51 protein-coding genes and 7 tRNA genes (2 of these 58 cut by a window edge) are annotated in these 57,671 nt (G+C 54.9%); 25 read left to right on the top strand and 33 right to left on the bottom strand.

The genetic code is table 11. From position 1 onward, the window contains the following. From mrdA to leuS, 7 genes are all read right to left on the bottom strand, one after another. Positions 1-1,736: the 5' portion of a peptidoglycan DD-transpeptidase MrdA gene (mrdA, locus tag J2X14_RS14135; RefSeq protein WP_352411818.1), read on the bottom strand. It extends 169 nt beyond the left edge of the window; only the first 1,736 of its 1,905 coding nucleotides appear in the window; the start codon lies at positions 1,734-1,736; its stop codon lies beyond the left edge, outside the window. 34 nt (positions 1,737-1,770) lie between these two features. Continuing rightward, positions 1,771-2,241 carry a 23S rRNA (pseudouridine(1915)-N(3))-methyltransferase RlmH gene (rlmH, locus tag J2X14_RS14140; protein WP_103058767.1) on the bottom strand — a complete coding sequence of 157 codons (471 nt, stop codon included), beginning with the start codon at positions 2,239-2,241 and terminating at the stop codon, positions 1,771-1,773. 3 nt (positions 2,242-2,244) lie between these two features. Next, positions 2,245-2,562 (bottom strand): ribosome silencing factor, encoded by a 318-nt coding sequence (rsfS, locus tag J2X14_RS14145; protein ID WP_352411819.1) that lies wholly within the window; start codon positions 2,560-2,562, stop codon positions 2,245-2,247. An 88-nt stretch (positions 2,563-2,650) separates the two neighbouring features. Next, positions 2,651-3,295 (bottom strand): nicotinate-nucleotide adenylyltransferase, encoded by a 645-nt coding sequence (nadD, locus tag J2X14_RS14150; RefSeq protein WP_352411820.1) that lies wholly within the window; start codon positions 3,293-3,295, stop codon positions 2,651-2,653. After that, positions 3,296-4,327 carry a DNA polymerase III subunit delta gene (holA, locus tag J2X14_RS14155; RefSeq protein WP_352411821.1) on the bottom strand — a complete coding sequence of 344 codons (1,032 nt, stop codon included), beginning with the start codon at positions 4,325-4,327 and terminating at the stop codon, positions 3,296-3,298. It abuts the gene before it with no gap. Next, complete coding sequence (gene lptE / locus J2X14_RS14160) at positions 4,324-4,926, bottom strand: LPS assembly lipoprotein LptE (RefSeq protein WP_352411822.1); 603 nt, start codon at positions 4,924-4,926, stop codon at positions 4,324-4,326. Before lptE ends, holA begins: the two co-directional genes overlap by 4 nt. 14 nt (positions 4,927-4,940) lie before the next feature. Further along, positions 4,941-7,523: a leucine--tRNA ligase gene (gene leuS, locus J2X14_RS14165; RefSeq protein WP_352411823.1), complete on the bottom strand. Its 2,583-nt coding sequence runs from the start codon at positions 7,521-7,523 to the stop codon at positions 4,941-4,943. Between the two features lie 286 nt (positions 7,524-7,809). On the opposite strand from leuS, the gene J2X14_RS14170 reads away from it, so the two are divergent. Beyond that, complete coding sequence (locus tag J2X14_RS14170; protein WP_352411824.1) at positions 7,810-8,292, top strand: zinc ribbon-containing protein; 483 nt, start codon at positions 7,810-7,812, stop codon at positions 8,290-8,292. 47 nt (positions 8,293-8,339) lie between these two features. Here J2X14_RS14170 and J2X14_RS14175 read toward each other — a convergent pair whose 3' ends face one another. The 9 genes from J2X14_RS14175 to miaB all read right to left on the bottom strand — a co-directional run bounded on the left by J2X14_RS14175 (position 8,340) and on the right by miaB (position 17,609). Beyond that, positions 8,340-9,065, bottom strand: a complete 726-nt coding sequence (locus J2X14_RS14175; RefSeq protein WP_352411825.1) for an amino acid ABC transporter ATP-binding protein — start codon at positions 9,063-9,065, stop codon at positions 8,340-8,342. Then, positions 9,066-9,743, bottom strand: a complete 678-nt coding sequence (gene gltK, locus J2X14_RS14180; RefSeq protein ID WP_352411891.1) for a glutamate/aspartate ABC transporter permease GltK — start codon at positions 9,741-9,743, stop codon at positions 9,066-9,068. Continuing rightward, entirely contained in the window at positions 9,743-10,483 is a 741-nt protein-coding gene (locus J2X14_RS14185) for an amino acid ABC transporter permease (protein ID WP_352411826.1), read from the bottom strand. Before J2X14_RS14185 ends, gltK begins: the two co-directional genes overlap by 1 nt. Positions 10,484-10,637: 154 nt before the next feature. Further along, on the bottom strand, positions 10,638-11,534 hold the full coding sequence (locus tag J2X14_RS14190; protein WP_352411827.1) for an amino acid ABC transporter substrate-binding protein: 897 nt from the start codon (positions 11,532-11,534) through the stop codon (positions 10,638-10,640). Positions 11,535-11,920: 386 nt separating this feature from the next. Beyond that, positions 11,921-13,453: an apolipoprotein N-acyltransferase gene (gene lnt, locus J2X14_RS14195; RefSeq protein ID WP_352411892.1), complete on the bottom strand. Its 1,533-nt coding sequence runs from the start codon at positions 13,451-13,453 to the stop codon at positions 11,921-11,923. Positions 13,454-13,498: 45 nt separating this feature from the next. Further along, positions 13,499-14,377 carry a CNNM family magnesium/cobalt transport protein CorC gene (gene corC / locus J2X14_RS14200; protein ID WP_352411828.1) on the bottom strand — a complete coding sequence of 293 codons (879 nt, stop codon included), beginning with the start codon at positions 14,375-14,377 and terminating at the stop codon, positions 13,499-13,501. Positions 14,378-14,453: 76 nt separating this feature from the next. Beyond that, complete coding sequence (ybeY, locus tag J2X14_RS14205) at positions 14,454-14,927, bottom strand: rRNA maturation RNase YbeY (protein ID WP_352411829.1); 474 nt, start codon at positions 14,925-14,927, stop codon at positions 14,454-14,456. Beyond that, complete coding sequence (locus J2X14_RS14210; RefSeq protein WP_352411830.1) at positions 14,924-15,976, bottom strand: PhoH family protein; 1,053 nt, start codon at positions 15,974-15,976, stop codon at positions 14,924-14,926. Before J2X14_RS14210 ends, ybeY begins: the two co-directional genes overlap by 4 nt. A 208-nt stretch (positions 15,977-16,184) precedes the next feature. Continuing rightward, positions 16,185-17,609, bottom strand: a complete 1,425-nt coding sequence (gene miaB, locus J2X14_RS14215; RefSeq protein ID WP_352411831.1) for a tRNA (N6-isopentenyl adenosine(37)-C2)-methylthiotransferase MiaB — start codon at positions 17,607-17,609, stop codon at positions 16,185-16,187. Between the two features lie 175 nt (positions 17,610-17,784). On the opposite strand from miaB, the gene ubiF reads away from it, so the two are divergent. Continuing rightward, complete coding sequence (ubiF, locus tag J2X14_RS14220; RefSeq protein ID WP_352411832.1) at positions 17,785-18,957, top strand: 3-demethoxyubiquinol 3-hydroxylase; 1,173 nt, start codon at positions 17,785-17,787, stop codon at positions 18,955-18,957. Between the two features lie 149 nt (positions 18,958-19,106). Here ubiF and J2X14_RS14225 read toward each other — a convergent pair. The 11 genes from J2X14_RS14225 to nagB form a co-directional block, all read right to left on the bottom strand. After that, a tRNA-Gln gene (locus J2X14_RS14225) sits at positions 19,107-19,181 on the bottom strand. A 27-nt stretch (positions 19,182-19,208) separates the two neighbouring features. Beyond that, positions 19,209-19,283: transfer RNA gene (locus tag J2X14_RS14230), tRNA-Gln, on the bottom strand. 6 nt (positions 19,284-19,289) lie between these two features. Further along, positions 19,290-19,366: transfer RNA gene (locus J2X14_RS14235), tRNA-Met, on the bottom strand. 21 nt (positions 19,367-19,387) lie between these two features. Next, positions 19,388-19,462 (bottom strand) — tRNA-Gln (locus J2X14_RS14240). Positions 19,463-19,497: 35 nt separating this feature from the next. After that, positions 19,498-19,572 (bottom strand) — tRNA-Gln (locus J2X14_RS14245). A gap of 22 nt (positions 19,573-19,594) precedes the next feature. Further along, positions 19,595-19,679: transfer RNA gene (locus J2X14_RS14250), tRNA-Leu, on the bottom strand. A gap of 8 nt (positions 19,680-19,687) precedes the next feature. Beyond that, positions 19,688-19,764: transfer RNA gene (locus J2X14_RS14255), tRNA-Met, on the bottom strand. Positions 19,765-19,985: 221 nt separating this feature from the next. Beyond that, entirely contained in the window at positions 19,986-21,653 is a 1,668-nt protein-coding gene (asnB, locus tag J2X14_RS14260; protein ID WP_352411833.1) for an asparagine synthase B, read from the bottom strand. A 297-nt stretch (positions 21,654-21,950) separates the two neighbouring features. Then, positions 21,951-23,171 (bottom strand): DNA-binding transcriptional regulator NagC, encoded by a 1,221-nt coding sequence (nagC, locus tag J2X14_RS14265; protein WP_352411834.1) that lies wholly within the window; start codon positions 23,169-23,171, stop codon positions 21,951-21,953. Positions 23,172-23,177: 6 nt separating this feature from the next. Next, positions 23,178-24,326, bottom strand: a complete 1,149-nt coding sequence (gene nagA / locus J2X14_RS14270) for an N-acetylglucosamine-6-phosphate deacetylase (RefSeq protein ID WP_352411835.1) — start codon at positions 24,324-24,326, stop codon at positions 23,178-23,180. A gap of 67 nt (positions 24,327-24,393) precedes the next feature. After that, positions 24,394-25,194, bottom strand: a complete 801-nt coding sequence (gene nagB, locus J2X14_RS14275; protein WP_352411836.1) for a glucosamine-6-phosphate deaminase — start codon at positions 25,192-25,194, stop codon at positions 24,394-24,396. A gap of 334 nt (positions 25,195-25,528) precedes the next feature. On the opposite strand from nagB, the gene nagE reads away from it, so the two are divergent. The 4 genes from nagE to chiP all read left to right on the top strand — a co-directional run bounded on the left by nagE (position 25,529) and on the right by chiP (position 32,762). Continuing rightward, positions 25,529-27,562 carry an N-acetylglucosamine-specific PTS transporter subunit IIBC gene (nagE, locus tag J2X14_RS14280; RefSeq protein ID WP_352411837.1) on the top strand — a complete coding sequence of 678 codons (2,034 nt, stop codon included), beginning with the start codon at positions 25,529-25,531 and terminating at the stop codon, positions 27,560-27,562. A gap of 155 nt (positions 27,563-27,717) precedes the next feature. After that, positions 27,718-29,385 carry a glutamine--tRNA ligase gene (gene glnS, locus J2X14_RS14285; protein WP_352411838.1) on the top strand — a complete coding sequence of 556 codons (1,668 nt, stop codon included), beginning with the start codon at positions 27,718-27,720 and terminating at the stop codon, positions 29,383-29,385. A gap of 352 nt (positions 29,386-29,737) precedes the next feature. Further along, the gene (mtr, locus tag J2X14_RS14290; RefSeq protein WP_352411839.1) at positions 29,738-30,988 is read left to right on the top strand and encodes a tryptophan permease; all 1,251 of its coding nucleotides are present in this window, start codon (positions 29,738-29,740) and stop codon (positions 30,986-30,988) included. Positions 30,989-31,358: 370 nt separating this feature from the next. Continuing rightward, positions 31,359-32,762 carry a chitoporin ChiP gene (chiP, locus tag J2X14_RS14295; protein ID WP_352411840.1) on the top strand — a complete coding sequence of 468 codons (1,404 nt, stop codon included), beginning with the start codon at positions 31,359-31,361 and terminating at the stop codon, positions 32,760-32,762. A gap of 81 nt (positions 32,763-32,843) precedes the next feature. On the opposite strand, the gene fur is transcribed toward chiP, so the two are convergent. The 4 genes from fur to ybfF form a co-directional block, all read right to left on the bottom strand. Further along, positions 32,844-33,287, bottom strand: a complete 444-nt coding sequence (gene fur / locus J2X14_RS14300; RefSeq protein ID WP_352411841.1) for a ferric iron uptake transcriptional regulator — start codon at positions 33,285-33,287, stop codon at positions 32,844-32,846. A 361-nt stretch (positions 33,288-33,648) separates the two neighbouring features. Further along, positions 33,649-34,179, bottom strand: coding sequence for a flavodoxin FldA (gene fldA, locus J2X14_RS14305; RefSeq protein WP_352411842.1), 531 nt, complete (start codon positions 34,177-34,179; stop codon positions 33,649-33,651). A gap of 139 nt (positions 34,180-34,318) precedes the next feature. Continuing rightward, positions 34,319-34,594: a LexA regulated protein gene (ybfE, locus tag J2X14_RS14310; RefSeq protein WP_352411843.1), complete on the bottom strand. Its 276-nt coding sequence runs from the start codon at positions 34,592-34,594 to the stop codon at positions 34,319-34,321. A gap of 156 nt (positions 34,595-34,750) precedes the next feature. Further along, positions 34,751-35,515 (bottom strand): esterase, encoded by a 765-nt coding sequence (gene ybfF, locus J2X14_RS14315; protein WP_352411844.1) that lies wholly within the window; start codon positions 35,513-35,515, stop codon positions 34,751-34,753. 256 nt (positions 35,516-35,771) lie between these two features. Between ybfF and seqA the strand changes: the two genes are divergently transcribed. Next, positions 35,772-36,323 (top strand): replication initiation negative regulator SeqA, encoded by a 552-nt coding sequence (gene seqA, locus J2X14_RS14320; protein ID WP_352411845.1) that lies wholly within the window; start codon positions 35,772-35,774, stop codon positions 36,321-36,323. A 24-nt stretch (positions 36,324-36,347) separates the two neighbouring features. After that, positions 36,348-37,988: a phosphoglucomutase (alpha-D-glucose-1,6-bisphosphate-dependent) gene (gene pgm, locus J2X14_RS14325; protein WP_352411846.1), complete on the top strand. Its 1,641-nt coding sequence runs from the start codon at positions 36,348-36,350 to the stop codon at positions 37,986-37,988. A gap of 62 nt (positions 37,989-38,050) precedes the next feature. On the opposite strand, the gene kdpE is transcribed toward pgm, so the two are convergent. Continuing rightward, on the bottom strand, positions 38,051-38,728 hold the full coding sequence (gene kdpE, locus J2X14_RS14330) for a two-component system response regulator KdpE (RefSeq protein WP_352411847.1): 678 nt from the start codon (positions 38,726-38,728) through the stop codon (positions 38,051-38,053). A 255-nt stretch (positions 38,729-38,983) separates the two neighbouring features. Here kdpE and J2X14_RS14335 point away from each other — a divergent pair, with 255 nt between their 5' ends. The 11 genes from J2X14_RS14335 to nei all read left to right on the top strand — a co-directional run bounded on the left by J2X14_RS14335 (position 38,984) and on the right by nei (position 48,240). Beyond that, the gene (locus J2X14_RS14335; RefSeq protein WP_352411893.1) at positions 38,984-39,184 is read left to right on the top strand and encodes a YbfA family protein; all 201 of its coding nucleotides are present in this window, start codon (positions 38,984-38,986) and stop codon (positions 39,182-39,184) included. Positions 39,185-39,354: 170 nt separating this feature from the next. Beyond that, a complete protein-coding gene (locus J2X14_RS14340) occupies positions 39,355-40,308 on the top strand; it encodes a YbgA family protein (protein ID WP_352411848.1) in 954 nt (317 codons plus the stop codon). Between the two features lie 21 nt (positions 40,309-40,329). Beyond that, complete coding sequence (phrB, locus tag J2X14_RS14345; protein WP_352411849.1) at positions 40,330-41,775, top strand: deoxyribodipyrimidine photo-lyase; 1,446 nt, start codon at positions 40,330-40,332, stop codon at positions 41,773-41,775. 4 nt (positions 41,776-41,779) lie between these two features. Beyond that, positions 41,780-42,523 (top strand): type 2 GTP cyclohydrolase I, encoded by a 744-nt coding sequence (locus tag J2X14_RS14350; protein WP_352411850.1) that lies wholly within the window; start codon positions 41,780-41,782, stop codon positions 42,521-42,523. Between the two features lie 162 nt (positions 42,524-42,685). Further along, complete coding sequence (pxpB, locus tag J2X14_RS14355) at positions 42,686-43,342, top strand: 5-oxoprolinase subunit PxpB (RefSeq protein ID WP_352411851.1); 657 nt, start codon at positions 42,686-42,688, stop codon at positions 43,340-43,342. Beyond that, positions 43,336-44,268 carry a 5-oxoprolinase subunit PxpC gene (gene pxpC / locus J2X14_RS14360; protein ID WP_352411852.1) on the top strand — a complete coding sequence of 311 codons (933 nt, stop codon included), beginning with the start codon at positions 43,336-43,338 and terminating at the stop codon, positions 44,266-44,268. Before pxpB ends, pxpC begins: the two co-directional genes overlap by 7 nt. Then, positions 44,258-44,998 (top strand): 5-oxoprolinase subunit PxpA, encoded by a 741-nt coding sequence (gene pxpA / locus J2X14_RS14365; protein ID WP_352411853.1) that lies wholly within the window; start codon positions 44,258-44,260, stop codon positions 44,996-44,998. The genes pxpC and pxpA overlap by 11 nt, the downstream gene beginning before the upstream one ends. 41 nt (positions 44,999-45,039) lie before the next feature. Continuing rightward, the gene (locus J2X14_RS14370) at positions 45,040-45,768 is read left to right on the top strand and encodes a DUF969 domain-containing protein (RefSeq protein WP_352411854.1); all 729 of its coding nucleotides are present in this window, start codon (positions 45,040-45,042) and stop codon (positions 45,766-45,768) included. Further along, entirely contained in the window at positions 45,768-46,784 is a 1,017-nt protein-coding gene (locus J2X14_RS14375; RefSeq protein ID WP_352411855.1) for a DUF979 domain-containing protein, read from the top strand. Before J2X14_RS14370 ends, J2X14_RS14375 begins: the two co-directional genes overlap by 1 nt. 7 nt (positions 46,785-46,791) lie before the next feature. Beyond that, a complete protein-coding gene (gene pcp, locus J2X14_RS14380) occupies positions 46,792-47,439 on the top strand; it encodes a pyroglutamyl-peptidase I (RefSeq protein ID WP_352411856.1) in 648 nt (215 codons plus the stop codon). A gap of 12 nt (positions 47,440-47,451) precedes the next feature. Further along, entirely contained in the window at positions 47,452-48,240 is a 789-nt protein-coding gene (gene nei, locus J2X14_RS14385) for an endonuclease VIII (RefSeq protein ID WP_352411857.1), read from the top strand. A gap of 216 nt (positions 48,241-48,456) precedes the next feature. Here the strand turns inward: nei and J2X14_RS14390 are convergent, their stop codons facing one another. After that, positions 48,457-49,740, bottom strand: a complete 1,284-nt coding sequence (locus tag J2X14_RS14390; RefSeq protein ID WP_352411858.1) for a citrate synthase — start codon at positions 49,738-49,740, stop codon at positions 48,457-48,459. Between the two features lie 574 nt (positions 49,741-50,314). Here J2X14_RS14390 and sdhC point away from each other — a divergent pair. The 6 genes from sdhC to odhB form a co-directional block, all read left to right on the top strand. Beyond that, entirely contained in the window at positions 50,315-50,752 is a 438-nt protein-coding gene (sdhC, locus tag J2X14_RS14395) for a succinate dehydrogenase cytochrome b556 subunit (RefSeq protein WP_352411859.1), read from the top strand. After that, positions 50,746-51,093 carry a succinate dehydrogenase membrane anchor subunit gene (gene sdhD, locus J2X14_RS14400; RefSeq protein ID WP_352411860.1) on the top strand — a complete coding sequence of 116 codons (348 nt, stop codon included), beginning with the start codon at positions 50,746-50,748 and terminating at the stop codon, positions 51,091-51,093. Before sdhC ends, sdhD begins: the two co-directional genes overlap by 7 nt. A gap of 2 nt (positions 51,094-51,095) precedes the next feature. After that, positions 51,096-52,862 (top strand): succinate dehydrogenase flavoprotein subunit, encoded by a 1,767-nt coding sequence (gene sdhA / locus J2X14_RS14405; protein ID WP_352411861.1) that lies wholly within the window; start codon positions 51,096-51,098, stop codon positions 52,860-52,862. A 16-nt stretch (positions 52,863-52,878) separates the two neighbouring features. Then, positions 52,879-53,595 (top strand): succinate dehydrogenase iron-sulfur subunit, encoded by a 717-nt coding sequence (locus J2X14_RS14410; protein ID WP_352411862.1) that lies wholly within the window; start codon positions 52,879-52,881, stop codon positions 53,593-53,595. Positions 53,596-53,852: 257 nt separating this feature from the next. Beyond that, entirely contained in the window at positions 53,853-56,660 is a 2,808-nt protein-coding gene (gene sucA, locus J2X14_RS14415) for a 2-oxoglutarate dehydrogenase E1 component (protein ID WP_352411863.1), read from the top strand. A gap of 13 nt (positions 56,661-56,673) precedes the next feature. After that, positions 56,674-57,671, top strand: partial view of a 2-oxoglutarate dehydrogenase complex dihydrolipoyllysine-residue succinyltransferase gene (gene odhB / locus J2X14_RS14420; RefSeq protein ID WP_352411864.1) — the 5' portion only. Its footprint extends 226 nt past the window's final position; 998 of the gene's 1,224 nt are visible here — the first part of the coding sequence; it begins with the start codon at positions 56,674-56,676; its stop codon lies off the right edge, out of view.

Genomic DNA, 57,671 nt, shown 5'->3' on the forward strand with positions numbered 1-57,671 from the left:
GCAAACGCCGTCATTAACTTATGATCGCGCAGCCGTTCCGCAATTTTGTGCGCATTGTAGGTTTCATTTTCCTTCAGGCCGAACACCTGCGCCGTACCCGATTTCGCGGCGATTTTATACGGCGCGTTATCAAAGCTTTTATGCGCCGTGCCGTTTGGCCGGTTAGCCACGCCGTACATACCATCTTTCGCGATTTCCCAGTAGCCGGAATGGATATCGCCGATAGGCTGAGCAGGCGGCTGACGGTAAGGCACCAGCAGATTATTTTCCCGCGTGGCACGCAGCAAGTGCGGCGTTTTGATCACGCCGTCGTTGATCAAAATCACCAGCGCTTTGTTCATCTGCAACGGCGTTGCCGTCCAGTAACCCTGACCAATGCCCACCGGAATGGTATCGCCCTGATACCACGGCTTTTTGAAACGCTTCATTTTCCATTCACGCGTTGGCATATTGCCGGGGTTTTCCTGCGGCAGATCGATACCGGTGCGCTGGCCGTAGCCAAATTTGTTCATCCATTCTGACAGGCGATCGATGCCCATATCATAGGCGACCTGGTAGAAGAAAGTATCCGCAGACTCTTCCAGCGAACGGGTGACGTTCAGGCGACCATGCCCCCATTTTTTCCAGTCGCGGTAACGCTTTTCGGAACCGGGCAACTGCCACCAGCCGGGATCGAACAGGCTGGTGTTGCGATTAATCACGCCTGCGCTCAGCGCGGAAACCGCGACATAAGGCTTAACCGTTGAGGCGGGAGGATAGGCGGCCTGAATCGCACGGTTATACAGCGGGCGGTTTTCGTCCTGCAGCAGCCCCTTATAATCCTTGCTGGAAATGCCGTCGACAAACAGGTTCGGATCGTAGCTGGGCGTAGAGACCATCGCCAGAATCTCGCCAGTACGCGGATCGCTGACCACAACCGCCGCACGGCTGCCAACCAGCAGCGTTTCAATATATTGTTGGAGTTTGAGATCGATCGTCAGCCAGATATCACGTCCGGCCTGCGGCGACTGCTCATGCAGCTGGCGGATAACACGACCACGGTTGTTGACCTCAACTTCCTCATAACCGGTTTTGCCGTGCAGCACATCTTCGTAATAGTTTTCGATGCCCAGCTTGCCGATATCGTGCGTCGCCGCATAGTTAGGCCATTTGCCCTCTTTATCCAGGCGCGCCACGTCACGATCGTTGATTTTTGACACGTATCCCACCACATGAGTCAGCGTCTGACCATAGGGATAGTAACGGCGCTGATAGCCTTTTACTTCCACGCCGGGAAAGCGATATTGATTAACAGCGAAACGCGCCACCTGAACATCGTTCAGCGCGGTTTTTAATGCGATAGAGGTAAAGCGACGCGAGCGCTTACGCTCTTTCTCAAAATCCTCGATATCCTCATCGGTGAGATCGAGCACCGGCCGCAGATCCTGCAGCGTTTGTTTGAGGTTATCGACTTTTTCCGGCACCAGCTCCGCCTGGTAAATGGTGCGGTTCAGCGCCAGCGGCGTGCCGTTGCGGTCATAGATAATGCCGCGGCTGGGTGCAACCGGCACCAGCTTAATGCGGTTTTGGTTAGAGCGGGTGCTGTAATCTTCGAAGCGTAAGATTTGCAGGTGGTACAGGTTGAAGACCAGCACGCCCGAAAGCAGAAAAATGCCGACGAACGCCACCAGCGCACGCCGTACAAACAGGGTTTGCTCGGCCGTATAATCACGGAAAGAGTTACGTTGAGATTTCATCCGCTGCCTGATGTGTCCTTTTTGCCTTATCGGTTTATTCACGATGATAAGGATGATTCGCAGTAATGCTCCATGCACGATACAGGCTTTCTGCCACCAACACGCGTACCAGCGGATGAGGTAGTGTGAGTGCGGAAAGAGACCAGCTCTGCTCTGCAGCCGCTTTGCAGGCCGGTGACAACCCTTCCGGGCCGCCAATCAGCAGGCTGACATCGCGGCCATCCTGCTTCCAGCGTTCCAGCTGTTGGGCAAGCTGTGGCGTCTCCCAGGGTTGCCCGGGAATATCCAGCGTCACAATACGGTTACCCTTACCGACGGCAGCCAGCATCGCTTCCCCTTCTTTTTCAAGAATGCGTTTGATATCCGCGTTTTTACCGCGCTTGCCAGCGGAAACTTCTGTCAGTTCCAGCGGCATATCTTTTGGAAAGCGACGCAGGTATTCCATAAAACCGGTTTGCACCCAATCCGGCATTTTGGTGCCTACGGCGACAAGCTGCAACTTCACGACTTAACTCCAGAGCTTTTCCAGCTCATACAGGTGACGACTCTCTTCCTGCATGACGTGAACAATAATCTCACCGAGGTCAACCACCACCCAGTCGGCTACGTTTTTCCCTTCCACACCAAGCGGAATCAGGCCCGCAGCGCGCGACTCTTCCATAACGTGCTCGGCAATCGACATCACGTGACGAGAGGAGGTGCCGGTACAGATGATCATACAATCGGTGATGCTGGATTTACCCTGCACGTTGATAGCAGTAATGTCCTGACCTTTCAGATCATCAATCTTATCAATAACGAAATCTTGGAGTTCTTTACCTTGCAAAAGGTTCACCTTTTAAGCGTTTCTGTTGTCTGTAAAACGCGCTTTGCGGCGCCTGAAAATTTGAGCGGCGCAGTATACCACGCGCTTATCAAGGGCGATATAAGCCCTGATGATTGATATAGTCGATAACCGTCGGCGGAAGCAAATCGTCACAGGAAAGACCCTGATGGCGACGACGGCGGATATCGGTAGCGGAGACCGGCACCAGCGGCGTATCCGCCAGCCAGATAAGACCGGCGGGCTGATGGTGCAGCGCGGAGGCGTCCTGCGTCTGGTGCTGCTCCAGCCAGTGCTGGAGCGCTGAGGTCGGCATCGTGCGATCGTAGCCCGGACGCTGACAAACCAGCAGATGACAGAGATCCATCAGCTGTTGCCAGCGATGCCATTTGTGCAGGCTGAGCAGCGAATCCTGGCCGATGATAAAGGCCAGCGGCTGCTGCGCACCGCGTTCGGCTCGCAGCAGTTCCAGCGTTTCCACCGTATAAGACGGGGTTTCACGTGCCAGTTCGCGCGTATCCAGATTAAACAGCGGACGATCGGCAATCGCCAGCTCCACCATCGCCACCCGCTGTGCGGCGCTGGCTTCAGGCTGAGGACGATGCGGCGGCACATTATTTGGCAGCAGTGTCACCTGGTGCAGGCCCACTTCCTGCGCCAGCGCCTGAACCGTTTTCAGATGACCGTAGTGAATCGGATCGAAGGTACCGCCAAACAGCGCATGCAGTGCAGCCATTTAAAATTCGCCTAATTCTGCCGGAAGGGCTTTATTACACAACAGCAGCGACAGGGTTTCCAGCTCCGGCCACAGCCGCTGGCCATAATCCTGTTTTAGCGTGATCTCCAGGCGCGTCAGCAGCTGAATCGCCTGGCGAATTTGCGCTAAGGTCAGGCGCTGCAACGCTTCGCTGAACAGGGCGCGGCGATTCTGCCAGACGCGATGCTGATCGAATAGCGTGCGCAGCGGGACACTGCTCTGTTGGCGCTGGAGCGTCAGCAGCAGCAGCAATTCACGTTGCAGCGTGCGAATTAAAATCACCGGCTCGCTCTCTTCAGCGGCGAGCTGACGCAGGATATGCAGGGCGCGTTTGCTTTTGCCCGCCAGCAGGGCGTCAACCCAGTGAAAAGGGGTAAAGTGCGCGGCATCGCTGACCGCCTGTTCCACGCGCGGCAGCGTGAGTTTGCCATCCGGCCAGAGCAGCGATAAACGTTCTAACGCCTGCGCCAGCGCCAGCAGATTGCCTTCATAGCAGTAGCAGAGCAGCTGACAGGCCGCGTCGTCTAAATCCAACTGCAGGCTTTTGGCGCGTGCGGCAACCCAGCGCGGCAGCTGCGCATGTTCAGGCGTGGCGCAGGGTACCAGCACCGCCTGCGCGCTCAGCGCTTTAAACCAGGCGCTGTTTTCCTGCGCTTTGGTCAGCCGGTTGCCGATAATCATCGGCAGAATATCGCTGTGCAGCAGGGTGCTCAGCTTTTCCAACTGGCTGGCCATCGCTGCGTTTGGCCCGTTTTCCGGCAGCGTTAAGGTCAGCGTCTGGCGGCTGGCAAACAGGCTCATCGCCTGGCAGTTGCTGAATACGCTGTCCCAGTCGGTCTGGTTATCCAGCACGACGTTGAAATGTTCAATAAAGCCCTGCTGCTGCGCGCTGGCCTTGATCGCGTCATGGCTCTCCTGCAGCAGCAGCGGTTCATTGCCCATTAATAAATAACAGGCGCGCAGCCCCTCATGGAGCTGCGCGCGTAGTTGCTCAGGGTAAATCCTGATCATTGCAGACTGGTAGCGGAAGAAGAGGAGACTTCCGGCGAATCCTCGCCGGGAGCCAGCACGTCCGGTGCCGGTAACGTCTCTTTATCATTCAGCTGCGCGGTATGCACCGACAGCAGCTTACGCACCAGCTGCTCTGCGACGCGCTGACGCATTTCATCACGAATGATGACCTGTTCAGCATCCTTCGCCAGCGCCGCCAGCGGGTTATCCACGAATGAACGATAGGTGGTTGCGCTAATAGGGTAGATTCCCTTATTCGGGATAACTACCTGTGCGCTCACCGTCATCACCATGGAGTACTCCGCCGTGACGCCGTTCTGGAACACCGATGCCGTATCCTGGCCCTGACGCTCAGAAGAGAGGCGCAGCGTAGGCAGGTCGGTACGGGTACCTGCTTTTTCCGCTTCCACCACCGTAATGTTATTCAGGCGTAGCTGCTGACGCACGGTGCGCGCTAACGGGCCGTAGGGATCGCTGCTTTGCAATACCAGCGTCCGTAGCTCATGCGGCACCTGCGTGGTGCTGCGCAGATGGAAGCCGCAGCCGGCGGTAACCAGTACCGCCAGGCCGAGTAAAAAGGTAAAAATCGGATGTCGCACAGTTCCTCCTGACCTTAACCTACAACCAGGTTAAGCAGTTTGCCCGGGACGTAAATCACTTTACGAATGGTCACGCCGTCCAGGTATTTCGCTACCAGATGCTCCTGCGCTGCCAGCGCCTGAACCTGTTCCTGAGTTGCATCCGCCGCCACGGTAATTTTACCGCGCACTTTGCCATTCACCTGTACTACCACCAGCACCGACTCTTCCACCATCGCGGCTTCATCAGCAACCGGCCACGGCGCGTTATCCACTTCACCTGCGCCACCCAGCGCCTGCCACAGCGTAAAGCTGGCATGCGGGGTGAACGGATAAAGCATACGCACCACGGCCAGCAGCGCTTCCTGCAGCAGCGCGCGATCCTGCTCGCTTTCCTGCGGCGCGCGCGCCAGTTTGTTCATCAGCTCCATAATCGCCGCGATGGCGGTATTGAAGGTCTGACGGCGACCGATATCATCAGAAACTTTAGCGATGGTTTTATGCAGATCGCGACGCAACGCTTTCTGACCGTCGTTAAGGCTGCTGATATCCAGCGCCACGGTAGCGCCTTTCTGGCTGTGCTCGAAAGCCAGTTTCCAGACGCGCTTCAGGAAGCGGTTAGCGCCTTCTACGCCTGATTCCTGCCACTCCAGCGTCATATCTGCCGGTGACGCGAACATCATAAACAGGCGAACGGTATCGGCGCCGTAACGCTCCACCATCAGCTGCGGGTCGATACCGTTGTTTTTCGATTTCGACATTTTGCTCATGCCCGCGTAGATCACCTCGCGGCCTGAGGCGTCAACGGCCTTAAGGATACGGCCTTTCTCATCGCGCTCAACGGTGACTTCGGTCGGGGATACCCAGTTACGTTCCCCGTTTTCGCCCAGATAATAGAAGGCATCCGCCAGTACCATACCCTGACACAGCAGGCGTTTCGCTGGCTCGTCAGAGGTGACCAGACCGGCATCACGCAGCAGCTTATGGAAGAAGCGGAAATACATCAGGTGCATGATCGCGTGTTCAATCCCGCCGATATATTGATCGACCGGCAGCCAGTAGTTCGCCGCTGCGGGATCGAGCATACCTTTATCGTAGTCAGGGCAGGTGTAACGCGCGTAGTACCAGGACGATTCCATAAAGGTATCGAAGGTGTCGGTTTCACGCAGCGCTGGCTGACCGTTAACGGTGGTTTTTGCCCACTCCGGATCCGCTTTAATCGGGCTGGTAATGCCGTCCATCACCACATCTTCCGGCAGAATCACCGGCAGCTGATCTGCCGGCGTCGGCATAACCGTGCCATCTTCCAGCGTGACCATCGGGATCGGCGCGCCCCAGTAACGCTGACGGGAAACGCCCCAGTCGCGCAGGCGGTAGTTAACTTTACGTACGCCCACGCCTTTTGTCGCCAGACGGTCAGCAATCGCGTTAAAGCCCGCTTCATGATCCAGACCGTCAAACTCGCCGGAGTTAAACAGCGCGCCTTTGTCGGTCATGGCGGCGGTGCTGACATCCGGCTCGCTGCCGTCGAGGTTAAGCACCACCGGTTTAATCAGCAGGTCATATTTGGTGGCAAACTCCCAGTCGCGCTGGTCGTGAGCAGGCACCGCCATCACTGCGCCGGTGCCATATTCCATCAGCACAAAGTTAGCGACCCAAACCGGCACTTTTTCGCCGCTCAGCGGATGGATAGCAAACAGGCCGGTCGGCATGCCTTTTTTCTCCATGGTAGCCATTTCAGCTTCCGCTACCTTGGTATTACGACATTCGGCAATAAAATCAGCCAGCGCCGGATTGTTCATCGCGGCCTGAGTTGCCAGCGGATGCCCCGCGGCGACGGCGACATAGGTTGCGCCCATAAAGGTGTCGGGACGCGTGGTATAGACAGTGACTTTCTCTTCGCTGCCATCGACGTCAAAGGTGATTTCCACCCCTTCAGAACGCCCAATCCAGTTACGCTGCATGGTTTTAACCTGTTCCGGCCACTCTTCCAGGCGGTCCAGGTCGTTCAGCAGTTCGTCAGCATAGTCGGTGATTTTAATAAACCACTGCGGGATCTCTTTACGCTCGACTTTGGTATCGCAGCGCCAGCAGCAGCCGTCGATCACCTGCTCGTTGGCCAGCACGGTCTGGTCGTTGGGGCACCAGTTCACCGCCGAGGTTTTTTTATAAACCAGGCCTTTCTCATACAGTTTGGTGAAGAACCACTGTTCCCAGCGATAATATTCCGGCTGGCAGGTCGCCAGTTCACGGCTCCAGTCATAGCCAAAGCCCAGCAGTTTCAGCTGGTTCTTCATATATTCGATATTGGAGTAGGTCCAGGGCGCTGGCGCAGTTTTGTTTTTGACCGCTGCGCCTTCCGCAGGCAGGCCGAAAGCGTCCCAACCGATCGGCTGCAGTACGTTTTTACCCAGCATACGCTGGTAGCGCGCAATCACATCGCCAATGGTGTAGTTGCGTACATGGCCCATATGAAGGCGACCAGAAGGATAGGGCAGCATTGAGAGGCAGTAATATTTCTCTTTGCCTTCTTCTTCGGTCACTTTGAAGGTCTGTTGTTGATCCCAGTGTTGTTGTACATGGGATTCTATCTCTTCCGGGCGGTATTGCTCTTGCATGGCAGCCTGTGGTCCTTTATGAATAGCGCGAAGCCTGAACGGTGTAGATAAGATCCGCATAGCATAGCCGATAAGGCTTTGCCGCAACAACACCTGACGGCAACCGGCAGGCCATTTCTCTGTAAGCTGGAAGCATGCCTGCAGAATTTACCGCGAATCACCGCGCAGGCGGGGTAAATCTGCGATAAGCGCTAGAATTAAAAGCAGTGTCGAACCAGAGTGCTGACCAGCCCAATGCGCGGAGCGCGCAGGCACGTAGTCATCCATCGTGATAACAGGAGAAAATATGAATAAGGTGGCACAGCATTATCAGCAACTGATTTCTTCGCTCAGTGAGCGCTTAACCCAGGGCGAGCGCGATATCGACGGTATGGTTGAGCGTGCCAGGCAACAGCTTATTATGAACAGCGATCTGTCACGCAACGAGGTGAATGAGGTCACGCGTGCGGTACGGCGCGATCTGGAAGAGTTTGCCCGCAGCTATCATGAAAATGAAAGCGATGCCACCGACAGCGTGTTTATGCGCGTGATACGCGAAAGCCTGTGGAAAGAGCTGGCGGATATTACCGATAAAAGCCAGCTGGAATGGCGCGAGATTTTTCAGGATTTGAATCACCACGGCGTTTATCAAAGCGGCGAAGTCGTGGGGCTAGGCAACCTGGTCTGTGAGAAATGCGGCTTTACCCGGGCGATCTATACCCCGGAGGCGCTAACGCTCTGCCCTGAATGCGGGCATGACCATTTTCAACGCCAGCCTTTTACGCCGTAAACCTGAGCGGATATGTAGCAGGGCAGCCAGCAGGCTGCCCTCGGCGATTAATGCAGAATTTTAGCGAGAAACTCTTTGGCGCGGTCGGAACGGGGATCGGCAAAAAAGGCTTCTTTCTGGGTATCTTCAATAATTTTGCCTTCATCCATAAAAATGACCCGATTCGCAACCTTGCGGGCAAAGCCCATTTCGTGAGTGACCACCATCATGGTCATGCCTTCCTGCGCCAGCTCCACCATGACATCCAGCACTTCATTAATCATTTCCGGATCGAGCGCGGAGGTGGGCTCATCAAACAGCATGGCGACCGGATCCATACAGAGCGCACGCGCAATGGCCACACGCTGCTGCTGACCGCCGGAAAGCTGGCCGGGAAATTTATTGGCATGAGCGGAAAGACCCACGCGATCCAGCAACTTCAGGCCTTTGTCGCGCGCCGCGTCTTTGCTGCGCTTCAATACTTTTATCTGCGCCAGCGTCAGATTTTCCACAATGCTGAGATGGGGGAAAAGCTCAAAGTGCTGGAACACCATGCCAACTTTAGCGCGCAGCTGGGCCAGATTGGTTTTTTTATCGTTCAGCTGGATGCCGTTGACGTCAATTGTGCCCTGCTGAATCGGCTCCAGGCCGTTAACGGTTTTAATCAGCGTTGATTTCCCGGAGCCGGAAGGGCCGCAAACCACCACCACTTCCCCTTTATTGACCTGGGTTGAGCAATCGGTCAGCACCTGAAAGTGACCATACCACTTTGAAACGTTTTTCAGGGTAATCATTTATACCGTCCTTTTTCTTTTTAGATAGCTGACCAGCGTCGAAGCACTAATACTGATAACGAAATAGACCAGACCGGCAAACAGGATCATCTCAACCTGGGTGCCGTCACGCTCGCCAATGGAAGAGGCGGTGCGGAAGAAATCGGCCAGGCTTAAGACATAAACCAGCGAGGTATCCTGAAACAAAACGATACCCTGCGTCAGCAGCAGCGGCACCATGGCGCGAAACGCCTGCGGCAAAATAACCAGCCGCATGGTTTGCAGCGGCGTCATGCCCAGCGCCAGCCCGGCACTGGACTGCCCGCGAGAAATACTTTGAATACCGGCGCGGATGATTTCGGAATAGTAGGCCGCTTCAAACAGCGAAAAGGCCACCATAGCGGAAATCAAACGGATATCGGTTTTCGGCGACAGCCCCAGCACCTGCTGTAAAAAGCTGGGCACCACCAGGTAAAACCACAGCAGCACCATCACCAGCGGCACGGAGCGGAACAGGTTGACATACAGTTTGGCGAACCAGCTGATCGGCTTAAAGGTTGAGAGGCGCATCACCGCCAGCAGCGTGCCCCAGAGAATGCCGAATACCACCGCCGTAACGGTAATCTTCAGGGTAATGCCCAGGCCGTTAATCAGATAGGGCAGGCTGGGGATAATGGAGCTCCAGTCAAATTCGTACATCATTTACTCCCCATGTTGCCAGGCAAACGCACTTTGCGTTCTACAATGCTCATCAACAGCATAATCACCAGATTGATGGCGATATAGGCAAGGGTAATAGCGGTGAATGACTCGTAAGCATGAGCGGAATAGTCCAGCAGCTTGCCCGCCTGCGCCGCCATATCCACCAGGCCGATGGTAGAGGCGATAGCGGAGTTCTTCACCAGGTTCAGCATCTCTGAAGTCATCGGCGGTACAATCACCCGATAAGCATTCGGCAGCAGCACATAACGATAGGTCTGCGGCAGCGTTAACCCCATCGCTAACCCGGCATTCTGCTGTCCGCGCGGCAGCGACTGAATGGCGGCACGCACCTGCTCGCACACGCGGGCAGCGGTAAACAGGCCCAGACAGATAGTGGATGAGAGGAAAAACTGCAGGTTAGGATCGAGTTCCGCTTTAAACCACATTCCCAAATCTTCCCCTACCAGTTCCGGCGCCACCAGATACCAGAAAAAGAACTGTACGATTAACGGAATGTTTCGGAACAGTTCAACATAGCAGGTGCCGATGGCGGAGAGCAGGCGGCTGGGCGCCGTACGCAGAATGCCGAAAAAAGATCCGATAAAAAAGGCGATGACCCAGGCGCATAACGAGACGGTAACCGTGGTTTGCAATCCTGACCACAGCCAGCCGAGATAGGTGGTGTTTCCAAATGGGGCTTGTTCAAAGAAGATGCCCCAGTTCCAGTCAATACCCATAACAAACTCCGGTAAAAAAGGGTAGCTAAGCTACCCTGAAGATTGATGAGAGGCTCTTATGGAACGCGAGCCGGGGAACGACCGATTCGCGCTGTCTGCCCGAGCCTGATTTCAGCAATCGAGTGGGCGACGCATCGCCCTGTTTTCATTGTAATTAGTTCAACGCTTTGTCATTTGGCGTTTTGAACAGGGCTTTCATATCATCAGAAAGCGCAAAGTTCATATTGAGGTTTTTCGGTGGGATCGGCTGTTTAAACCAGGTATCAAACCATTTTTCCGCCTGACCAGAGGTTTGCGCTTTAGCGATGGTGTCATCAACCAGCGTTTTAAAGGCAGGGTCCTCTTTGCGCAGCATACAGCCGTAGGCCTCTTTCGACTGCGGCGTGCCAACAATTTCCCAGTTATCCGGCTTCTTGGCTTTGGCGCGTTCACCGGCCAGCAGCGCATCATCCATCATAAAGGCGACGGCGCGGCCTGTTTCCAGGGTACGGAAGGAGTCACCGTGATCTTTTGCGCTGATGATGCGCATCTCCATTTTCTTCTCATCGTTCAGCTTATGCAGCAGCACTTCTGAGGTGGTGCCGGAGGTGACCACCACGGTTTTGCCTTTCAGGTCGGCGAAATCTTTAATCGGGCTGCCTTTTTTCACCAGCAGGCGCGTACCGATAACAAAGATGGTGTCAGAGAAAGCGGCCTGTTTCTGGCGCTCCAAATTATTAGTGGTGGAGCCACACTCGAAATCGTAGGTGCCATTTTGCAGCAGAGGAATGCGGTTTTGCGAGGTCACCGGCAGCATTTTGACCTGCAGATCGGGCTTGTTCAGTTTCGCCTTAATCGCCTCGACAATGGCGTTAGAGTAAGCCTGCGAGTAACCCACTACTTTCTGTTGGTTATCGTAATAAGAAAAGGGAACAGAAGACTCACGGTGCCCGACAACAATTACGCCGTTATCATTAATTTTTTTCAGCGTGCCGGTGAGTTCTTCGGCCTGGGCTGCACCTGCTGCTGCACTGAGCAACAGAAGGGAGAGTGCCACTTTGCGCATCTGCATGTTCCAACTCCTTTATCGTTTTGGCACCTAATTCAGGGACCGAGATAGGTTTATTAATGCCTGCCGCTTTTCTTTTGTTTCCAGAACGGGTTCTGAATAGCCCTTAACATAGCGGAATGTTAACGCAATGAAACAGAAAAGTTTGTTTTTTGCGAAGTCCGCCGCACCAAATTAATGCGTTTTTGCTTCTCTGCTCCAGAAGGGGGCAGCCGATGAACCTGAATGGGGCAAAAGTTTACCAGGCCCTGGCTTAAAGCCAGTAAAGTGCGGCTTCGCTGTTATAACAATGCAAGCACTGTGCCAGCAAAGCCAGGCAACAAAGATGTCGTTTTGATGAAAGGAAGAGCAGGAAAAAGCAGGCGAAGCATGCGCTTCGCCTGAGAGCATTAACGGCCAGCGCGGCGCGCCGTAAAGATGGCCGCCAGAGCGAACAGCAGCGTTATCAACCAGACGGTGATATTGCCGGTGCGGGCGTAAGGCGTCAGGCCGCTGGTCGGCGTGACGTTTGCTTCCAGTACCTGACGGGTAAACTGCGGAATAATATGCTGCACGTCGCCGTCAGCGCCAACAATCGCGGTGACGCCGTTGTTGGTGCTGCGCAATAGCGGTCGGCCCAGCTCCAACGCGCGCATACGCGCCATCTGGAAGTGCTGCCATGGGCCAATGGAATGACCAAACCAGGCATCATTAGAAACCGTAAGCAGAAAATCCGTTTGCGGCGTGAAGTTATCCCGTACCTGCTGGCCCAGCACGATTTCATAGCAGATAGCGGTGGTCAGGTTGTAGCCCGCCGCCTGCAGCTGGGGCTGGATATAGTCGCCGCGACTGAAGGAAGACATCGGCAAATCAAAGAAGGGCGCCAGCGGACGCAGCAGCGACTCCAGCGGTACAAACTCACCAAAAGGCACCAGATGGTTCTTCTGATAGCGATTGCCGCCGTAGTAGTTATAAGGCTGCTTTCCGCCCAGTACGATCACGGAGTTATAATCGTGATAGCGGTTGCCTTCCAGACGTGAATCCACAATGCCGGTAATCAGCGTGCTGCCGCGCGTTTGCAGCGCATCGTCCAGTTCATGCAAAAAGGGCTGCTGGTTCACTTCCAGATCGGAAACGGCGGATTCCGGCCAGATGATAATCGGCGCTTTGCCGCTGTACTGACGCACGCTATCGCTGTAGATGCGTAGCGTATTACGTAGCTGTTCCGGATCCCATTTTAGCGACTGGGCAATGTTGCCCTGCACCAGCGCGACATCGACCGCTCGCGCAGGCTGCGGCTGATACCAGCTAATGTAACGCAACGGCCAGGGCAGCAGCAGCAGCGCCAGCGCGGCGAGCGCAGGCCACAGGCGGCGCTGCGTTAATGCATATACCACCAGCCCGGCGATGATCATCAGCACAAAGGTCACACTTTCCACGCCCGCCAGCGGAGCCAGGCCTTTTAGCGGGCCATCAATCTGACTGTAGCCGAACTGTAGCCAGGGGAAACCGGTCAGGATCCAGCCGCGTAAAAACTCACTGACTTGCCAGGCGACCGGCGCCAGCAGCGTCAGCCTTAATAAGGTCGCTCGCGGGCTAAGGCGGTTAACCACCGCGGCAAACAGCAGCGGATAGAGCGCCAGATAAGCCGCCAGCAGGATCACCAGCAGGACATTAACCGGGCCGGGCATGCCGCCAAAGGTAGCAATGCTGACATAGACCCAGTTGATGCCGCTGCCGAACAGGCCAAATCCCCAGGCGAAGCCGATAGCGGCAGCCTGCGGCGTGGTGCGTTGTAAGGTAAGCGCCTGTAAGCCGATCAGCGATAGCAGGGCGGCAGGCCAGAAATCATAAGGGGAAAAAGCCAGTGTGCCGACGGCGCCGGCACATAAAGCCAGCAGCAGGCGAACCTGCTGACGGGCATAAACAGAGGCAATAGCCATAAATGTGTTATTCATCCAGAATCAGGCAATAGCCCTAAACAAGCGTTATTCATCCAGCGCAGGCAGCGGGGCGTTTTCCGGTATTTTTACATGCACCTGAATGATACGACGGCTGTCCGCCATCGCGACTTTAAACTGATAGCCTTCGATTTCGATGCTTTCACCACGCGCGGGCAGATGACCAAACGCCTGCATCACCAAACCACCGATGGTATCAACCTCTTCATCGCTAAATTGCGTTGCAAAGGCTTCATTGAAATCTTCAATCGGTGTCAGAGCGCGAATAGTATAGGCGTGACGACTAAGCTGACGAATATCACGATCTTCTTCATCATCATATTCATCTTCAATTTCACCCACGATCAGCTCAAGGATGTCCTCAATGGTCACCAGGCCGGAAACGCCGCCAAACTCATCGATAACAATCGCCATATGGTAGCGCTGAGAGCGAAACTCTTTCAGCATGCGATCCACGCGCTTGCTTTCCGGCACCACAACGGCCGGGCGCAGCACTTTTTCCATGCTGAACGGTTCTGATCCACTGCTCATAAACGGCAGTAAATCTTTCGCCATCAGGATCCCTTCGACATGATCTTTATCTTCGCTAATCACCGGGAAGCGGGAGTGAGCAGATTCAACGATAACCTGCAGGCACTCTTCAAGGCTTTGATTACGTTTTAGCGTAATCATTTGCGAACGGGGGATCATAATGTCGCGAACGCGCTGCTCAGCGATATCCATGACGCCTTCCAGCATGTCACGCGTATCCTGATCGATCAGTTCGTTCTGCTCGGAATCACGAATGAGCTCTAACAGTTCTTCACGGTTTTTAGGCTCACCATGAAAAAGCTGGTTGAGAATGAGGGAAAAAAAGCCCTTTTTACTACTGGGACTGTCGCTGTTTTGTGAATGGTCGTCGCTCATGGCGTTCTGTTATGGGTCTCTCTTCATCAGGATCGGCCTGCCAGCAGTGGCCGGCAGGGTGTAACAACAGGCACCTTTACGGTGCCTCTTTCTCCGAAATGTACGGATCGGAATAACCAAGAGCAAGCATTATCTCAGTCTCCAGCGATTCCATCTCTTCGGCTTCACTATCTTCGATATGATCGTAACCCAGCAAATGCAGGGTGCCATGGATAACCATGTGCGCCCAGTGCGCCTCCAGCGCTTTCTCTTGCTCGGCGGCTTCCTGCTCAACAACCTGACGGCAAATCACCAGATCGCCCAGCAGCGGCAGCTCAATGCCGGGTGGCGCTTCAAACGGGAAAGAGAGCACGTTAGTCGGCTTATCTTTACCGCGCCACGTCAGGTTAAGATCGTGGCTTTCCGCTTCGTCCACCACGCGAATAGTGACTTCACTTTCGGGCTGAAACTGTAGCAGCACCGCTTCCAGCCAGCGACGGAAATCCGTTTCGCTCGGCAGTCCGCTGGCCTGCTCGCAGGCCAGCTGTAAATCGAGAATAACCTGACTCATTTCTGTTCCTGTGCTGCTGCCTGCGCTTCGTGCTTGCGTTCTTCGGCCAGCCGATCGCGGCGTTTTTGGTCGGCCTCTTCCCAGGCCTCATAGGCGACCACGATACGGGCAACCACCGGATGGCGTACCACGTCTTCGCTGTGGAAGAAGTTAAAACTGATCTCTTCAACATTCGACAGCACCTCAATCGCATGGCGCAGACCGGATTTGGCGTTGCGCGGCAGGTCGATTTGGGTAATGTCGCCGGTAATAACCGCTTTGGAGTTAAAACCGATACGGGTCAGAAACATTTTCATCTGCTCGATGGTGGTGTTCTGGCTTTCGTCGAGAATAATAAACGCGTCATTCAGCGTACGGCCGCGCATATAGGCCAGCGGTGCAACTTCAATTACGTTACGTTCGATCAGCTTTTCTACGCGCTCAAAGCCAAGCATTTCAAACAGCGCGTCATAAAGCGGGCGCAGATAGGGATCAACCTTCTGGCTCAAATCACCGGGCAGAAAGCCCAGCTTTTCACCCGCCTCAACGGCCGGACGTGTCAGCAGAATACGCCGAATCTCCTGACGCTCCAGCGCATCAACCGCCGCCGCAACCGCCAGATAGGTTTTACCCGTTCCCGCCGGACCCACGCCAAAGGTGATGTCGTGGTCAAGAATATTGGCAATATACTGCGCCTGGTTCGGCGTTCGTGGCTTGATCACGCCGCGTTTTGTTTTGATGTTCACCGCTTTGCCATATTCCGGCACGCTTTCGGCGGTCTGTTCCAGCACGCGGCTCTCTTTAATCGCCAGGTGGATCTGCTCTGGTTCGATGTCGGGAATAACGCCGCGCACCGGCGCGGTATCCACATACAGATTACGCAGGATATCCACCGCGGCATTAACGCAGATCGCGCGCCCGACCAGCTTAAAGCTGTGATCGCGGTGGCTGATTTCAATACCCAACCGACGTTCCAGTTGCTTAACGTTATCGTCAAACGGACCACACAGGCTCAGCAACCGATGATTATCAGCGGGTTCTAACTCGATTTCGCGTGTTTCGATATTCAAACTAATCCTTTGGGTCGCTCAGGGCCAGGTTGATAATTAACAGGGACTTGCCGCCTGACAGGCAGGCGAACCATAGCGAAAGTATTTATGGCATGACCAAAAGGCGCAAGCAGTAAAGCCGATATTTGGGCGATGCTTTCAGAAAGCAAGTGTAATGGAGTGAAATTGTACGGTGGGCAAGCGCTGCCCACCGTAAGGCGAGGGAGTATCAAGGCTGGAAAATGGCGACGCCAATTTCATTTTCTTTACGGGTACGCGCAATCACCGAAGCCGGGCTTTCTGCCATACGCAGACCCATTTCATCTTCCGTGCGCACCACCACGCCGCGCAGAGAGTTAGTGTAAACGTCAACGATTTCCACATCGACGAACTTACCTATCATCTCCGGCGTGCCTTCAAAGTTTACCACTCGGTTGTTTTCCGTGCGGCCTGACAGCTCCATCACATTTTTACGTGACGGTCCTTCAACCAGAATACGCTGAACGCTGCCCATCATGCGGCGGCTCCAGGCCATCGCCTGCTGGTTAATGCGATCCTGCAGGATATAGAGGCGCTGCTTTTTCTCTTCTTCGCTGACATCATCCGGCAGATCGGCCGCCGGTGTGCCCGGGCGCGCAGAGTAGATAAAGCTGAAGCTCATATCGAAGTTGACGTCAGCGATCAGCTTCATGGTTTTCTCAAAGTCTTCCTGGGTTTCGCCAGGGAAGCCGATGATAAAGTCAGAGCTGATTTGAATCTCCGGGCGCGCTTCTTTCAGCTTGCGGATAATCGCTTTGTATTCCAGCGCGGTATGAGCGCGCTTCATCAGTGTCAGGATGCGGTCGGCGCCGCTCTGTACCGGCAGATGCAGGAAGCTTACCAGCTCCGGCGTATCACGATAGACATCAATAATATCGTCGGTAAATTCGATCGGATGGCTGGTGGTAAAGCGAATACGATCGATGCCGTCGATCGCCGCCACCAGGCGCAGCAGCTCAGCAAAAGAGCAGATGCCGCCGTCAAAAGCCGGTCCGCGATAGGCGTTAACGTTCTGGCCCAGCAGATTCACTTCACGTACGCCCTGCGCGGCGAGCTGGGCAATTTCCAGCAGGATATCATCGCAGGGACGGCTGACTTCTTCGCCGCGGGTATAGGGCACCACGCAGAAAGTACAATATTTGTTGCAGCCTTCCATAATGGAAACAAACGCCGTCGGACCTTCCGCGCGCGGCTCCGGCAGGCGATCAAACTTTTCGATTTCCGGGAAGCTGATATCCACCACCGGGCTTTTTGAGCCGCGCACGGTGTTGATCATTTCCGGCAGGCGATGCAGGGTTTGCGGTCCGAAGACGATATCGACATAGCTGGCGCGCTGACGAATATGGTCACCTTCCTGCGAGGCGACGCAGCCACCCACGCCAATGATTAATTCAGGGTTGCGCTCTTTCAGCGTTTTCCAGCGGCCCAGCTGGTGAAACACTTTCTCCTGTGCCTTTTCGCGGATCGAGCAGGTATTAAGCAGCAGAATATCAGCTTCTTCCGCCACTTCCGTGAGGGTATAGCCGTGCGTACTATCCAGCAGGTCGGCCATTTTAGATGAATCGTATTCGTTCATCTGACAGCCCCAGGTTTTGATATGCAGTTTTTTACTCATCTAACTTGCCATTTATCAGTGCAGGAAGGATTGCAGGGCGCGTATTGTAATGCTTTGCTGCTGTTGTGACCAGTCTATCGGCTTTTCTGTTTTCCACGCAATTTCCGGTACACTTTAACTTAACGGGTTCGCGGAGCGGTCGCCGCGAGACGGCAGGGCACAAAAGGATAAATTTATGCATCAAACGCAATTCGATGTGGTGGTAGTTGGCGGAGGTATGGTGGGTGCGGCGCTGGCAAGCGGGCTGGCGCAGCAGGGCTTTCAGGTTGCCGTGCTGGAGCGGGAGGTTCCGGCGGCGTTTAATCCTGAGGCACCGCCGGATATTCGCATTTCCGCCATCGGCTGCGCCTCGGTGGACCTACTCAAACAGCTGGAGGTGTGGCCAGCGGTGCAGCAAATGCGCTGCGCGCCCTATCGTAAGCTGGAGACCTGGGAGTGGCAGACGGCGCGCGTACAGTTTGATGCCGCCAGCCTTGGCCTGCCGGAGCTGGGTTACATGGTGGAGAATTCCGTATTGCAGCTGGCGCTGTGGCAGCGTTTGCAGCAGCAGCCGGTAACGCTGCTGGCACCGGCAAAACTCAGCGCGTTACAGCAGCATAACGGCGGCTGGCAGCTGACGCTGGAGGATGGGCAAACGCTCACTACCCGGCTGCTGGTGGGAGCCGATGGCGCCAATTCACAGGTGCGCCAGCTTACCGGCATCGGCATTCAGGGCTGGAACTACAGCCAGTCCTGTATGTTGATCAGCGTCGAGCTGGAACATGCAACGGGTGATACCACCTGGCAACATTTTACGCCGGAGGGGCCGCACGCGCTGCTGCCGCTGTTTGATCGCTGGGCGTCGCTGGTTTGGTATGACAGCCCGGCGCGCATTCGCCAACTGCAGGCGCTGACGCCAGAGCAGCTGCAAAAAGAGGTGGAGCGCTGTTTCCCGCCGCGTTTGGGCCGTTTTCGCGTCCAGCAGGCCGCCTCTTTCCCGCTGGTGCGTCGTCACGCTAATCGTTATGTTTTACCAGGGCTGGCGCTGGTGGGCGATGCGGCGCACACCATTAATCCGCTGGCGGGGCAGGGGGTGAACCTGGGATATCGCGACGTGGATGCGCTGATTGAGGTGTTAACCGCTGCGCGCAACCAGGCGGAGGACTGGTCTTCAGAGCGAGTGCTGCTGCGCTATCAGCGCCAGCGTCAAAAAGATAATCTGTTGATGCAGAGCGGTATGGATCTGTTTTATTTCGCCTTCAGTAATCGTCTGCCGCCGCTGCGCGTGCTGCGTAACGTCGGGCTAATGGCGGCGGAGCATGCGGGTGTGCTGAAGCGTCATGCGCTGCGTTACGCGCTGGGGCTGTAAAGCGACGGTGGAAGGGCTACGATGAACAACGTCCGGCGCTGCATTACGCGCCGGTGCGGTAAACTGAACGGGCGGAAGGAACCGCCCGTTAAAAAAACGTGAGCGACAGACGCAAAAAAGCCCGCAGAAGCGGGCTTTTTTACACTGTTTGGCTGGGGTGCAGGGATTCGAACCCCGGAATGCCGGAATCAGAATCCGGTGCCTTACCGCTTGGCGACACCCCAATAAAATTGGGATAAACAGTTTTTAATTGGCTGGGGTACGAGGATTCGAACCTCGGAATGCCGGAATCAGAATCCGGTGCCTTACCGCTTGGCGATACCCCAATAAAATGGTGGCTACGACGGGAATCGAACCTGTGACCCCAGCATTATGAGTGCTGTGCTCTAACCAGCTGAGCTACGTAGCCAAATTTTATTGCTTTCTGATGTGGCTGGGATACCTGGATTCGAACCAGGGAATGCCGGTATCAAAAACCGGTGCCTTACCGCTTGGCGATATCCCAAGATCCGATGACGCATCAGTTTTACATCAGAAATATGGCTGGGGTACCTGGATTCGAACCAGGGAATGCCGGTATCAAAAACCGGTGCCTTACCGCTTGGCGATACCCCATCCGCTAAACCGATGACTGAAATGGTGCGGGAGGCGAGACTTGAACTCGCACACCTTGCGGCGCCAGAACCTAAATCTGGTGCGTCTACCAATTTCGCCACTCCCGCAAAAAAGATGGTGGCTACGACGGGAATCGAACCTGTGACCCCAGCATTATGAGTGCTGTGCTCTAACCAGCTGAGCTACGTAGCCATCTTTTTTTCGCGCTACCTTCATCGGCGTTGCGGGGCGCATTATGCGTATTGCACTCAAGAGCGTCAACAAGTTTTTTGTCGTTTTTTACCATTCGCGCACTGTTTGACTGGCTTGTAACCAGCCTGATGATAAAAACGACAATTTTTGATCGTAACGCCGCCAATGGCAATAAAAAACGGGCCGCGCAGGCCCGTTTTTTTATCTGTGATCTCAGTCGATTATTTATAAGCGGACTGGTGTACACCCACTGCGCGACCAGAAGGATCGTCCATGCTTTTAAACGCTTCATCCCACTCAATGGCTTTGGCGGAGGAGCAGGCCACTGACGGACCGCCAGGCACGCATTCTGCGGCGCTGGGCAGCGGGAACAGCTCTTCGAAAATCTCACGGTAGAGCCAGGCTTCTTTTGACGCTGGCGTGTTATACGGGAAGCGATAGCGCGCGGTGGCCAGCTGCTGATCGCTCACCTGCTGGGCGGCTACTTCTTTCAACGTATCAATCCAGCTATAGCCTACGCCGTCGGAGAACTGCTCTTTCTGACGCCAGGCCACGCTTTCCGGCAGGTAAGAAGAGAAACATTCACGCAGGATATGCTTTTCCATCTTACCGTTGCTGCCGCACATTTTATCCTGCGGATTAATGCGCATCGCCACGTCGAGGAATTTTTTATCCAGGAAGGGCACACGAGCTTCCACGCCCCAGGCGGACATCGCTTTGTTGGCGCGCGCGCAGTCATACATATGCAGCGCCAGCAGTTTACGAACGTTTTCTTCGTGGAACTCTTGGGCGTTCGGCGCTTTATGGAAATAAAGGTAGCCGCCAAACACTTCATCGGCACCTTCACCGGAAAGCACCATCTTAATGCCCATGGCTTTGATCTTACGTGACATCAGATACATCGGCGTTGAGGCACGGATGGTGGTGACGTCATAGGTTTCAATGTGGTAAATCACATCGCGAATCGCATCCAGCCCTTCCTGCACGGTAAAGTGGATTTCATGATGCACCGTGCCGAGGTGATCGGCGACAGTTTTGGCCGCTTTCAGATCGGGCGAGCCTTCCAGACCCACGGCGAAAGAGTGCAGCTGCGGCCACCAGGCATCGCTCTTATCCTGATCTTCCACGCGTTTCGCGGCAAAGCGTTTGGTTACCGCAGAGATAATAGAGGAGTCCAGGCCGCCTGAAAGCAGCACGCCATAGGGCACGTCAGACATCAGATGGCTTTTCACGGACTCTTCCAGCGCATTTTTCAGCGCGCTAGCGTCGGTGGTGTTATCCGCTACGCTGCTATATTCCATCCAGTCACGCTGATAGTAACGACGAATTTCGCCGTCGGTGCTGGAAAGGTAGCTTCCCGGCGGGAATTCCTTCATGGTGCGGCACACCGGCACCAGCGCTTTCATCTCTGAAGCGACAAACAGGTTGCCGTGTTCGTCGTTGCCCATATACAGCGGAATAATGCCGAGATGGTCGCGGCCAATCAGCCAGCTTTTCTTTTCGCTATCATACAGGATAAAGGCAAACATCCCTTGCAGGTCGTCGAGGAAGTCCACGCCTTTTTCCTGATAGAGCGCCAGAATCACTTCACAATCAGAGTCGGTCTGGAAGTCATAGCGATCGCCCAGCTCCGCACGCAGCGCCTGATGGTTATAAATTTCACCGTTGACGGCCAGAACGTGAGTATGTGCTGCGTTGTACAGGGGCTGAGCGCCGTTGTTAACATCAACAATCGACAAACGTTCATGCGCCAGAATGGCATGGTCATCAGCATAGACGCCGGACCAGTCCGGGCCGCGATGACGCATAAGGCGAGAAAGTTCCAACGCTTTTTTACGCAGTTCTGAAGCGTCGCTTTTCAGATCGAGTACACCGAAGATTGAACACATAACCGACTCCTGATCTCACCTAAACGGTGATGTTTTCATTAAGTGATGTTGAATAAGCAACGTCTTTCGTTGCGTGATGTATAAGAAAATGCGCTATCTGGTGCATACAATGCAAGTGATTTCCTTTTTTCTTGATAAAAAGGTTGTTGCTGCGCCTCAGATATTAGATTTCATCTAATTAAATGGCTGGATAATTGCAGTATCGGCAAAAAACAGATAAATCTGAGTAAAAAATAACCATCTCAGGCCGCAGGGCAAAAAAAACCAGCCGTAAAAGGCTGGTTGTTAATGTAGGCGTTACTCTTCCAGCAGATGCTGGAGCAGGGTGCCGTTGAGCATGGCGCGCTTGGCCAGCGCGAAAGCTCCGATAGCGGAGCGATGATTCAGTTCGGAGCGCACCACCGGCAGGTTTTTACGAAACGCCTTTAACGTTTGTGCATTGATACAGCTTTCTATCGCCGGAAATAGCACTTTCTCCGCCTCGGTAATCTCACCGGCCAGCACGATTTTCTGCGGATTAAACAAATTGATGGCGATGGCGATCGCCTTGCCCAGATAACGCCCGGCATGTTCGATCACTTCTGTTGCCAGCGCATCGCCGCGGTTGGCCGCTTTGCAAATCGCCTGAATAGCACAATCATCCGGCGTTAAGACGCTGCGGTAACCTTGCTGCAACAGGCGCCGCACCCGATTTTCCAGCGCGCTGTTGGCGGCGATGGTTTCCAGGCAGCCAAAGTTGCCGCAGTGGCAGCGTTCACCCAGCGGATCCACCTGAATATGACCGATCTCTCCCACGTTGCCGTTACTGCCGAGGAAAATATGACCATTGGTGATAATGCCAGCCCCGGTACCGCGGTGTAGGCGCACCAAAATAGAGTCCGCGCAGTCACGGCTTGCACCAAAATAGTGTTCCGCCAGCGCCAGGCTGCGAATGTCATGTCCGACAAAGCTGGTAACGTTAAAGCGCTGCGTAAGGTTGGCGACCAGCGGCCAGTTATTGACGGTGATATGCGGCATATAACGAATGATGCCGTTATCAGGATCGACCAGACCGGGTAAAATCACCGAAATAGCAATCAGCTCGCGCAGCTTACGCTGATGGGTCACGGTAAAGTGATCGATGGCGTTAAACAGCGTATGCTCCAGCGTTTCCTGAGTCCGCTCCGGCAGCGGATAGTGCTCCTCCGCCAGCGCCTTGCCGCTCAGGTCGTAGAGCGTCAGCGTGGCATCGTTACGTCCAAGACGGACGCCGATAGTATGAAAGCCACGGGTTTCAGTAACAATGGAGATGGCGCGGCGGCCGCCGGTGGACGCCTGCTGATCCACTTCTTTAATCAGACCGCGCTCAATAAGCTGACGGGTAATTTTAGTGACGCTGGCAGGCGCAAGCTGGCTATGTTCCGCAATCTGAATACGGGAAATCGGACCCATCTGATCGATAAGGCGGTAAACCGCTGCGCTGTTTAACTGCTTTACAAGATCGACATTTCCTATTTGTGCCTGGCCGCCAGTGGTCATCAATGATTACTCGCTGAAGACGTCGTTACCGTTAACGATAGTCTTGATAATGTGATAATCGCGCGTAAAAACAGCCAGGTTTGCTACTTTTCCAGCTTCGATAGATCCCAGCTGTTTATCCACGCCCATTGCGCGGGCCGGATAGAGTGTTGCCATACGCAACGTTTCATCCAGTGAAATGCCAACGTGTTCAACGCAGTTTCGTACTGCTTCGATCATCGTTAGCGCCGATCCACTAAGCGTTCCATTTTCATCTACGCATAGCCCGTCTCGATAGTATATTGTTTTACCGGCAAAAATGAACCGATCAATCGTTGCGCCTGCGGGCGCTGTGGCGTCGGTCACCAGAACCAGCTTATCGCCTTTAATGCGCTTCGCATTGCGTACGTTAGCGTAATGGACATGCAGCCCATCGGCAATAATGCCGCAGTAAACTTCTGATGTATCAAGCAGCGCACCGATTAGACCCGGCTCGCGCCCGGTGGTGGTCGGCATCGCGTTATAAAGATGGGTGGCAAAAGTAATACCGGCGGCGAAACCGCTACGCGCTTCATCATAGGTGGCATGAGAGTGCCCGGCGGAAATGATAATACCGGCATCGTGCAGCTGACGAATCACTGCCTCGCCCGCCATTTCCGGCGCCAGGGTAATTTTAGTGATCACGTCAGCGTTATCGCACAGGAATTTAACCAGCGCCGGATCGGGCTTGCGAATTAACTCTGCGCGGTGCGTACCTTTTTTCGCCACGTTCAGCCAGGGGCCTTCCAGATGCAGGCCCAGCGCCTGATGCGGATGATGTGCCAGCCAGCTGCGCATCACTTCCACCGCCCGAATCATCAGTTCGTCGCTGCTGGTGATCAGCGTTGGGAGAAAGCTGGTGCAGCCTGACTTCTCATTCGCTTTTTGCATAATCGCCAGCGTTTCCAGGCTAAGCGCATCAAGCTCATCATTAAACTGAACGCCGCCGCAGCCATTGAGCTGAACATCAATAAAGCCGGGAGCAACGATGGCGCCGCCCACGTCGCGCTGCTCACATGTCGCAGGCAGCGCATCATAAGGGCAGACAGCTTCAATCAGGCCGTTATTAATAATAACAGCGTGATTATCCAGGATTTCATGGCCGGTAAACAGACGGCCATTGACTAAAGCGTACATAATATTCTCCCGACTCAAAGCGGCATCTGTCCGGCAGGTTAACCGGACAGGGGGTTAAATCCAGTGATTATAAATTCTGTATATTTTCCGCTTCCATTTCGCGGAAATACTTGACGGTTTTTACCTTTAACTCCATGGTGGCCGGTTCATCGCAAACCACCACAGCTTTAGGATGAAGCTGCAGGCAACTGATAGTCCACATATGGTTAACGTTGCCTTCTACTGCCGCCTGAAGCGCCTGCGCTTTCACGTGCCCGGTCACCAGAATCATCACCTCTTCAGCGTCCAACAGCGTGCCAACGCCCACGGTTAAGGCATACTTCGGTACCTGGCTGACATCACCATCAAAGAAGCGCGAGTTAGCGACGCGGGTATCATGCGTCAATGTTTTGATGCGGGTGCGGGATGCCAGTGAAGAGGCCGGTTCGTTAAACGCGATATGACCGTCGTTGCCTACGCCGCCCATAAACAGGTGGATTTTTCCATAAGCGCGAATTTTTTCTTCATACTCACGACATTCTGCGTCAATATCCGCAGCATTTCCATTGAGAAGGTTGATGTTTTCTCGCGGAATATCAACGTGATCGAAAAAATTACGGTACATAAAACTGTGGTAGCTTTCTGGATGCTCTTTTGGCAGGCCCACATATTCGTCCATATTAAAGGTGACGACATGTTTAAAGCTAACCTGGCCTGCTTTATGCATTTCAATTAAATGCTTATACGCTTCCAGCGGGGTGCCGCCAGTGGGCAGGCCAAGGACAAACGGGCGTTCAGAAGTGGGGTTAAAGGCGTTAATGCGGTTTACGATATGCTGTGCGGCCCATTTGCCTACCTGGGAAGCGTTAGCCAGGGGAATTAGTCTCATGTTTGACCTCGTTTAAGTAGGAGTATTTAAACCGGATAATGGACGGTTAAACCACGTAACTAAGCGTATTTCGCGCAATGAGTGCTGGTTATAAGGAGAGTGCCGTCCTGATATTTTTAATCATAAAATAAGTACGAAAAGATAACCAGTATTATGCAAAGCGAAAATAAGTTTATGGTGATAAGTGTCACATACGGAGCGGTTTTAATTTGCGAAGCGAATTAAATCCCTCTTACACTGCATTGCAGGCTGTTCTTTCGATTGGTTATCTGAAGAATGTGATAATAAAAGTAACAGCTTCAGAGGCCTTTTTTGATTCTCACAGGGGGAAAGAGTGAATATTCTGGGTTATTTACAAAAGGTGGGTCGGGCGCTCATGGTGCCTGTCGCTACGCTACCCGCCGCCGCGATTTTAATGGGCGTCGGCTACTGGCTCGATCCCGATAGTTGGGGTGCGAGTAATGCAATGGCGGCGCTGCTGATCAAATCGGGCGGCGCCATTATCGAGCATATGCCTGCGCTGTTTGCGGTAGGTATCGCTTATGGCATGTCGAAAGATAAAGACGGCGCCGCCGCGCTGTCGGGCTTTGTCGGCTTTTTGGTTGTTACCACGCTCTGTTCTCCGGCTGCGGTGGCGATGATTCAGAAAATGCCGCTGGAGCAGGTGCCGGCCGCGTTCGGCAAAATCGATAACCAGTTTGTCGGTATTCTGGTGGGGATCCTGTCCGCTGAGGTGTATAACCGCTTTAGCCATGTGGAACTGCCGAAAGCGCTCTCTTTCTTTAGCGGTCGCAGGCTGGTGCCGATTCTGGTCTCCTTCCTGATGATTCTGGTCGCTTTTATCCTGATGTATATCTGGCCGCTTATTTTTAACGCGCTGGTTAACTTTGGCGAACATATCCAGAAACTCGGTTCGGTCGGCGCCGGTGTCTATGCATTCTTTAACCGTCTGCTGATTCCGGTGGGTCTGCACCATGCGTTGAACTCCGTTTTCTGGTTTGACGTTGCGGGCATCAATGACATTCCTAATTTCCTTGGCGGCGCGCAGTCTATCGCCAGCGGCAAAGGCATTGTTGGTATAACCGGTCAATATCAGGCGGGCTTTTTCCCGATTATGATGTTTGGCCTGCCGGGCGCTGCGCTGGCGATTTATCAGTGCGCGCACCCGGAAAACCGCGCCAAAGTGGGCGGCATCATGATCGCCGCGGCGTTTGCGGCGTTCTTTACCGGAATTACCGAACCGCTGGAATTCTCCTTTATGTTTGTGGCGCCGGTACTGTATGTGATCCATGCGGCGTTGACCGGTATCTCGGTGTTTATCGCTGCGACCATGCACTGGATTTCCGGCTTCGGCTTTAGCGCCGGGCTGGTGGATATGGCGCTGCAATCGCGCAATCCGTTAGCTACGCAGTGGTACATGCTGATCCCGCAGGGGCTGGTGTTCTTTGTTATCTATTATCTGGTGTTCCGCTTTACCATCAAAAAATTCAATCTGTTAACCCCAGGACGTGAACTGGCGGTTTCCGGTGATGAAACCGATGGTTACGATGTGAATGTCGAACATGACGTACAGGGCGAAACGGAAACAGAATCGCTGGCGCGCCGCTATATCAGCGCTGTTGGCGGCTCCGATAACCTGACCCGCATCGATGCCTGCATTACGCGCCTGCGCCTGAATGTGAAAGACAGCGCTGCGCTGAATGAGAACCTGGCGAAGCGTTTAGGTGCCTCCGGCGTAATCCGTCTGAATAAAGAGAGCGTGCAGATTATTGTCGGCACCCAGGCGGAGTTGATCGCCTCCGCGATGAAAAACGTCCTGGCGAAAGGGCCGGTTGCCGCATCCCTTAACGTTGCCCCGGTCAGCGCCGTTGAACCCGCAGCGAAGGCGGCTCCGGCTGCCGCTAAGCAAACGATCGCCACGCTGCTGGCACCGGTAAGCGGTGAAATCGTGCCGATTGATCAGGTTCCCGATGAAGCGTTTGCCAGCAAAGCGGTTGGCGATGGCGTGGCCATCAAGCCTACCGGGAAAACGGTCGTTGCGCCGATTGCCGGTACGCTGGTGAAAATCTTCAACACCAACCATGCGTTCTGCCTGGAAACGGAAAACGGCGTGGAAATCGTGGTGCATATGGGGCTGGATACCGTGGCGTTAGCGGGTAAAGGCTTTACGCGTCTGGTGGAAGAGGGCGCGACCGTGAGCGCAGGTCAGCCGGTGCTGGAAATGGATCTTGATTTCCTGAATGCCAACGCCCGCTCGATGATTAGCCCGGTGGTGGTAAGCAACAGCGATGATTTTGCCGGAATGACGTTACTGGCAACCGGAACGGTGGTTGCTGGCGAAAGTAAACTGTACGAAATCCAGAAATAACGCGCCTTTGCGTTAAACCTCTCCAGGCAGGAAGCGATTCCTGCCTTTTTTCTGTCTCAGTGCCAACAAACGGTTGTTTCCCTTGCACGCTTTGTGGATCATAGCCGTTATTTCATGGTTATAACGACCAGACTTTTCGTGTTGAGGATACAGTGATGAGTGAGGCTGAAGCCCGCCCAACTAATTTTATTCGTCAGATCATTGACGAAGATTTGGCGAGCGGTAAGCACAGCAGTGTGCATACCCGTTTTCCACCGGAACCCAATGGCTATCTGCATATTGGTCACGCAAAATCGATCTGCCTGAATTTTGGCATCGCGCAAGATTATCAGGGCGAGTGTAACCTGCGTTTTGACGATACCAATCCGGCGAAAGAAGATATTGAGTATGTCGAATCGATCAAACGTGATGTGCAATGGTTAGGTTTCCAGTGGAGTGGTGAAGTCTGTTACTCCTCCAACTATTTTGATCAGCTTTATCACTACGCCATTGAACTGATCAACAAAGGCCTGGCTTATGTCGATGAGCTGTCGCCGGAGCAGATCCGTGAATATCGCGGCACCCTGACGTCGCCGGGTAAAAACAGCCCGTATCGCGATCGCAGCGTGGAAGAAAACCTGGCGCTGTTTGAAAAAATGCGCAACGGTGAATTCGCTGAAGGCGCCGCCTGCCTGCGCGCCAAAATCGATATGGCCTCTAACTTTATCGTGATGCGCGATCCGGTGCTGTACCGGGTGAAATTCGCCGAGCATCATCAGACCGGCAATAAATGGTGCATCTATCCGATGTACGATTTCACCCACTGCATTTCCGATGCGCTGGAAGGGATCACCCATTCGCTCTGTACGCTGGAGTTCCAGGATAACCGTCGCCTGTATGACTGGGTGCTGGATAACATCTCGATTCCGGTACATCCGCGTCAGTACGAGTTTTCTCGTCTGAATCTCGAATACGCCATTATGTCCAAGCGTAAGCTGAACCTGCTGGTGACCGAGAAAGTGGTGGAAGGCTGGGACGATCCGCGCATGCTGACCGTTTCAGGCCTGCGTCGTCGTGGTTATACCGCCGCCTCTATTCGCGATTTCTGCCGCCGTATCGGCGTGACCAAGCAGGACAACATCGTGGAAATGGCGTCGCTGGAATCCTGTATCCGTGACGATCTCAATGAGAATGCGCCGCGCGCCATGGCCGTCCTCGATCCGCTAAAAGTGGTGATTGAGAACCTGCCTGCGGGTCATGAAGAGATCATCAGCATGCCGAATCATCCGAATAAACCGGAAATGGGCACGCGTACCGTGCCGTTTAGCCGTGAAATCTGGATCGATCGCGCTGATTTCCGCGAGGAAGCCAATAAACAGTACAAGCGTCTGGTGCTGGGTAAAGAAGTGCGTCTGCGGAATGCCTACGTTATTCGCGCCGAGCGGGTTGCGAAAGATGAAGATGGCAATATCACCTGCATTTTCTGCACTTGTGATGTTGATACGCTGAGCAAAGATCCGGCCGATGGTCGTAAAGTAAAAGGCGTGATCCACTGGGTATCGGCAGAGCATGCGGCACCGGCCGAGTTCCGTCTTTACGACCGCCTGTTTAGCGTGCCGAATCCGGGCGCAGCGGAGGATTTCCTCGCCACCATTAACCCGGAGTCACTGGTGATCAAGCAAGGTTTTGTTGAGCCAGGTCTGAAGCAGGCGGAAGCCACATCGCCTTACCAGTTTGAACGTGAAGGCTATTTCTGCGCCGACAGCGTTTACTCCAGCGCGCAGCAGCTGGTCTTTAACCGTACCGTTGGCCTGCGTGATACCTGGGCTAAAAGCGGCGAATAAGCTAGCGTAATGCAACGAGGCGGCTCAGTGAGCCGCCTTTTTTTATGGACAAACCATTACCTGTGGCATCTCACGGTAAGGCATGCGGCATCCTGCAGCGATGCTGTCGCTACCTTCTGAACGATGCCCTTACTATCTCCTGTAGCGATGCCGCCGCACCTCCTGTAACGACGCTGCCACACCTCCTGTAGCGACGCTGCCGCTACTTCCCTGCAACGGATTTCATTTCTCTCGCCGTTATGTACTAGTTCATGAGTTCACTATCAGGTAGAATATCTGCTTTAAGGGTTGCTCTGCCAGACAGCGCGCCAGCTGAACATTAAATGAACAGATATCATTCTAAGGACGCATCATGGAAACAGCGGTTTCCGCCGGTAAACTTCCCTCAATATTATGGGGCACGCTCATCATTACCGGCACGGTGGTCGGCGCCGGTATGTTCTCCCTGCCGGTGGTTATGTCCGGCGCCTGGTTTAGCTGGTCGTCAGCTATCCTGCTACTTACCTGGCTGTGTATGTTGCTGTCGGGGTTAATGTTTCTGGAGGCGAGCCTGCATTATCCGGGCGCTGCCGGTTTCGATACGCTGACGCGTGACCTGCTGGGACGCCGCTGGAACCTGTTGAATGGCGCATCTATCCTCTTTGTGCTGGGGATCCTGACTTATGCCTATATCTCAGCCAGCGGCGCTATTTTGCAACATACGTTCGCAACGCTGGCGATGCCGGTTTCCGCCAGGGCGGCAGGGCTCGGCTTTACGCTGCTGGTGGCGCTGTTTGTCTGGCTGGGAACCGCTGCGGTTAGCCGGATTACGCTGATCTTCCTGGGCGCGAAAGTGATCACTTTTTTCCTGCTGTTTGGCGGCCTGCTCGGACACGTTAGCCCGGCGTTGCTGTTTAACGCGGGCGGAGCGGATAGTCACTATCTGCGCTACGGCTGGATGGTGATTCCTTTTTGCCTGGCTTCCTTTGGCTATCATGGCAATATTTCCGGACTAATCGGCTACTACCGGCGAGACGGTAATAAGGTTGCGCGCTGCTTACTGCTGGGCACGCTGTCGGCACTGCTTATTTATCTGGTGTGGATTATCGGCACCATGGGAAATATTCCACGCACAGATTTTATTGCCATCGCTCAACGCGGCGGCAACATTGATGCGTTAGTGGATGCGTTAGGCCATTTGCTGCAAAGCACCTCGCTTAGTCTGCTGCTGACTATTTTCTCCACTTTCGCCGTTGCCAGCTCCTTCCTTGGCGTTACGCTGGGGCTATTTGATTATCTGGCTGATTTATTAAGCACAGATAACAGCGCGAAAGGGCGCTTAAAAACCACGTTATTGACGTTTATCGTTCCGCTTTCTGCGGCGTTAATCTGGCCGAATGGCTTCCTGATGGCGATTGGCTATGCCGGGCTGGCTGCTACCGTTTGGGCGGTTATTACGCCAGCGCTGCTGGTCTGGCGCGCCAGGCAGCGCTTCCCGCACACGCAGAACTGGCGTTTAAAAGGAGGCAACCTGCCAGTGTTACTGGTGCTGGTTTTTGCCGCGCTGAATATTATTGTTTCACTACTAAGTTACGCTGATCTGCTTCCGGTTTACGCCCGCTAAATATATTCTCAGGACGACACGTTGCTCGTCCTGAGAATAAGCTTCATTTCTATATTTATTTGTCGCCATAATTAATTGGGTTTAAATAATTAAATTAGCGATAAATTTATCGCGTTATAAATGCATTAATATACCTTTCGCGCATAGAGAAAGAAGTTGCTGAATATAATCATTTTTCTTGCGATGAATAGTTTTCTTTATTGTTAATTTATCCCGAATTTTATGCGGGTGATGTCATGGTTTGTTAATTTTCCTCTTTGGTGTATTGATAATTCGCGCCACGAAAAATACCCTTATTTGCACGCGGTTGATTATTTTAACTGCCGTTGCTGTTGGCGTTTTTTATTTTCCCATTAAAGAGGAATTAATTATGCGTGCCTTTACAGGGAAGCGTAAGGCTATTAGCTGGTCAGTTTCCGTTATAACAGCCCTTTCAGGTCTTACTATCCTTCCATCCGCTCATGCCGCCGGTTTTTGGGACGATGCCTCACTTACCGGCGCTGCCTATTACTGGCAACGTCAGCGCGACCGCAAAGAAATGCAGCCTGACAGTGAAAAATATGGTCAATATCAGGCTAATTTGCATCACTCCACGATTAACACCAGCCTGGATTTTAGCTCTGGCTATGCGGCCGGTTTTATTGGGCTGGATGTGGCGTTATATGGTGCGCTGGAAGTCAGCAACAGCGGCCCGGCAGCGCCAAACGAAATTGGCTTCAGCAAAGCGAGAAATGCCTGGGATGAGGACTGGGGCGGCGATCGCAGCGGTGTCAGCTTATATAAAGCGGCATTGAAAATGAAAGCGGATAATTACTGGCTGCGCGCAGGTTATCTGCAACCTCAAGGGCAAACGCTGCTTACGCCGCACTGGAGCCTGTTGCCCGGCACCTACCGCGCGGTAGAAGCGGGTGTGCATCAGGATCTGGCCGATGCGGGCGCGCTGGATATCTCTTATGTCTGGAGCGATCGCTATAAAGCGCCCTGGTATCAGCACTTCTATTCATTCCGTAAGGCCGATGGCAAAACCGGTATTCCCTGGCTGCACGCGGTCGGCGCACGTTACGATTTTAAGAACCAGTTAATTCTGGAAGCCTCATGGGGCCAGGCGGCAGATTACATGGATCAATATTTCGCCAAAGCCTCATGGACGCTGCCGCTGGCCGGTAATGATTTGCTCGCCAGCTACCAGTTTTACGGGGCGCACGATCGGGAAAGCGGAGGCGCGGCGAACAGCAATGATGTTTATGATGGTTTAGCCTGGCTGCAGGCGCTAACCTTCGGCTACAACCAGGGGCCGTTTGATTTTCGCCTGGAAGGCACCTGGGTGAAAGCGGAAGGCAATCAGGGGTATTTCCTGCAGCGTATGACGCCATCCTATGCCAGTTCTAACGGACGTCTTGATATCTGGTGGGATGCGCGCTCCGACTGGAACGCCAACGGTGAAAAAGCGGTTTTTGCCGGTGTGATGTATGATTTGAGCGGCTGGGATCTGGCGGGCTGGACGGTGGGGACATCCTATGTCTGGGGCTGGGATGCTAAACCAGCCAGTGGCGCGCAGTGGGATCAACAGCAACGCATTCGTGAATCCGCCTGGAATCTGGATCTGCTTTACACCGTTCAGGAGGGCAGGGCGAAGGATACGCTGTTTAAACTGCACTTTACCCGTTACGACAACCACAGCACTCTCCCCAGCGGCAGCGGCGGATATGGCAATCTCTTCCAGGACGAAAAAGATGTGAAGTTCATAGTGATTGCGCCGTTCACCATTTTCTAAATGGCGCAAAACGCGCAGCGCAAAGCATAAAAAAACCGGTGCCTGAGCACCGGTTTTCATATTACTGCATAGCGTAATTGATTATTTATCGTGTAATGTTTCGTCTTCGCGGCAGTCGCCGGAAGCGCAATGACCATACAGATAGAGGCTGTGGTTGGTCAGTTTAATACCGTGACGCGTGGCGATTTCACGCTGGCGAGTTTCGATTGACTCATCACTAAATTCAATAACCTTGCCGCAGTCCAGGCAGATCAGGTGATCGTGGTGCTGCTGCTGGGTCAGTTCGAAAACGGATTTACCGCCTTCAAAGTTATGACGCGTAACGATACCGGCATCGTCAAACTGGTTCAGGACGCGATAAACCGTCGCCAGTCCGATCTCTTCGCCCATATCAATCAGACGCTTATATAACTCTTCCGCACTGACGTGATGGCTCTCAGGTCCCTGAAGCACTTCCAGGATTTTTAGTCGCGGAAGAGTGACCTTCAGGCCGGCCTTCTTTAATGCGGTGTTATTGTCAGTCATGCGGATATTGTCCTGTTACTTTGCTAGTCACAATGTGGCTGAACAGCCATGAACATCGGTCGACGCTAAGCTAATAGCGTCTCATTATAGAACTGATGCTTCGAAATGGAAACCGTAAGGGTGCGCGTGAAATCGCAAGTGGAAGTAAAGAGAAGTTCGCTACGTCCGGCGTTGTTCATGCTCATTAGGTGCTGTGTTTACATTTCGCTTAATCCTGCCGCTTTGCAGCACAACGGCAGGAAAGCGCGTGACCGATACGGGTATTCTACCGACTCATTGATAAAATTTTCAAACCCGTACCTATCATTTCTATAGGAAAAACCTGTTACGCAATGTGATTTACAGCACAATGCGCGTTAAATCAGGCTTCCAGAATTTCCTGCAGCTGAAGTTCTGCATAAATCTGTTTTACCCATTTATCAACGCGTTCGTTGGTCAATTCAGGCTGACGATCTTCATCAATGGCTAAGCCCAGGAAGTGTTTATCATCCGCCAGGCCTTTTGACGCTTCAAAATGGTAGCCTTCGGTCGGCCAGTGACCCACGATCACCGCACCGTTCGGCTCGATAATATCGCGGATGGTGCCCATCGCATCACAGAAATATTCCGCGTAATCTTCCTGATCGCCACAGCCAAACAGCGCCACCAGCTTACCGTTAAAGTCGATCTCTTCCAGCGTCGGGAAGAAATCATCCCAGTCGCACTGCGCTTCGCCGTAGTACCAGGTGGGGATACCTAACAGCAGAATATCAAAAGCTTCCAGATCTTCTTTACTGCTCTTGGCAATATCATGAACTTCGGCAACATCGTTACCGAGCTGCTTCTGGATCATCTTTGCAATGTTTTCTGTATTGCCGGTATCGCTGCCAAAGAAAATACCTACGATTGCCATGAGTTTAGTAACCTCTTGAAACTTAAAAATATGGTAACTGCCCGTTGTCTGCAGATTACGGCAATAATAGCAGAGACCGTCAGGAGGCGGAACTCGTAAAGCCGCTGCATTTGTTTCTCAGTGCGCTTCTCTTAGCCGTTCAGCGCGCCTGCAACTGGGCGAGAATCATCTCTTCGATCAGCTCGCTGCGGCTGAGACCGCGTTCGGCCGCCATCGCGTTAAGCGCATCAACGGCCTCACTGTTCATCTTCAGTTCAACGCGCCGTAACCCGCGGACCTTGTCACGCTTCAGCTGGTTGCGCTTGTTGATACGAAGTTGCTCATCACGCGACAGCGGACTGGTTTTCGGGCGTCCCGGGCGACGTTCATCTGCAAAGAGATCGAGCGTGGTCCGGTCCGTGTGTTCTTTTGCCATAGAATCGTGATACTGAATGGGCTGCGCGTTTGCGCCGCGCATGGTGACATTTTGGGCCGGTTTACCGCCCGTTTTTCGGCGGCAAAATTTTAGCGCGCCATCATACCCTGACGAAAGAGTGAGAACAATCTTTGTTACGCCGTTAACATATTGCTTTTACAACGCTAAAAAACGCCGTACCGCCCGCAGCACCGCATCCGGTTTTTCTGCATGAACCCAGTGCCCTGCGCCAGCGATGACATGGGCGCGCGCGGCGGGAAACTGCGCCAGCAGCGCATTGCGATGAATATCATCAAGATAAGGCGATAGCTCGCCACGAATAAACAGCGCCGGGCCGTGCCAGGCGGGCACCTCTTCCCAGCCGGAAATCGTTGTGTAGTTGTCCCACAGCGCCGGAACATTAAAACGCCACGCGCCCTCATGGAAAGATTTCAACAGAAACTGAATCACCCCTTCTTCAGCAAGGATAGCGCGCATTACGCTGGCCGCTTCGCTACGTTGCTGTACCTGGGCGGCGGTAACCGCATTCACCGCGGCGAAAATCTCATCGTGGCGGCGGGTGCGATAATCAACCGGGGCAATATCCACCAGCACCAGCTGCGCAATACGTTCGGGCGCCAGCGCCGTCATGGTCATGGCGATTTTGCCGCCCATGGAGTGACCGATCACCGCCACTTTATCGATGCCGTGCGCATCAAGCGTATCCAGCATATCCTGCGCCATCGCCCGATAGGACATCTCCGGGCTGCGCGGCGAAAGGCCATGGTTACGCACATCCACCTGGATCAACGGACGATCCGCTTTTAAACCGCGCGCCAGCACGCCTAAATTATCCAGGCTGCCAAACAGGCCATGAATCAGCAGAATGGGAAGGGCGTCGCGATCGGACTGTTCAGTTTGCAGGCGAGTATTCAAATTCATGGCAAAGTTCTTACAGTTGAAAGGAAAGCATAGGTTATCATGGTTTACATATTCCCTGCCGGTGAGTCAGTGGTTGTTTGCCGGGTTGCTTTGCGGCATATTCTGACTTTTGCCTGCAAGCGCCAACGTCGCTACCGACCCGCAGGATTTAACTTTATAATCCTTATGTTAGAACCAGCGCACAGTTTGTACAGCTGAAATTTGCTACTACGCGCTGCGCCTGATTCTGCCACAAGCAATTACCGTACGGATAAAGATGAAAACGATTGAAGTCGACGAAGAACTCTATCGCTATATTGCCAGCCACACGCAGCACATTGGTGAAAGCGCCTCCGACATTTTACGGCGGATGTTGAAATTTACCGCGGGTCAGCATGCACCGGTTGCGGCTGCCCCTGTGGCTCCTGTTGTTAGCGTGAGTCAGGAAACCGAAGTCAGCAAGCCAACCACGCGCGCGCAAGATCGGGTGCGGGCGGTGCGTGAGCTGCTACTCTCTGATGAGTACGCCGAGCAGAATAAAGCGGTAAATCGCTTTATGCTGATTTTATCGACGCTCTATCGTCTTGATCCCGACGCGTTTGCCGAGGCCACCGCATCGCTGCAGGGACGCACCCGCGTTTACTTTGCGGCTGATGAACAGACACTGTTACAGCATGGCACCCATACTAAGCCGAAGCATGTACCCGGCACGCCGTATTGGGTGATCACTAACACTAACACAGGCCGCAAATGCAGCATGGTGGAACATATTATGCTGGCTATGCAGTTCCCACCGGAGCTGTCAGATAAGGTTTGCGGCACCATTTAACTGAAGCGTCAGGGAGAAGCGCCAATGGCCAATCACCCCCGTGCCGGGCAGCCCGCCCAGCAGAGCGATTTGATTAACGTTGCACAATTAACATCCCAGTATTACGTTCTGCAGCCAGAAAAAGGGAATGCGGAACACGCGGTGAAATTTGGCACCTCAGGGCATCGCGGCAGCGCCGGACGCCAGAGTTTCAATGAAACGCATATTCTGGCAATCGCCCAGGCCATTGCTGAAGAACGTAAAAAGAACGGGATTACTGGCCCTTGCTACGTGGGTAAAGATACGCACGCGCTGTCAGAGCCTGCGATCATTTCCGTACTGGAAGTGTTAGCGGCGAATGGCGTTGATGTCATTGTGCAACAGGATAACGGCTATACGCCGACGCCGGCCATTTCCAACGCCATCCTTGAGCATAACAAAGCGGGCGGCGCTCAGGCTGACGGCATTGTGATCACGCCGTCCCATAACCCGCCGGAAGATGGCGGGATTAAATACAATCCGCCGAACGGCGGGCCAGCTGATACCAACGTCACCAAAGTGGTGGAAGATCGCGCGAATCAGCTGATTCAAAACGATCTGCAGGAAGTAAAACGCCTGCCGCTGGAGCAGGCCTGGGCCAGCGGCCATATTCAGGAACAGGATCTGATTCAGCCTTATATTGAAGGGCTGGCGCAGGTCGTGGACATGGACGCGATTAAAAAAGCGGGCCTGAAAATCGGTGTCGATCCGCTGGGCGGTTCCGGCATGGAATACTGGAAACGCATCGCCGAGCATTACCAGCTGGATCTCACCATCGTTAATGACGCGATCGATCAGACCTTCCGCTTTATGCATCTGGATAAAGATGGCGTGGTGCGTATGGACTGCTCATCAGAATGCGCGATGGCTGGCCTGCTGGCGCTGCGCGATAAGTTCGATCTGGCCTTCGGCAATGACCCGGACTACGACCGTCACGGCATCGTGACGCCGGCCGGCCTGATGAATCCGAACCACTATCTGGCTGTCGCGATCAACTATCTGTTCCAGCATCGTCCGCAGTGGGGCAAAGACGTCGCCGTGGGTAAAACCCTGGTTTCCAGCGCCATGATTGACCGCGTGGTTAACGATATTGGTCGTAAACTGGTGGAAGTGCCGGTGGGCTTCAAATGGTTTGTTGATGGCCTGTTTGACGGCAGCTTCGGCTTTGGCGGCGAAGAGAGCGCCGGTGCCTCTTTCCTGCGCTTTGACGGCACGCCGTGGTCCACCGATAAAGACGGGATCATTCTTTGCCTGTTGGCGGCGGAAATCACCGCGGTAACCGGTAAAAACCCGCAGCAGCACTACGACGAGCTGGCAGAGCGTTTCGGCGCGCCGAGCTACAACCGTTTACAGGCATCAGCCACGTCCGCGCAGAAAGCTGCGCTGTCGAAACTGTCGCCGGAAATGGTGAGCGCCGCCACGCTGGCGGGCGATCCGATCACTGCGCGTTTAACCAGCGCGCCGGGCAATGGCGCCTCCATTGGCGGCCTGAAAGTGATGACGGAAAACGGCTGGTTTGCCGCGCGTCCGTCCGGTACCGAAGATGCCTACAAAATTTATTGTGAAAGCTTCCTCGGTGCGGAACATCGCGAAAAAATCGAAAAAGAAGCGGTAGAGATTGTTAGCGCAGTGCTGAAAAACGCCTGAGACTAATCAATACGCACAAGGCGCTGATATTCAGCGCCTTTTTTTTCACCTGTATCGCACAGTTACGGCATAAAGCGGTAGCCGATGCCGGTTTCAGTCAGCAGATGCGCCGGGCGGGCGGGATCCTGCTCCAGCTTTTGCCGCAGATGGCCCATATAGATGCGCAAATAATGGCTGTGTTCCACCGCGTTTGGTCCCCAGACATGGCTTAACAGCTGGCGCTGCGTCAGCACCTTGCCGGGGTTGTTCAGCAATAGCGCCAGCAAACGAAACTCGGTTGGCGTCAGATGCAGCGTTTCACCTTCACGCACGATATGGTGCGCGGCGAGATCCACCTGCACCTGGCCAAACGCTACCTGCGCGTTAAGCGTCTGTTGTCCCGCCTGACGGCGCAGCGCCACCCGCACACGTGCCAGTAATTCGCCCACGCCAAACGGCTTGGTCAGGAAATCATCCGCGCCCGCATCCAGCGCCTGAATTTTATCCTGCTCGTCACAGCGCGCAGAGAGCACTATCACCGGCACGCTGCTCCACTGGCGGAAATCACGAATAAAATCGATGCCATCGCCATCCGGCAAGCCAAGATCAAGAATAACTAAATCGGGTTTACGGGTTGCGGCTTCGATTAATCCGCGCTGTAACGTTTCGCTGTCATAAACGCGCAGGGTTTCGTTTTCCAGCGCCACGCGCAGGAAACGGCGGATCTCTTTTTCATCTTCAACAATCAGTACGCTGGTCAAACCGGAGACTCTCCAACGCCGTAACGGAAAACGCACTGTAGCAAACCCCGCTGCGCTTTGCGTCGAAAATGGCTGAATTGCACAAGTCAGTTACCCATAATTAACATCTATGTAACTCAATTACATAAAAGCGTAACGCTGCGCTTTTTTTCATCATTTTAGTGGTCGGATGAGTAGTAAAATTACGCAATGCGACGTATCATGATTAACTAATGAACGATTTGTGGCTGTTTAACCTGTTGGGAGGCTCCGGTGATCTATTCCAGTTACCCTTTGCATAAAATTATCCTGCGTCGCACAGCCGTGGTGATCATCGGCCTGCTGGCGCTACCGGTTATGCTGCTGCGCAGCGATCGTGCGCGTTTTTACAGTTATCTGCATCGCGTCTGGAGCAAAACCAGCAGCAAGCCCGTTTGGTTAGCGCAGGCGGAAGCCGCAGGCAGCGATTTCTACTAGTACCGGTTTTCTCATTCGCCCTGTCAGGCTGAGGCTCTCCGCTGATAACAATCCCGCCACGCAGGCGGGATTTTTTTGCGTTATACCACAGCGTCACAGGATTTTCGGTGCGCCACTGCGCAGCTTCAGCTACACTTAAACTTATACAAGAAGTTTGAGGTTGTACAAGTATGAGCGAGAAGATCCCGGTAGGAATTAGTGCCTGTTTACTTGGCGACAGCGTGCGTTTTGATGGCGGACACAAACGGCTGACTTTCGCGACGCAAGAGCTGGCGCCCTATGTTCGTTATGAGCCCATCTGCCCGGAAATGGCCATTGGTTTGCCGGTGCCGCGCCCGGCGCTGCGTCTGGTCAAAAACCAGGATGAGGTCTCACTTTGCTTCAGCAAAAACGGCGGCGAAGCGATCACTGAGCAGATGCAAGATTTCGCCAGTGAAAAAGTCGCCGGGCTGCATCACCTGTGCGGCTATATCCTGTGCGCCAAATCGCCCAGCTGCGGCATGGAGCGGGTGCGTATTTACGAACCTGATAGCAACAATAATCGCAAAGAGGGCGTCGGGATCTTTGCCCGTGCGCTACAGCAGGAGATGCCGTGGCTGCCAATGGAAGAAGATGGACGTCTGCATGACGATACGCTGCGAGAAAACTTTGTCGGGCGCGTCTATGCGCTGCATGAATTTAATCAGCTCTGGCAGGAAGGGCTGACGGCGCATAAGCTGATGACGTTTCACACCCGCTATAAATTACTGCTGCTGGCGCATTCACAGCCGGAATATCGTGAGCTGGGGCCGTTTGTCGCGGCAATGAACGATTATCCTTCGCTGGAAGCGTATGCCATCGACTATCGCGATCGTCTGATGAAGTTGATGAAGCATCCCGCCACGCGCCGCAATCACACCAACGTTTTAATGCACGTGCAGGGCTACTTCCGCAAACAATTGACTTCAGCGCAGCGTCAGGAGCTGGCGTCGCTTATCGACCGCTATCGCCAGGGGTTACAGCCGCTGCTGGCCCCGATTACGCTGCTTAAACATTATATGAAAGAGTATCCGCACGAGTGGCTATCACAGCAGCGCTATTTCGAACCCTATCCCGAAGCGCTGCGTCTGCGCTACGGGCGATGAGTTGAGCATTCAGGAGAGGTAATGGCCACCCATTTGGTCTGGCTGCGCAACGATCTGCGCATCAACGACAACAGCGCGCTGTGGGCCGCCTGTCGCCAGCGCGAGGCAAAGGTAATCGCGCTATTTATCGCTACGCCGCAGCAGTGGCGTCAGCATGATATGTCGCCGCGTCAGGCTGATTATATCTGGCACAGCCTGCAGCTTTTACAGCAGGCGCTGGCGGCAAAAGGCATTATTCTGCATTACCACCAGTGTGCCGACTTTAGCGCCTCGGTGGACTATCTGAGCGATTTTTGTCGGCAGCAGCAGGTCGATGCGCTGTTTTATAACTATCAATATGAGTTTAACGAGCGCGAACGCGATGCCGCCGCGGAGCGCAGGCTGACGCAGCAGGGCGTAACGGTACAGGGTTTTGACGACAGCGTGCTTCTGCCGCCCGGCAGTGTGCAAACCGGCAGTCAAAAAATGTACAAAGTTTTTACGCCGTTCAGTAAAGCGTATCTGGCGCGCCTGCGTACCTGGCTGCCGGAATGTTTGCCCGCACCCGACGCGCGCAGTGAAACGCCGCTGGAAAATTTACCTGCGTTAACGCCTTTCGATTATCCCCGCGAAGCGTTTGATCATCAGCGTTTTCCGCCAGGAGAAGCCGCTGCGCTACAGCAGCTGCGAACGTTTTGCCGTCAGCCAGTGCTGACCTATGCTGAACAGCGCGATCTGCCAGCGCAGGACGCCACCAGCAGATTATCCGTCTGCCTGGCGACCGGCACGCTGTCGCCCCGCCAATGCCTGCACCGTTTACTGCGCGAGCAGCCGCAGACGCTGGAAGCGGGGCAGGCCAGCGTCTGGTTGAATGAATTAATCTGGCGCGATTTTTATCGTCACCTGCTGGTGGCGTTTCCGGCACTGTGTAAAAACCAGCCCTTTATGCCCTGGACGAAAAACGTGGCCTGGCAGGATAACCCAGCGCATTTGAGCGCCTGGCAACAGGGTAAAACCGGCTATCCGATTGTGGATGCGGCGATGCGCCAGATGAACCGCACCGGCTGGATGCATAACCGGCTGCGCATGATCACCGCCAGCTTTCTGGTGAAAGATTTGCAGATCAACTGGCAGCTGGGCGAGCGCTATTTTATGTCAAAGCTGATTGATGGCGATCTGGCGGCAAATAACGGCGGCTGGCAGTGGGCCGCCTCAACCGGAACCGATGCCGCGCCCTATTTTCGTATTTTCAATCCCACCACTCAGGGCGAGCGGTTTGATAAGCAGGGCGAGTTTATTCGCCGCTGGCTACCAGAGCTGGCGAACGTGCCTGAAAGCGCCATCCACGATCCGCACGGCTGGGCAAAGAAAAATAATCAGCGACTCGATTATCCGGCGCCGATCGTGGAACATAAGGCGGCACGACAAAAAACCTTAGCTATGTTTGAAGCGGCGCGCAATGCGTCCCCTGTTACGCCCCCGGAGTAGGTGAATGAACAATTTTGAACTGGAACAGATCGTCAACCAACAGCTGAACAGCGCCGCCTTTAGCGACTATGCGCCAAATGGCTTGCAGGTCGAAGGGCGCGCTGAGGTGCGAAAAATCGTCACCGGCGTGACAGCCAGCCAGGCGCTGTTGGATGAAGCGGTGCGTTTACAGGCGGATGCGGTCATGGTGCATCACGGCTATTTCTGGAAAAACGAAGCGCCGGTAATCAAAGGCATGAAGCGTCGTCGGCTGCGCACGCTGCTGGCGAACGATATTAATCTCTATGGCTGGCATCTGCCGCTGGACGCCCATCCGCAGCTCGGCAATAACGCGCAGCTGGCGCAGGCGCTGGGAATCCGCGTGCAGGGCGAAGTGCAGCCGCTGGTGCCGTGGGGCGAGCTGGACGCAAGCCTGAGCGGCGAGCAGCTGGCGCAGCGCATTGCCCAGGTATTAGGGCGTCAGCCGTTGCACTGCGGTGATAATGCGCCGCAGCAGATACGCCGTATCGCCTGGTGCAGCGGCGGCGGCCAGGGTTTTATCGACAGCGCGGCGGATTTTGGCGTGGATGCGTTTATTACCGGTGAAGTGTCAGAGCAGACCATCCACAGCGCGCGCGAAAACGGCCTGCACTTTTTTGCCGCCGGTCACCATGCCACGGAGCGCGGCGGTATTCGTGCGCTGGGCGAATGGCTGGCCGCACATCATCAGTTGGATGTCACGTTTATTGATATCGATAACCCCGCCTGATCCCGCCTGACGCTTTCTCTTTAACATCGCGACGGTCGCCGCCGTCGCAATTATCATGAGCTTGCCTAATGTAAAGCGGTTGACACGCCTGCTGCATCTCAGCATAACTATCTGCTCAAAATGAATAAGTTTGAGACACTTAGTTATAACAGGAGGTAAGTTATGCAAAGGGCACGTTGTTACCTGTTGGGGGAACGCGCGGTCGTGCTTGAGCTGGAACCGCCTGTCTCGCTGTTCAGCCAACAGCGAATTTGGGGATTAACAGAACGCCTGCGTGATTATCCGCAGGTGCTGGAGGCGATCCCCGGCATGAACAATCTCACGGTAATTCTGCGCGACCCGCAACATCAGGCGCTGGACGCCATTGAACGCCTGCAAACCTGGTGGGAAGAGAGCGAAGCGGTATTGCCGGAGTCGCGCGATGTCGCCATTCCGGTGATCTACGGCGGCGAAGCTGGCCCCGATCTCGACGAGGTGGCGCGCCACTGCCAGATGACGCCGCAGCAGCTGGTTGAGGCGCATGCCGCTGGCGAATATGTGGTCTATTTCATCGGCTTTCAGCCGGGTTTCCCCTATCTGGGCGGGTTAGACCGCCGCCTGCATGCGCCGCGCCGCGCTGAACCGCGCGTGCTGGTCCCGGCGGGATCGGTGGGCATTGGCGGCAGTCAAACCGGTATCTATCCGCTGGCGTCGCCCGGCGGCTGGCAGCTGTTAGGCCGTACCCAACTGGCCTTGTTTAACCCGCAACATCAGCCGCCCACGCTATTGCGTCCGGGCGATCGCGTCCGTTTTGTCCCACAGAAGGAGGGCGTATGCTGAAAATTATTCGCGCCGGAATGAATACCACCCTGCAGGACAGCGGCCGCGGCGGCTGGCGTCAGCTGGGGATCAGCAGCGGCGGCGCGCTGGATGAACCGGCAATGCGTACCGCCAATCTGCTGGTGGGTAATCCGCAAACCCAGGCGGTGTTGGAAATTACGCTGGGCCAGTTTTGCGCGCAATTCGATCGTGATGGCTGGTTTGCACTAACCGGCGCGGGCTGTAATGCCGATCTCGATGGTCGTCCGGTCTGGACCGGCTGGCGTCTGCCGGTAAAAAAAGGCCAGCGGCTGACGCTGTCGATGCCGGTGCGCGGCATGCGCAGCTATCTGGCGATCAACGGCGGCTTTGACGTTGCGCCGGTGCTTGGCTCTTGTAGTACCGACAGCAAAGCGGAATTTGGCGGCTGGCAGGGGCGGCGTCTGCAGGATGGTGACGCGCTGCCGCTCGCCGCGCCAACGCAGGCGTTCCGTAAAGCTGTCGGCGTACGTCAGCTGCTGTGGGGCAATCGCCTGCGCGCGCTGCCCGGCCCGGAATATCATGAGTTCAGTAAAGAGTCGCAGGAGGCCTTCTGGCGCGTCTCCTGGCGGCTCGATCCGCAAAGTAACCGCATGGGCTATCGCCTGCAGGGCAGACCGCTGGCGCGTAACGGCAATCGCGAGCTGCTCTCCCATGGCCTGCTGCCCGGCGTGATTCAGGTGCCGCATAACGGTCAGCCGATTGTGCTGATGGCGGACGCGCAAACCACTGGCGGCTATCCACGCATTGCCTGCGTGATCGAAGCCGATCTTTATCACCTGGCGCAGATCCGTCTGGGCGAACCGATCCACTTTATTCACTGTACGCTGGAAGAGGCGTTACAGGCGCGCGAGCAGCAGCGACGAGTCATTGAACGTATGGCATGGGGGCTGGAAGATGAAAATTGATTTAAACGCCGACTTAGGCGAAGGCTGTAACCACGATCGCGCGCTGTTGCAGTTAGTCAGCTCGGCCAATATCGCCTGCGGCTTCCATGCGGGCGATGCGCAAACCATGCTGCAATCGATCCGCTGGGCGCTGGAGTTTGGCGTCGCGATTGGCGCGCATCCCGCTTTCCCCGATCGGGAAAACTTTGGCCGCAGCGCCATGCAGCTGCCGCCGGAAACGGTCTATGCCCAGGTGCTGTATCAAATCGGCGCGCTGAAAACGCTGGCGGAAAGCGAAGGCGGCAAGCTGACCCACGTTAAGCCGCACGGCATGCTGTATAACCAGGCCGCGCGCGATGCGCAGCTGGCGGATGCGATAGCCCGGGCGGTGAAAGCGGTGAGCGCTGACCTGCTGCTGGTGGGGCTGGCGGGCAGCGAATCAATCCGGGCAGCGCAGCATCACGGGCTGCGTACCCGCGAAGAGGTGTTCGCCGATCGCGGTTATCTGGCGGATGGGTCGCTGGTGCCGCGCAATCAGCCGGGCGCGATGATTGACGATGAACAACAGGCCATTTCTCGCACGTTGAGCATGGTGCAGCAGGGTAAGGTCGCCAGCGTCACCGGCGAATGGGTGAAGCTGCGCGCGCAGACGGTTTGTCTGCACGGCGACGGCCCGCACGCGCTGGCATTTGCTCAACGCCTGCGCGAGGCGTTTGCCGCGCAGCATATTCCCGTTAGCAGCGAAATCTGACCCTTTGCCCGACGCGCGTCGGGTTTTTATCAGGAGAAATTATGCAACCTTTGGTGAATCTGTGGCCCTTATTAGGGATCGCAGCCATTATTGTCGGTTTTTTACTGCGCTTTAACCCGGTGCTGGTGGTGATCATCGCCGGTTTGATCACCGGTATCGCCGCCCATATGCCGCTGGCGGATATTCTGGAGAAGCTCGGATCCGGATTTCTCAACACCCGCAATCTGCCGTTTATTTTGCTGTTGCCGCTGGCGGTGATCGGTTTGCTGGAGCGACACGGCTTAAAAGAACGCGCTCAGGCGTGGATCGCCACGATTAAAACCGCCACCACCGGCCGCCTGTTGATTATCTATCTGTTGGTGCGTGAAGCCACGGCGGCGCTGGGGCTGACCAGCCTCGGCGGCCACCCGCAAATGGTGCGGCCGCTGCTGGCCCCGATGGCGGAAGGCGCAACGGAAAACCGTTACGGCGATCTGCCCGCCGACGTGCGCTATCGCCTGCGCGCCATGTCCGCCGCGACGGATAACGTTGGGCTGTTTTTCGGTGAGGATATTTTTGTTGCCTTTGGCGCCATCATCTTCATGCATAACTTTATGCTCGAATCAGGCGGCATCCAGACCGAGCCGTTGCATATTGCGCTGTGGGGCATCCCGACGGCGATTAGCGCCTTTATTATCCACTCGCTGCGCTTGCGTCGGCTGGATAAAAAGCTGGCGGCAGAGCTGAGCGCGCTGAATCATGCCGCGTTACAGCAGAAAGGAGGCCGCTAATGTTTCAGCAACAGTATCTGTTCTGGCTCGCCGGTGCGATTCTGCTGGTCGTGGCGCTGATGTCATGGCGCGATAAGGATAATCCACGCCGGATCACCACCGGGTTGTTTTGGGGGCTGTACGGCCTGATATTTTTTGTCGGCGACTGGGCTTATCAGCTGGCGGAGCAGCTGAGCGGCTCCGGAGAGCAGGGCGCACGCAGCCTGCATATTCTTATCGGCGCGCTGGTGGTAGCGATGGCGCTGATCGCCGGTTTCGGCGGAGTGAAGCTGGGGCGCTATCATCAGCGTAGCGAAGAGGAGCGTCAGCAGAGCGCTCGCCGTTTAGGCAATCGCCTGTTTTTACCGGCGCTGGCGATTCCGCTGGTAACGGTCGCAGGTGTGCTGGCGTTTAATCATATTCCCGGCCTGCAACAGGGCATGTTTGGCGCAGGCAACCACGCTACGCTGGTGACGCTGTTTTCGATGTCGGTCGGCTGTCTGGTGGGCTGGCTGGTGGCGCTAAAAATCAGCCGCGAGCGTCCGGCGCAGTCGTTTCAGGAGACGCGCCGCCTGCTGGATTCCATCGGCTGGGCGTTTATTTTACCGCAGATCCTCGCCACGCTGGGCTTGCTGTTTACCACTGCCGGCGTCGGTAGTGCGATTGCGCACCTCACCGAGCAATATCTGGCAGTGGATAATCGCTTTGTTGCCGTGACGGTGTTTGTGCTCGGCATGGCGCTACTGACCATGATCATGGGCAACGCCTTTGCGGCTTTTCCGATTGTTACCGCAGGCATCGGCATTCCGGTGCTGGTGCTACAGCACGGCGGCAATCCGGCGGTGATGGCGGCAATCGGCATGTTCTCCGGCTATTGCGGCACCTTGATGACGCCAATGGCGGCGAATTTCAATATCGTTCCCGCCGCGCTGCTGGAACTGCCGGACCGCAATGCGGTCATTAAGGCGCAGACGCCTACCGGCGTGCTACTGTTAATTGTGAATATATTTTTGCTCTATTTCCTGATGTTCCTGTGAGGCGCTAATGAGAACAGTATTGATTACAGCGTTTGAGCCTTTCGGCGGTGAACAGATTAATCCTTCATGGGAAGCGGTGCGTCAGCTTCACGAACGCATGCTGTGCGGCTTTCAGGTGGTGGCGAAAGAGCTGCCCTGCGCCTTTGGCGATGCGCTCACCACGCTGTATGCCGAGATGGAGGCGCTCCAGCCGGAGCTGATCATTGCGGTAGGGCAGGCCGGTGGACGAGCCGATATCAGCGTTGAGCGCGTTGGCATTAACATTAACGATGCGCGCATTCCCGATAACAACGGCAATCAGCCCATTGATGAGCCGATTATCCCCGGCGGCCCGGCGGCCTATTTTTCGACCTTGCCGATTAAGGCGATTGTCGAAGGAATACGCGAAGCCAATATTCCTGCCTCGGTGTCGCAAACGGCGGGCACCTATGTCTGTAACCATGTGATGTATGGGCTGCTGCATCGTCTTGCCCAGCAGGACAACAAGGTGCGCGGCGGATTTATTCATATTCCTTATTTGCCGCAGCAGGCGATTCATCATCCCGGTGCGCCTAGCATGGCGGCACAAACCGTCATTCTGGCGCTGGAGATGGCGATTACCATTGCGCTACGTACTGAACAGGATCTGCGCCTGGTTGGCGGCGCAACGCACTAACAGGATATTGCTATGCCAGAAGGACCAGAGATCCGCCGGGCGGCGGATCGGCTGGAAGAAGCCATTGCAGGCAAGCCTCTGACCGAGGTCTGGTTTGCCTTTCCGCAGCTTAAAACGTATGAAAATGCGTTGATGGGGGAAACGGTTACCGCGATTGAAACGCGTGGCAAAGCATTGCTGACGCATTTTTCCAACGGCTTAACGCTCTACAGTCATAACCAGCTGTATGGCGTCTGGCGGGTGGTCAAAACCGGCAGCATTCCTGAAACGCAGCGGATATTGCGGGTGCGGCTCGGCTGCCCCGATCACACTATTTTGCTCTACAGCGCGTCTGATATTGAGATGCACAACAGCGATACGCTGGCGGCGCATCCGTTTTTACAGCGTATCGGGCCGGACGTGCTGGATATGACGCTGAGTGAAGAGGCGGTGCGCGAGCGCCTGCTTTCACCGCGTTTTCGTCGTCGCCAGTTCAGCGGTCTGCTGCTCGATCAGGCTTTTCTGGCGGGCCTGGGCAACTATTTACGCGTGGAAATTCTGTGGGACGCGGCGCTGGCGCCGCAGCATCGGGCGCAGGATTTAACCGAAACGCAGCTACAGCGTTTGGTGCATGCGTTGCTGGCGATTCCGCGGCATTCTTACCGCATGCGCGGCACGATGAAAAGTGCGCATCATGGCGCAGCCTTTAGTTTTAAAGTGTTTCATCGGGCGGGTAAACGCTGCGAACGCTGTGGCGGAACAATTGAAAAAACCACGCTGTCGTCGCGGCCCTTCTACTGGTGCCCTGGCTGTCAGCTTTAAGCGGCGTATCAGCCAATAAAAAAGGGCCCGCAGGCCCTTTAAACACCGATGCTGAGGCGGGGGAGACAAGGACCGAAGAGCAAAGCGTCCCGCGCCAGGGAAGGCGCGGGCCGAGCTGGCAGGGATGCCGTCTTTTGCGTCTTTGCGAACGGGCCTTGTCTCCCGCGCAGGCACCATAAAAAAAGGGCCCGCAGGCCCTTTTTTCTACGCTAAAACTTACTTCGGCAGATTAGATTCAAACTCACGCTGCTCATAACCGGTATAGAGCTGACGCGGACGTGCAATCTTCATGCCTTCGTCGTGCATCTCTTTCCAGTGCGCGATCCAGCCAACGGTACGCGCCATGGCAAAAATCACGGTGAACATGGAAGAAGGAATACCCATCGCTTTCAGAATAATGCCAGAGTAGAAATCGACGTTCGGATAGAGTTTGCGCTCAATAAAGTACGGGTCGTTCAGCGCAATATGCTCCAGCTCCATCGCCACTTCCAGCAGATCATCCTTCATGCCCAGCTCATTCAGCACTTCATGACAGGTATCGCGCATCACCGTTGCACGCGGATCGTAATTTTTATACACACGATGACCAAAGCCCATCAGGCGGAAAGAGTCATTCTTATCTTTCGCGCGACGGACGAATTCCGGGATATGTTCCTTGTGGCTAATCTCTTCCAGCATACGCAAACAGGCTTCGTTCGCGCCGCCGTGCGCCGGTCCCCACAGCGAGGCGATGCCCGCCGCGATACAGGCGAACGGGTTAGCGCCCGACGAACCCGCGGTACGCACCGTTGAGGTTGACGCGTTCTGCTCATGATCCGCGTGCAGGATCAGAATACGATCCATGGCGCGCTCCAGCACCGGATTCACCTTATACTCTTCACACGGCGTGGCGAACATCATATGCAGGAAGTTACCGGCATAGGAGAGGTCATTGCGCGGATAGACGAACGGCTGGCCGATCGAATATTTGTAGCACATCGCCGCCACGGTCGGCATTTTAGAGAGCAGACGGAACGCCGCGATTTCGCGGTGACGCTCAATGTTAACATCCAGTGAATCGTGATAGAACGCCGCCAGTGCGCCGGTCACGCCGCACATCACCGCCATCGGGTGCGAGTCGCGGCGGAAACCGTGGAACAGACGGGTAATCTGCTCATGAATCATGGTGTGACGCGTCACCGTGGTACGGAACTCGTCAAACTGTTCCTGAGTGGGCGTTTCACCATTCAGCAGGATATAACAGACTTCCAGGTAATTTGAGTGCGTGGCGAGTTGATCGATCGGAAAACCACGGTGAAGCAGAATGCCTTCATCACCATCAATATAGGTAATTTTGGATTCGCAGGACGCAGTAGAGGTAAAACCAGGGTCAAACGTAAACAACCCCTTTGAGCCAAGGCTTCGGACATCGACAACATCCTGGCCCAACGTACCTTGTAGCACGTCCAGCTCAACAGGAGCCTCACCATTCAGGGTGAGCGTCACTTTTTTATCAGCCATTTACAGTCTCCTTAGCGCCATATTTGTAGGATCTTTGACAGCGAAGTTACCATCATGCTGCGAATTGCGTGAAGTAATTGCAGACTATCGACTCTGTGACATGTATTGCTTGCAGGGTACAGAGTGACGGGCGCGGTCGGAACGTGTCCGGCAGCCACGATGCTAATGCGTTCTGTGGTTGTTAAAGATCCGTGCTGGTCATTATAAATTTTAACTAATAACCTGATGCGTTTAGCAATTTATTTCATCACTGTTACATAACTTGCGTTTAAGGGTAAAGTGTATCCCCATAACTTTTACGCATCATAGGACTTTCGTGCGTTAGTTTGTAACTGAATTGTTGAAGTTTTGTCAAATCAGATAATTAAATTTGTTTAAAATATGAAAACCGTGAGGTCGATCACTGTTCCACTTAAATGTCGCTAAAGCGTTTGTAGATCAATTGTAATGAGAATGTGATCGTCCTATACTGCCGCCAGGTCTCCGGAATACCCTGACACCAGGAGCCACCCAGCGTTTTACCGCTTCAATTAACACTGGATGTTGCTGTTATGGTGCCGGTGCACAAGTCTCGATGGCTTTCCACCTTCAGGCCCGGAGGAAGCAAAATAAGAAAAGCTGTGTGGGCAAAACCGTGAAAAAACAAAGACCTGTCAACTTGGATCTCACTACGATCCGGTTTCCCGTTACTGCAATATCGTCCATTCTCCACCGCGTTTCCGGCGTCATTAGTTTTGTGGCCGTCGGTATTCTGCTCTGGCTACTGGGACTCTCGCTCTCCTCACCTGAAGGCTTCCTGCAGGCATCTGCCGTGATGAACAGCTTTTTTGCTAAGTTCATTATGTGGGGCATCCTCACCGCGCTGGCCTGGCATACTGTTGGCGGTATCCGTCATATGTTAATGGATTTTGGTTATCTGGCAGAAACGCAGCGGGTGGGTAACAGCTCTGCGCATATCTGTTTTGGTATCACTATCGTGCTTTCAATTCTGGCTGGAGTCCTCGTATGGTAAGCAATGCTACTGCACTGGGTCGCAATGGCGTGCAGGACTGGCTGCTGCTGCGCGCTACTGCAATCCTGATCACGCTTTACACCTTATATATTCTCGGTTTCATCATTGTGTCAGATACGCTGACGTATGATATCTGGCGCGCCTTCTTCGCCTCTTCCTTTACCAAGGTCTTCACGCTGCTGACGCTGTTTTCTACCGTGATTCACGGCTGGATCGGCATGTGGCAGGTCCTGACAGACTACGTTAAACCTCTGGCGTGGCGTCTGCTGTTACAGCTGGCTATCGTTGTTGCGCTGTTGGTTTATGCAATTTATGGAACTGTTGTGGTGTGGGGTGCGTGAGAATGAATTTGCCAGTCAGAGAGTTTGATGCCGTAGTTATCGGGGCAGGCGGCGCAGGTATGCGTGCGGCCCTACAAATTTCACAGTCGGGCCAGAGCTGCGCCCTGCTGTCTAAAGTTTTCCCGACCCGTTCCCATACTGTTTCCGCGCAGGGCGGTATCACCGTCGCGCTGGGGAATACCCATGAGGACAACTGGGAATGGCACATGTACGACACCGTCAAAGGCTCCGATTATATCGGTGACCAGGACGCGATCGAATATATGTGTAAAACCGGCCCGGAAGCGATTCTGGAGCTGGAACATATGGGCCTGCCGTTTTCCCGTCTGGAAGATGGTCGCATTTATCAACGTCCGTTCGGCGGCCAGTCGCGTAACTTCGGCGGCGAGCAGGCGGCACGTACCGCAGCGGCGGCTGACCGTACCGGCCATGCGCTGTTGCACACGCTCTATCAGCAGAACCTGAAAAACAAAACCACCATCTTCTCCGAATGGTATGCGCTGGATCTGGTGAAAAACCAGGATGGCGCGGTGGTGGGCTGTACTGCGCTGAGCATTGAAACCGGCGAAGTGGTCTATTTCAAAGCGAAGGCCACGGTGCTGGCCACCGGCGGCGCGGGCCGTATCTATCAGTCCACCACCAATGCCCATATCAATACCGGCGACGGCGTCGGCATGGCGCTGCGCGCAGGCGTGCCGGTGCAGGATATGGAGATGTGGCAATTCCACCCAACCGGCATCGCCGGTGCAGGCGTGCTGGTAACCGAAGGCTGTCGTGGCGAAGGCGGTTACCTGCTGAATAAACATGGCGAACGCTTTATGGAGCGTTACGCGCCGAACGCCAAAGATCTGGCGGGCCGTGACGTGGTCGCGCGCTCCATGATGATTGAGATTCGTGAAGGCCGCGGCTGCGAAGGTCCGTGGGGCCCGCACATTAAGCTGAAGCTGGATCATCTGGGTAAAGAGGTGCTGGAGTCCCGTCTGCCGGGCATCCTGGAACTTTCGCGCACCTTTGCTCACGTTGACCCGGTAAAAGAGCCGATTCCGGTGATCCCAACCTGCCACTATATGATGGGCGGCATTCCGACCAAAGTAAGCGGCCAGGCGTTGACCCTGAATGAAAAAGGGGAAGATGTCGTGGTGCCGGGCCTGTTCGCCGTTGGTGAAATCGCCTGCGTATCGGTACATGGCGCTAACCGCCTGGGCGGCAACTCGCTGCTGGACCTGGTGGTGTTTGGCCGTGCGGCAGGTCTGCATCTGCTGGAGTCAATCCAGGAGCAGGGGCCGCTGCGCGATGCCACGCCGGAAGATATCGATGCCGCGATGGCGCGCTATCATCGCTGGGACAACAACACCACGGGTGAAGATCCGGTTGAAATCCGTAAGGCGCTGCAAAGCTGCATGCAAAATAACTTCTCGGTGTTCCGTGAAGGCGATGCGATGGCGAAAGGGCTGGAAGATCTGAAACAGATCCGTGAGCGCCTGAAGCTGGCGCGTCTTGACGATCGTTCCAGCGATTTCAACACCCAGCGTATCGAATGTCTGGAGCTGGATAACCTGATGGAAACCGCTTTTGCTACGGCCGTAGCAGCGAATTACCGCACGGAGAGCCGCGGCGCCCATAGCCGTTTTGACTACCCGGAACGTGACGATGAGAACTGGCTGTGCCATTCGCTCTATCTGCCGCATACCGAAAGCATGACGCGCCGTGAGGTGAACATGCAGCCGAAACTGCGCGCCGCTTTCCCGCCGAAAGTGCGTACCTACTAATTGCGGAGAAGAGACGATGAGACTCGAATTTTCCATTTATCGTTATAACCCGGACGTGGATGACGCGCCGCGCATGCAGGATTACAGCCTGGAAGCGGAAGACGGTCGCGACATGATGCTGCTGGACGCCCTGATTAAACTGAAAGAACAAGACCCGACGCTGGCGTTTCGTCGTTCCTGCCGTGAGGGCGTTTGCGGCTCTGACGGCCTGAATATGAACGGTCGTAACGGTCTGGCCTGCATCACGCCGGTTTCGGCGCTAGGCAACGGCAAGAAGAAGATCGTTATCCGTCCGCTGCCTGGTCTGCCGGTGGTGCGCGACTTAGTCGTGGACATGGGTCAGTTCTACAAGCAGTATGAGAAGATTAAGCCTTACTTGTTGAATAATGGCACAAATCCTCCGGCACGCGAGCATTTGCAATCTCCGGAAGATCGTGCGCATCTGGATGGCCTGTACGAATGTATCCTGTGCGCCTGCTGCTCAACGTCATGTCCGTCGTTCTGGTGGAACCCGGACAAGTTCGTCGGACCGGCGGGGCTGCTGGCCTCCTATCGCTTCCTGATCGACAGCCGCGATACGGAAACCAACGCGCGTCTGGACGATTTGAGCGATGCTTTCAGCGTATTCCGCTGCCACAGCATTATGAACTGTGTCAGCGTGTGTCCAAAAGGGCTGAACCCGACCAAGGCTATCGGCCATATTAAGTCGATGCTATTGCAGCGTAACGCATAACAGTAACCCCATCCGGGAACCCAGGTTCCCGGATGTTTTACGGAGACCCTGGTAAGGTCTGTCACGATGCGGTGAAAAATCTTACCAAGGTTCCCTTACGGGCCAGGGCATCGATTGCCCAACACGCTCGTATCGCTGAACTGGAATCTGGCTGTGGCGAGCGCTTTACAAGCAGGTGCGCGACACAGCGTTGGGCAAGCCGGTAACCCGGCAACAATGAAACCTCGAAAAAAGCATGTAATGCTTAAGGGATCACAATGCAGAACAGCGCAATGAAGCCCTGGCTTGACTCTTCCTGGCTGGCCGGCGCGAACCAATCTTACATAGAGCAGCTCTATGAGGATTTTCTCACCGATCCTGACTCTGTTGATGCTGTATGGCGCGACATGTTCCAACAGCTTCCCGGCACCGGGCTCAGGCCTGAGCAGTTCCACTCCTCGACGCGCGACTATTTCCGTCGTCTGGCAAAAGATACCTCGCGTTACGCCGCGTCCGTTGGCGATCCCGATGCGAATGCCAAACAGGTAAAAGTCCTGCAGCTGATCAACGCCTATCGCTTCCGTGGTCATCAGCATGCGAATCTCGATCCGCTTGGCCTGTGGCAGCAGGAGCACGTATCTGACCTCGATCCGGCGTTCCACGGCTTAAGCGAAGAAGATTATCAGGAAACCTTCAATGTCGGTTCCTTTGCTATCGGCAAAGACCGCATGCCGTTAGGCGAACTGATTAACGCGCTGAAGCAAACCTACTGCGGCCCGATCGGCGCGGAATATATGCACATCACTAATACCGATGAAAAACGCTGGCTGCAACAGCGTCTCGAATCGGTAGTGGGGCACGCCGCATTTTCCACGGAAGAGAAAAAAGGCTTCCTGAAAGAGCTGACCGCCGCAGAAGGGCTGGAGCGTTACCTGGGTGCTAAATTCCCTGGCGCGAAACGCTTCTCGCTGGAGGGCGGCGACGCGCTGGTGCCGATGCTGCGTGAGATGATTCGTCACGCGGGCAAAAGCGGCACGCGCGAAGTGGTGCTGGGTATGGCGCACCGCGGTCGTCTTAACGTACTGATTAACGTCCTCGGCAAAAAACCGCAGGATCTGTTTGACGAGTTCGCAGGCAAACACAAAGAGCACCTTGGCACCGGCGACGTGAAATACCATATGGGCTTCTCGTCCGATGTGGAAACCGAAGGCGGCATGGTTCACCTGGCGCTGGCGTTTAACCCGTCGCACCTGGAAATCGTGAGTCCGGTGGTAATGGGTTCGGTGCGCGCGCGTCTGGATCGTCTGGATGAGCCGGTCAGCAATAAAGTGCTGCCGATTACCATTCATGGCGATGCGGCGGTGATCGGTCAGGGCGTGGTTCAGGAAACCCTGAACATGTCGCAGGCGCGCGGTTATGAAGTGGGCGGTACGGTGCGTATCGTGATTAACAACCAGATCGGTTTCACCACTTCAAACCCGAAAGATGCCCGTTCAACGCAATATTGTACCGACATCGGCAAAATGGTGCAGTCGCCTATTTTCCACGTCAATGCGGATGATCCGGAAGCGGTGGCGTTTGTCACCCGCCTGGCGCTTGATTTCCGTAATACCTTTAAGCGTGACGTCTTTATCGATTTGGTTTGCTATCGCCGCCACGGCCATAACGAAGCGGATGAGCCAAGCGCAACCCAGCCGGTGATGTACCAGAAAATCAAAAAGCATCCGACGCCGCGTAAAATTTACGCCGATCGTCTGGAAGCGGAGCAGGCGATTAATCTGGAAGACGCCACGGAAATGGTTAATCTTTATCGTGACGCGCTGGATGCGGGCGAATGCGTGGTGCCGGAATGGCGTCCAATGAGCCTGCACTCTTTCACCTGGTCGCCTTATCTCAACCATGAGTGGGATGAAAGCTACCCGGCAAGCGTGGAGTTCAAACGTCTGCAGGAACTGGCGAAACGCATCAGTCAGGTGCCGGAGTCGGTAGAGGTGCAGTCGCGCGTGGCGAAAATTTACAACGACCGCGCCGAAATGGCGGCGGGCAATAAGCTGTTTGACTGGGGCGCGGCGGAAAACCTCGCTTACGCTACGCTGGTCGATGAAGGCATTCCGGTGCGTATTTCCGGCGAAGATTCCGGGCGCGGCACCTTCTTCCATCGCCATGCGGTAGTACATAACCAGGCGAACGGCTCGACCTGGACGCCGCTGCAGCATATCCATAACGGCCAGGGCCAGTTCAGAGTCTGGGACTCGGTGCTGTCGGAAGAAGCGGTGCTGGCGTTTGAATATGGTTACGCCACCGCAGAGCCGCGTACCCTGACCATCTGGGAAGCGCAGTTTGGCGACTTTGCCAACGGCGCGCAGGTGGTGATCGATCAGTTCATCAGCTCCGGCGAACAGAAATGGGGCCGGATGTGCGGTCTGGTTATGCTGCTGCCGCACGGCTATGAAGGGCAGGGACCGGAGCACTCCTCGGCGCGTCTGGAGCGTTACCTCCAGCTGTGCGCAGAGCAGAACATGCAGGTTTGCGTGCCATCGACCCCGGCGCAGGTTTATCACATGCTGCGCCGCCAGGCGCTGCGCGGTATGCGTCGTCCGTTGGTGGTGATGTCGCCGAAATCGCTGCTGCGTCATCCACTGGCGGTTTCCTCGCTGGATGAGCTGGCGAACGGCAGCTTCCAGCCAGCGATTGGCGAAGTCGATGACCTCGATCCGCAAGCCGTAAAACGCGTGGTGCTGTGCGCCGGTAAGGTCTATTACGATCTGCTGGAGCAGCGCCGCAAAAATGAACAAAACGATGTCGCTATCGTACGTGTAGAGCAGCTTTATCCTTTCCCGCACAAAGCGGTACAGGAAGCGTTGCAGCCTTACGCGCATGTGCATGATTTCGTTTGGTGTCAGGAGGAGCCGCTGAACCAGGGTGCCTGGTATTGCAGCCAGCATCACTTCCGCGAAGTGGTTCCTTTTGGTGCTTCTTTACGTTATGCCGGACGTCCGGCTTCCGCTTCACCTGCTGTAGGTTACATGTCTGTACACCTGAAACAGCAGCAAGACCTGGTTAATGACGCGCTGAACGTTGATTAAATAAGGAAAGATAATGAGTAGCGTAGATATTCTCGTTCCCGACCTGCCTGAATCTGTTGCTGATGCCACCGTAGCAACATGGCATAAGAAACCGGGCGATGCGGTAAGCCGCGATGAAGTACTGGTAGAAATCGAGACCGATAAAGTCGTGCTGGAAGTGCCTGCTTCCGCCGACGGCGTGCTGGAAGCCGTGCTGGAAGATGAGGGCGCAACCGTGACCTCTCGTCAGATTCTGGGACGCCTGAAAGAAGGCAACAGTGGCGGCAAAGAGACCGCTGCTAAAGCCGAAAGCAAAGAATCGACCCCGGCGCAGCGCCAGTCCGCTTCGCTGGAAGAAGAGAGCAACGATGCGCTCAGCCCGGCGATTCGTCGCCTGATCGCTGAGCATAGCCTGGACGCCGCGGCCATCAAAGGCACCGGCGTGGGCGGACGCCTCACGCGTGAAGATGTGGAAAAACATCTGAAGCAGCAGCCTGCACCGGCCGCCGCGAAAGCGGAGTCGAAGCCGCAGGCCGCCGCGCCGCAGCCGCTGGCCGGTCGCAGCGAGAAGCGCGTACCGATGACGCGTCTGCGTAAGCGCGTTGCCGAGCGTCTGCTGGAAGCCAAAAACAGCACCGCAATGCTGACGACCTTCAACGAAGTCAACATGAAGCCGATCATGGATCTGCGTAAGCAGTACGGCGATGCCTTCGAGAAGCGTCATGGCGTGCGCCTGGGCTTTATGTCCTTCTATATCAAAGCGGTAGTGGAAGCGCTGAAACGCTTCCCGGAAGTGAACGCCTCCATCGACGGTGATGATGTGGTGTATCACAACTACTTTGACGTCAGCATCGCCGTTTCCACGCCGCGTGGCCTGGTGACGCCGGTTCTGCGCGATGTCGATACGCTGAGCATGGCGGATATCGAGAAGAAAATTAAAGAGCTGGCGGTAAAAGGCCGTGACGGCAAGCTGACGGTAGAAGAGCTGACCGGCGGTAACTTTACCATCACCAACGGCGGCGTCTTCGGTTC

The organism is Mixta sp. BE291, from assembly GCF_031457955.1.
Lineage (GTDB): Bacteria > Pseudomonadota > Gammaproteobacteria > Enterobacterales > Enterobacteriaceae > Mixta.

Bases quoted from the DNA above. Each gene is read 5' to 3' on its own strand.
- nadD (WP_352411820.1), bottom strand. From the start codon at position 3,295: ATGGCTGCACTGCATGCGCTGTTTGGCGGTACCTTCGATCCGATTCAC.
- holA (WP_352411821.1), bottom strand. From the start codon at position 4,327: ATGATCAGGATTTACCCTGAGCAACTACGCGCGCAGCTCCATGAGGGG.
- leuS (WP_352411823.1), bottom strand. From the start codon at position 7,523: ATGCAAGAGCAATACCGCCCGGAAGAGATAGAATCCCATGTACAACAA.
- J2X14_RS14170 (WP_352411824.1), top strand. From the start codon at position 7,810: ATGAATAAGGTGGCACAGCATTATCAGCAACTGATTTCTTCGCTCAGT.
- J2X14_RS14175 (WP_352411825.1), bottom strand. From the start codon at position 9,065: ATGATTACCCTGAAAAACGTTTCAAAGTGGTATGGTCACTTTCAGGTG.
- gltK (WP_352411891.1), bottom strand. From the start codon at position 9,743: ATGTACGAATTTGACTGGAGCTCCATTATCCCCAGCCTGCCCTATCTG.
- J2X14_RS14185 (WP_352411826.1), bottom strand. From the start codon at position 10,483: ATGGGTATTGACTGGAACTGGGGCATCTTCTTTGAACAAGCCCCATTT.
- J2X14_RS14190 (WP_352411827.1), bottom strand. From the start codon at position 11,534: ATGCAGATGCGCAAAGTGGCACTCTCCCTTCTGTTGCTCAGTGCAGCA.
- lnt (WP_352411892.1), bottom strand. From the start codon at position 13,453: ATGGCTATTGCCTCTGTTTATGCCCGTCAGCAGGTTCGCCTGCTGCTG.
- corC (WP_352411828.1), bottom strand. From the start codon at position 14,377: ATGAGCGACGACCATTCACAAAACAGCGACAGTCCCAGTAGTAAAAAG.
- ybeY (WP_352411829.1), bottom strand. From the start codon at position 14,927: ATGAGTCAGGTTATTCTCGATTTACAGCTGGCCTGCGAGCAGGCCAGC.
- miaB (WP_352411831.1), bottom strand. From the start codon at position 17,609: ATGAGTAAAAAACTGCATATCAAAACCTGGGGCTGTCAGATGAACGAA.
- ubiF (WP_352411832.1), top strand. From the start codon at position 17,785: ATGCATCAAACGCAATTCGATGTGGTGGTAGTTGGCGGAGGTATGGTG.
- asnB (WP_352411833.1), bottom strand. From the start codon at position 21,653: ATGTGTTCAATCTTCGGTGTACTCGATCTGAAAAGCGACGCTTCAGAA.
- nagC (WP_352411834.1), bottom strand. From the start codon at position 23,171: ATGACCACTGGCGGCCAGGCACAAATAGGAAATGTCGATCTTGTAAAG.
- nagA (WP_352411835.1), bottom strand. From the start codon at position 24,326: ATGTACGCTTTAGTCAATGGCCGTCTGTTTACCGGCCATGAAATCCTG.
- nagB (WP_352411836.1), bottom strand. From the start codon at position 25,194: ATGAGACTAATTCCCCTGGCTAACGCTTCCCAGGTAGGCAAATGGGCC.
- glnS (WP_352411838.1), top strand. From the start codon at position 27,718: ATGAGTGAGGCTGAAGCCCGCCCAACTAATTTTATTCGTCAGATCATT.
- mtr (WP_352411839.1), top strand. From the start codon at position 29,738: ATGGAAACAGCGGTTTCCGCCGGTAAACTTCCCTCAATATTATGGGGC.
- chiP (WP_352411840.1), top strand. From the start codon at position 31,359: ATGCGTGCCTTTACAGGGAAGCGTAAGGCTATTAGCTGGTCAGTTTCC.
- fur (WP_352411841.1), bottom strand. From the start codon at position 33,287: ATGACTGACAATAACACCGCATTAAAGAAGGCCGGCCTGAAGGTCACT.
- fldA (WP_352411842.1), bottom strand. From the start codon at position 34,179: ATGGCAATCGTAGGTATTTTCTTTGGCAGCGATACCGGCAATACAGAA.
- ybfE (WP_352411843.1), bottom strand. From the start codon at position 34,594: ATGGCAAAAGAACACACGGACCGGACCACGCTCGATCTCTTTGCAGAT.
- ybfF (WP_352411844.1), bottom strand. From the start codon at position 35,515: ATGAATTTGAATACTCGCCTGCAAACTGAACAGTCCGATCGCGACGCC.
- seqA (WP_352411845.1), top strand. From the start codon at position 35,772: ATGAAAACGATTGAAGTCGACGAAGAACTCTATCGCTATATTGCCAGC.
- pgm (WP_352411846.1), top strand. From the start codon at position 36,348: ATGGCCAATCACCCCCGTGCCGGGCAGCCCGCCCAGCAGAGCGATTTG.
- J2X14_RS14340 (WP_352411848.1), top strand. From the start codon at position 39,355: ATGAGCGAGAAGATCCCGGTAGGAATTAGTGCCTGTTTACTTGGCGAC.
- phrB (WP_352411849.1), top strand. From the start codon at position 40,330: ATGGCCACCCATTTGGTCTGGCTGCGCAACGATCTGCGCATCAACGAC.
- J2X14_RS14350 (WP_352411850.1), top strand. From the start codon at position 41,780: ATGAACAATTTTGAACTGGAACAGATCGTCAACCAACAGCTGAACAGC.
- pxpB (WP_352411851.1), top strand. From the start codon at position 42,686: ATGCAAAGGGCACGTTGTTACCTGTTGGGGGAACGCGCGGTCGTGCTT.
- pxpC (WP_352411852.1), top strand. From the start codon at position 43,336: ATGCTGAAAATTATTCGCGCCGGAATGAATACCACCCTGCAGGACAGC.
- pxpA (WP_352411853.1), top strand. From the start codon at position 44,258: ATGAAAATTGATTTAAACGCCGACTTAGGCGAAGGCTGTAACCACGAT.
- J2X14_RS14370 (WP_352411854.1), top strand. From the start codon at position 45,040: ATGCAACCTTTGGTGAATCTGTGGCCCTTATTAGGGATCGCAGCCATT.
- J2X14_RS14375 (WP_352411855.1), top strand. From the start codon at position 45,768: ATGTTTCAGCAACAGTATCTGTTCTGGCTCGCCGGTGCGATTCTGCTG.
- pcp (WP_352411856.1), top strand. From the start codon at position 46,792: ATGAGAACAGTATTGATTACAGCGTTTGAGCCTTTCGGCGGTGAACAG.
- nei (WP_352411857.1), top strand. From the start codon at position 47,452: ATGCCAGAAGGACCAGAGATCCGCCGGGCGGCGGATCGGCTGGAAGAA.
- J2X14_RS14390 (WP_352411858.1), bottom strand. From the start codon at position 49,740: ATGGCTGATAAAAAAGTGACGCTCACCCTGAATGGTGAGGCTCCTGTT.
- sdhC (WP_352411859.1), top strand. From the start codon at position 50,315: ATGGCTTTCCACCTTCAGGCCCGGAGGAAGCAAAATAAGAAAAGCTGT.
- sdhD (WP_352411860.1), top strand. From the start codon at position 50,746: ATGGTAAGCAATGCTACTGCACTGGGTCGCAATGGCGTGCAGGACTGG.
- sdhA (WP_352411861.1), top strand. From the start codon at position 51,096: ATGAATTTGCCAGTCAGAGAGTTTGATGCCGTAGTTATCGGGGCAGGC.
- J2X14_RS14410 (WP_352411862.1), top strand. From the start codon at position 52,879: ATGAGACTCGAATTTTCCATTTATCGTTATAACCCGGACGTGGATGAC.
- sucA (WP_352411863.1), top strand. From the start codon at position 53,853: ATGCAGAACAGCGCAATGAAGCCCTGGCTTGACTCTTCCTGGCTGGCC.